55 protein-coding genes, 1 tRNA gene and 1 other annotated feature (2 of these 57 cut by a window edge) are annotated in these 56,328 nt (G+C 66.1%); of the genes, 24 read left to right on the forward strand and 32 right to left on the reverse strand.

From position 1 onward, the window contains the following. Together J3A66_RS03570 and J3A66_RS03575 are read left to right on the forward strand one after the other, a co-directional pair. Positions 1-399, forward strand: partial view of a lactonase family protein gene (locus J3A66_RS03570; RefSeq protein WP_245336696.1) — the 3' end only. The gene continues 729 nt to the left of window position 1, outside the view; only the last 399 of its 1,128 coding nucleotides appear in the window; its start codon lies beyond the left edge, outside the window; the stop codon is at positions 397-399. Positions 400-493: 94 nt separating this feature from the next. Then, complete coding sequence (locus tag J3A66_RS03575) at positions 494-2,554, forward strand: S9 family peptidase (RefSeq protein WP_245336697.1); 2,061 nt, start codon at positions 494-496, stop codon at positions 2,552-2,554. A gap of 110 nt (positions 2,555-2,664) precedes the next feature. On the opposite strand, the gene J3A66_RS03580 is transcribed toward J3A66_RS03575, so the two are convergent. After that, positions 2,665-2,967 carry a hypothetical protein gene (locus J3A66_RS03580; protein WP_209567203.1) on the reverse strand — a complete coding sequence of 101 codons (303 nt, stop codon included), beginning with the start codon at positions 2,965-2,967 and terminating at the stop codon, positions 2,665-2,667. A gap of 92 nt (positions 2,968-3,059) precedes the next feature. Between J3A66_RS03580 and J3A66_RS03585 the strand changes: the two genes are divergently transcribed. Then, on the forward strand, positions 3,060-3,722 hold the full coding sequence (locus J3A66_RS03585; protein ID WP_209567205.1) for a Fe2+-dependent dioxygenase: 663 nt from the start codon (positions 3,060-3,062) through the stop codon (positions 3,720-3,722). A gap of 21 nt (positions 3,723-3,743) precedes the next feature. Here J3A66_RS03585 and J3A66_RS03590 read toward each other — a convergent pair whose 3' ends face one another. The 3 genes from J3A66_RS03590 to J3A66_RS03600 all read right to left on the reverse strand — a co-directional run bounded on the left by J3A66_RS03590 (position 3,744) and on the right by J3A66_RS03600 (position 5,445). Then, positions 3,744-4,172 (reverse strand): DUF1810 domain-containing protein, encoded by a 429-nt coding sequence (locus J3A66_RS03590; protein ID WP_209567207.1) that lies wholly within the window; start codon positions 4,170-4,172, stop codon positions 3,744-3,746. A 66-nt stretch (positions 4,173-4,238) separates the two neighbouring features. Then, positions 4,239-4,313, reverse strand: a tRNA-Gln gene (locus J3A66_RS03595). Between the two features lie 52 nt (positions 4,314-4,365). Then, positions 4,366-5,445 carry a branched-chain amino acid aminotransferase gene (locus J3A66_RS03600; RefSeq protein WP_031395653.1) on the reverse strand — a complete coding sequence of 360 codons (1,080 nt, stop codon included), beginning with the start codon at positions 5,443-5,445 and terminating at the stop codon, positions 4,366-4,368. A gap of 106 nt (positions 5,446-5,551) precedes the next feature. Here J3A66_RS03600 and J3A66_RS03605 point away from each other — a divergent pair, with 106 nt between their 5' ends. Beyond that, positions 5,552-6,040, forward strand: a complete 489-nt coding sequence (locus J3A66_RS03605) for a MarR family transcriptional regulator (RefSeq protein ID WP_031395654.1) — start codon at positions 5,552-5,554, stop codon at positions 6,038-6,040. Here the strand turns inward: J3A66_RS03605 and proC are convergent, their stop codons facing one another. The 5 genes from proC to J3A66_RS03630 all read right to left on the reverse strand — a co-directional run bounded on the left by proC (position 6,041) and on the right by J3A66_RS03630 (position 9,224). Next, entirely contained in the window at positions 6,041-6,856 is an 816-nt protein-coding gene (proC, locus tag J3A66_RS03610; protein WP_209567209.1) for a pyrroline-5-carboxylate reductase, read from the reverse strand. Between the two features lie 31 nt (positions 6,857-6,887). After that, the gene (locus J3A66_RS03615; protein WP_081874093.1) at positions 6,888-7,391 is read right to left on the reverse strand and encodes a YbjN domain-containing protein; all 504 of its coding nucleotides are present in this window, start codon (positions 7,389-7,391) and stop codon (positions 6,888-6,890) included. A 100-nt stretch (positions 7,392-7,491) separates the two neighbouring features. Continuing rightward, complete coding sequence (locus tag J3A66_RS03620; protein WP_031395657.1) at positions 7,492-7,746, reverse strand: accessory factor UbiK family protein; 255 nt, start codon at positions 7,744-7,746, stop codon at positions 7,492-7,494. Positions 7,747-7,784: 38 nt separating this feature from the next. Further along, complete coding sequence (locus tag J3A66_RS03625) at positions 7,785-8,303, reverse strand: TspO/MBR family protein (RefSeq protein ID WP_166747908.1); 519 nt, start codon at positions 8,301-8,303, stop codon at positions 7,785-7,787. Between the two features lie 171 nt (positions 8,304-8,474). Beyond that, entirely contained in the window at positions 8,475-9,224 is a 750-nt protein-coding gene (locus J3A66_RS03630; protein ID WP_209567211.1) for a TlyA family RNA methyltransferase, read from the reverse strand. A gap of 187 nt (positions 9,225-9,411) precedes the next feature. Here J3A66_RS03630 and J3A66_RS03635 point away from each other — a divergent pair, with 187 nt between their 5' ends. Further along, positions 9,412-10,083, forward strand: a complete 672-nt coding sequence (locus tag J3A66_RS03635) for an alpha/beta hydrolase (RefSeq protein WP_209567220.1) — start codon at positions 9,412-9,414, stop codon at positions 10,081-10,083. 29 nt (positions 10,084-10,112) lie between these two features. Here J3A66_RS03635 and J3A66_RS03640 read toward each other — a convergent pair whose 3' ends face one another. From J3A66_RS03640 to J3A66_RS03655, 4 genes are all read right to left on the reverse strand, one after another. Beyond that, entirely contained in the window at positions 10,113-10,277 is a 165-nt protein-coding gene (locus tag J3A66_RS03640) for a hypothetical protein (protein WP_209567222.1), read from the reverse strand. After that, positions 10,274-12,196 (reverse strand): 1-deoxy-D-xylulose-5-phosphate synthase, encoded by a 1,923-nt coding sequence (dxs, locus tag J3A66_RS03645; protein ID WP_056407691.1) that lies wholly within the window; start codon positions 12,194-12,196, stop codon positions 10,274-10,276. The genes J3A66_RS03640 and dxs overlap by 4 nt, the downstream gene beginning before the upstream one ends. Before the next feature lie 127 nt (positions 12,197-12,323). Further along, on the reverse strand, positions 12,324-12,797 hold the full coding sequence (locus J3A66_RS03650; protein ID WP_107933086.1) for a transcriptional repressor: 474 nt from the start codon (positions 12,795-12,797) through the stop codon (positions 12,324-12,326). A gap of 73 nt (positions 12,798-12,870) precedes the next feature. Beyond that, the gene (locus J3A66_RS03655; RefSeq protein WP_051916566.1) at positions 12,871-13,269 is read right to left on the reverse strand and encodes a MerC domain-containing protein; all 399 of its coding nucleotides are present in this window, start codon (positions 13,267-13,269) and stop codon (positions 12,871-12,873) included. 230 nt (positions 13,270-13,499) lie between these two features. On the opposite strand from J3A66_RS03655, the gene J3A66_RS03660 reads away from it, so the two are divergent. From J3A66_RS03660 to rpsI, 3 genes are all read left to right on the forward strand, one after another. Further along, positions 13,500-14,543, forward strand: coding sequence for a COX15/CtaA family protein (locus J3A66_RS03660; RefSeq protein WP_209567226.1), 1,044 nt, complete (start codon positions 13,500-13,502; stop codon positions 14,541-14,543). Positions 14,544-14,658: 115 nt separating this feature from the next. After that, the gene (gene rplM, locus J3A66_RS03665; protein WP_037530138.1) at positions 14,659-15,138 is read left to right on the forward strand and encodes a 50S ribosomal protein L13; all 480 of its coding nucleotides are present in this window, start codon (positions 14,659-14,661) and stop codon (positions 15,136-15,138) included. Next, a complete protein-coding gene (rpsI, locus tag J3A66_RS03670; RefSeq protein WP_043157976.1) occupies positions 15,139-15,696 on the forward strand; it encodes a 30S ribosomal protein S9 in 558 nt (185 codons plus the stop codon). A 65-nt stretch (positions 15,697-15,761) separates the two neighbouring features. On the opposite strand, the gene J3A66_RS03675 is transcribed toward rpsI, so the two are convergent. The 6 genes from J3A66_RS03675 to J3A66_RS03700 form a co-directional block, all read right to left on the reverse strand. Beyond that, complete coding sequence (locus J3A66_RS03675; protein WP_209567228.1) at positions 15,762-16,361, reverse strand: ATP-binding cassette domain-containing protein; 600 nt, start codon at positions 16,359-16,361, stop codon at positions 15,762-15,764. Next, the gene (gene modB / locus J3A66_RS03680; RefSeq protein ID WP_348633980.1) at positions 16,351-17,055 is read right to left on the reverse strand and encodes a molybdate ABC transporter permease subunit; all 705 of its coding nucleotides are present in this window, start codon (positions 17,053-17,055) and stop codon (positions 16,351-16,353) included. Before modB ends, J3A66_RS03675 begins: the two co-directional genes overlap by 11 nt. Next, on the reverse strand, positions 17,056-17,817 hold the full coding sequence (modA, locus tag J3A66_RS03685; protein ID WP_209567230.1) for a molybdate ABC transporter substrate-binding protein: 762 nt from the start codon (positions 17,815-17,817) through the stop codon (positions 17,056-17,058). Positions 17,818-17,892: 75 nt separating this feature from the next. Next, positions 17,893-21,291, reverse strand: coding sequence for a polysaccharide deacetylase family protein (locus tag J3A66_RS03690; protein ID WP_209567232.1), 3,399 nt, complete (start codon positions 21,289-21,291; stop codon positions 17,893-17,895). 109 nt (positions 21,292-21,400) lie between these two features. After that, positions 21,401-23,224, reverse strand: coding sequence for a translation elongation factor 4 (gene lepA / locus J3A66_RS03695; RefSeq protein WP_209567233.1), 1,824 nt, complete (start codon positions 23,222-23,224; stop codon positions 21,401-21,403). 71 nt (positions 23,225-23,295) lie between these two features. Continuing rightward, positions 23,296-25,512 (reverse strand): VacB/RNase II family 3'-5' exoribonuclease, encoded by a 2,217-nt coding sequence (locus J3A66_RS03700; RefSeq protein WP_056407684.1) that lies wholly within the window; start codon positions 25,510-25,512, stop codon positions 23,296-23,298. A 131-nt stretch (positions 25,513-25,643) separates the two neighbouring features. Between J3A66_RS03700 and J3A66_RS03705 the strand changes: the two genes are divergently transcribed. Beyond that, positions 25,644-25,913 (forward strand): hypothetical protein, encoded by a 270-nt coding sequence (locus J3A66_RS03705; protein ID WP_209567236.1) that lies wholly within the window; start codon positions 25,644-25,646, stop codon positions 25,911-25,913. Between the two features lie 22 nt (positions 25,914-25,935). Here the strand turns inward: J3A66_RS03705 and J3A66_RS03710 are convergent, their stop codons facing one another. From J3A66_RS03710 to J3A66_RS03720, 3 genes are read right to left on the reverse strand one after another with little or no spacing between them, the layout of a single operon-like run. Next, positions 25,936-26,502, reverse strand: coding sequence for a DNA-3-methyladenine glycosylase I (locus J3A66_RS03710; RefSeq protein WP_334004483.1), 567 nt, complete (start codon positions 26,500-26,502; stop codon positions 25,936-25,938). Continuing rightward, a complete protein-coding gene (locus J3A66_RS03715; RefSeq protein ID WP_348633981.1) occupies positions 26,499-27,485 on the reverse strand; it encodes a polysaccharide deacetylase family protein in 987 nt (328 codons plus the stop codon). The genes J3A66_RS03710 and J3A66_RS03715 overlap by 4 nt, the downstream gene beginning before the upstream one ends. Beyond that, the gene (locus J3A66_RS03720) at positions 27,482-29,299 is read right to left on the reverse strand and encodes a histidine kinase dimerization/phospho-acceptor domain-containing protein (RefSeq protein ID WP_348633982.1); all 1,818 of its coding nucleotides are present in this window, start codon (positions 29,297-29,299) and stop codon (positions 27,482-27,484) included. Before J3A66_RS03720 ends, J3A66_RS03715 begins: the two co-directional genes overlap by 4 nt. Before the next feature lie 195 nt (positions 29,300-29,494). Here J3A66_RS03720 and J3A66_RS03725 point away from each other — a divergent pair, with 195 nt between their 5' ends. Next, entirely contained in the window at positions 29,495-29,962 is a 468-nt protein-coding gene (locus tag J3A66_RS03725) for an Lrp/AsnC family transcriptional regulator (protein WP_031393257.1), read from the forward strand. Between the two features lie 100 nt (positions 29,963-30,062). Here J3A66_RS03725 and J3A66_RS03730 read toward each other — a convergent pair whose 3' ends face one another. Further along, a complete protein-coding gene (locus J3A66_RS03730) occupies positions 30,063-31,355 on the reverse strand; it encodes a hypothetical protein (protein ID WP_209567238.1) in 1,293 nt (430 codons plus the stop codon). A gap of 163 nt (positions 31,356-31,518) precedes the next feature. Between J3A66_RS03730 and yaaA the strand changes: the two genes are divergently transcribed. From yaaA to J3A66_RS03750, 4 genes are all read left to right on the forward strand, one after another. Beyond that, on the forward strand, positions 31,519-32,268 hold the full coding sequence (gene yaaA, locus J3A66_RS03735) for a peroxide stress protein YaaA (protein WP_209567239.1): 750 nt from the start codon (positions 31,519-31,521) through the stop codon (positions 32,266-32,268). Continuing rightward, positions 32,265-32,951 carry an SDR family NAD(P)-dependent oxidoreductase gene (locus tag J3A66_RS03740; protein ID WP_031393260.1) on the forward strand — a complete coding sequence of 229 codons (687 nt, stop codon included), beginning with the start codon at positions 32,265-32,267 and terminating at the stop codon, positions 32,949-32,951. Before yaaA ends, J3A66_RS03740 begins: the two co-directional genes overlap by 4 nt. A 198-nt stretch (positions 32,952-33,149) precedes the next feature. After that, complete coding sequence (gene gyrA, locus J3A66_RS03745) at positions 33,150-35,930, forward strand: DNA gyrase subunit A (RefSeq protein ID WP_056407678.1); 2,781 nt, start codon at positions 33,150-33,152, stop codon at positions 35,928-35,930. Next, complete coding sequence (locus J3A66_RS03750; RefSeq protein WP_209567241.1) at positions 35,927-36,277, forward strand: DUF952 domain-containing protein; 351 nt, start codon at positions 35,927-35,929, stop codon at positions 36,275-36,277. The genes gyrA and J3A66_RS03750 overlap by 4 nt, the downstream gene beginning before the upstream one ends. Before the next feature lie 98 nt (positions 36,278-36,375). Here J3A66_RS03750 and J3A66_RS03755 read toward each other — a convergent pair whose 3' ends face one another. Together J3A66_RS03755 and J3A66_RS03760 are read right to left on the reverse strand one after the other, a co-directional pair. Then, positions 36,376-37,857, reverse strand: coding sequence for a SulP family inorganic anion transporter (locus tag J3A66_RS03755; RefSeq protein WP_209567243.1), 1,482 nt, complete (start codon positions 37,855-37,857; stop codon positions 36,376-36,378). Positions 37,858-37,928: 71 nt separating this feature from the next. After that, positions 37,929-37,984, reverse strand: a sequence feature (sul1 is cis-regulatory element that is thought to sense ions involved in sulfur or methionine metabolism; They are found in Alphaproteobacteria). A 171-nt stretch (positions 37,985-38,155) separates the two neighbouring features. Then, positions 38,156-38,587 (reverse strand): DUF488 domain-containing protein, encoded by a 432-nt coding sequence (locus J3A66_RS03760; RefSeq protein WP_192070461.1) that lies wholly within the window; start codon positions 38,585-38,587, stop codon positions 38,156-38,158. 58 nt (positions 38,588-38,645) lie between these two features. Between J3A66_RS03760 and trmFO the strand changes: the two genes are divergently transcribed. Continuing rightward, the gene (gene trmFO, locus J3A66_RS03765; RefSeq protein WP_209570381.1) at positions 38,646-40,013 is read left to right on the forward strand and encodes a methylenetetrahydrofolate--tRNA-(uracil(54)-C(5))-methyltransferase (FADH(2)-oxidizing) TrmFO; all 1,368 of its coding nucleotides are present in this window, start codon (positions 38,646-38,648) and stop codon (positions 40,011-40,013) included. Here the strand turns inward: trmFO and J3A66_RS03770 are convergent. Further along, entirely contained in the window at positions 39,949-40,428 is a 480-nt protein-coding gene (locus J3A66_RS03770) for an EF-hand domain-containing protein (protein WP_209567244.1), read from the reverse strand. The genes trmFO and J3A66_RS03770 overlap by 65 nt on opposite strands. Positions 40,429-40,507: 79 nt before the next feature. Then, on the reverse strand, positions 40,508-41,218 hold the full coding sequence (locus J3A66_RS03775) for a squalene/phytoene synthase family protein (RefSeq protein ID WP_348633983.1): 711 nt from the start codon (positions 41,216-41,218) through the stop codon (positions 40,508-40,510). A 75-nt stretch (positions 41,219-41,293) separates the two neighbouring features. Between J3A66_RS03775 and J3A66_RS03780 the strand changes: the two genes are divergently transcribed. Genes J3A66_RS03780 through J3A66_RS03790 form a run of 3 tightly spaced genes read left to right on the forward strand, consistent with a single transcriptional unit; the run spans position 41,294 to position 44,243 of the window. Further along, complete coding sequence (locus J3A66_RS03780) at positions 41,294-42,994, forward strand: TadE/TadG family type IV pilus assembly protein (protein ID WP_183935691.1); 1,701 nt, start codon at positions 41,294-41,296, stop codon at positions 42,992-42,994. Further along, on the forward strand, positions 42,991-43,590 hold the full coding sequence (locus J3A66_RS03785) for a TadE/TadG family type IV pilus assembly protein (protein ID WP_051916449.1): 600 nt from the start codon (positions 42,991-42,993) through the stop codon (positions 43,588-43,590). Before J3A66_RS03780 ends, J3A66_RS03785 begins: the two co-directional genes overlap by 4 nt. Before the next feature lie 56 nt (positions 43,591-43,646). Continuing rightward, positions 43,647-44,243 (forward strand): TadE/TadG family type IV pilus assembly protein, encoded by a 597-nt coding sequence (locus J3A66_RS03790; protein WP_209567247.1) that lies wholly within the window; start codon positions 43,647-43,649, stop codon positions 44,241-44,243. A 49-nt stretch (positions 44,244-44,292) separates the two neighbouring features. On the opposite strand, the gene J3A66_RS03795 is transcribed toward J3A66_RS03790, so the two are convergent. Next, entirely contained in the window at positions 44,293-45,717 is a 1,425-nt protein-coding gene (locus J3A66_RS03795; RefSeq protein ID WP_183935694.1) for a pyruvate dehydrogenase complex E1 component subunit beta, read from the reverse strand. Beyond that, positions 45,717-46,766 carry a pyruvate dehydrogenase (acetyl-transferring) E1 component subunit alpha gene (pdhA, locus tag J3A66_RS03800; protein WP_031394777.1) on the reverse strand — a complete coding sequence of 350 codons (1,050 nt, stop codon included), beginning with the start codon at positions 46,764-46,766 and terminating at the stop codon, positions 45,717-45,719. Before pdhA ends, J3A66_RS03795 begins: the two co-directional genes overlap by 1 nt. A 218-nt stretch (positions 46,767-46,984) precedes the next feature. Between pdhA and J3A66_RS03805 the strand changes: the two genes are divergently transcribed. The 3 genes from J3A66_RS03805 to J3A66_RS03815 are packed head-to-tail and all read left to right on the forward strand — an operon-like array spanning position 46,985 to position 50,606. Beyond that, positions 46,985-48,337 carry an MFS transporter gene (locus tag J3A66_RS03805; protein ID WP_192097404.1) on the forward strand — a complete coding sequence of 451 codons (1,353 nt, stop codon included), beginning with the start codon at positions 46,985-46,987 and terminating at the stop codon, positions 48,335-48,337. Next, on the forward strand, positions 48,334-49,254 hold the full coding sequence (cysK, locus tag J3A66_RS03810; RefSeq protein ID WP_031394778.1) for a cysteine synthase A: 921 nt from the start codon (positions 48,334-48,336) through the stop codon (positions 49,252-49,254). The genes J3A66_RS03805 and cysK overlap by 4 nt, the downstream gene beginning before the upstream one ends. A 5-nt stretch (positions 49,255-49,259) precedes the next feature. Beyond that, positions 49,260-50,606 (forward strand): cell wall hydrolase, encoded by a 1,347-nt coding sequence (locus J3A66_RS03815; protein WP_209567248.1) that lies wholly within the window; start codon positions 49,260-49,262, stop codon positions 50,604-50,606. 110 nt (positions 50,607-50,716) lie between these two features. Here the strand turns inward: J3A66_RS03815 and ahcY are convergent, their stop codons facing one another. Then, the gene (ahcY, locus tag J3A66_RS03820; RefSeq protein WP_209567250.1) at positions 50,717-52,150 is read right to left on the reverse strand and encodes an adenosylhomocysteinase; all 1,434 of its coding nucleotides are present in this window, start codon (positions 52,148-52,150) and stop codon (positions 50,717-50,719) included. A gap of 173 nt (positions 52,151-52,323) precedes the next feature. Then, the gene (locus J3A66_RS03825) at positions 52,324-52,884 is read right to left on the reverse strand and encodes a YqgE/AlgH family protein (RefSeq protein WP_209567253.1); all 561 of its coding nucleotides are present in this window, start codon (positions 52,882-52,884) and stop codon (positions 52,324-52,326) included. A 109-nt stretch (positions 52,885-52,993) separates the two neighbouring features. Between J3A66_RS03825 and J3A66_RS03830 the strand changes: the two genes are divergently transcribed. From J3A66_RS03830 to J3A66_RS03840, 3 genes are all read left to right on the forward strand, one after another. Continuing rightward, on the forward strand, positions 52,994-53,473 hold the full coding sequence (locus J3A66_RS03830; protein ID WP_209567255.1) for a peroxiredoxin: 480 nt from the start codon (positions 52,994-52,996) through the stop codon (positions 53,471-53,473). 121 nt (positions 53,474-53,594) lie between these two features. Beyond that, positions 53,595-55,031 carry an AMP nucleosidase gene (locus tag J3A66_RS03835; RefSeq protein ID WP_209567257.1) on the forward strand — a complete coding sequence of 479 codons (1,437 nt, stop codon included), beginning with the start codon at positions 53,595-53,597 and terminating at the stop codon, positions 55,029-55,031. A gap of 78 nt (positions 55,032-55,109) precedes the next feature. Further along, positions 55,110-55,574: a hypothetical protein gene (locus J3A66_RS03840; RefSeq protein WP_209567260.1), complete on the forward strand. Its 465-nt coding sequence runs from the start codon at positions 55,110-55,112 to the stop codon at positions 55,572-55,574. Positions 55,575-55,694: 120 nt separating this feature from the next. Here the strand turns inward: J3A66_RS03840 and J3A66_RS03845 are convergent, their stop codons facing one another. Next, positions 55,695-56,328 carry the final stretch of a M2 family metallopeptidase gene (locus J3A66_RS03845; RefSeq protein WP_209567262.1) on the reverse strand. It continues 1,199 nt past the right edge of the window, so the window shows 634 of its 1,833 coding nt (coding positions 1,200-1,833); its start codon lies off the right edge, out of view — the gene reads right to left on this strand; it ends in the stop codon at positions 55,695-55,697.

Genomic DNA, 56,328 nt, shown 5'->3' on the forward strand with positions numbered 1-56,328 from the left:
GCCAACACCGTGACCATGCTCGATGCACAGCCGGACGGGGGTTTCACCACCCGCACGCAGGTATCCACCCTGCCCGATGGCCATGTCGGGTCGTCCCAGGCCGCGCACATCGCGATCGATCGCGCCGGCCGGCATCTCTACGTCTCGAACCGCGGCGCTGACAGTATCGCGGTGTTCGCACTTGATCGCGACGGAGTACCGACCCTCGTCCAGCACATCGCCGCCGGCGGACACTGGCCGCGCATCTTCCTGCTGCTCGAGGATCAGCGGCAGATGCTCGTCGCGAACGAGCGGTCGGGCACGATCGCGGTCATGGCGCTTGGCAAGGACGGCCGTCTCGCGCCGACCGATCAGACCCTGCGCGTCCCCGGGGCGGTGTTCCTAGCGCCGACTGGCTGACGATCACCCGACCCATAACGCCCCCGGCCCTGCCCTTGCACGGGCCGGGGGATCGGGCATGATCGCGCCTCGATCATCGTCAAAGGAGCCGTGCTTGCGCCTCACCCTCGTTCTCGCCCTGTTGTCGGCTGCCCCCGCCGTCGCGCAGCAGCAGCCGATTGCGGCCCCGGCCGACGCCCCGACGCGGCGCTTCACCGGTGCCGACCTGTTCGGCCTGTCGATCGCAGCGGACCCGCAGATCAGCCCTGACGGACGCACGATCGTCTATGTCCGCCGCACCGCCGACGTCATGACCGACCGTGTCCAGTCGTCGCTGTGGTTGATCGACGTCGCGACCGGTCGCCAGTCGCCGTTCGCCGCGCAAGGGTCAGACCCGCGCTGGTCCCCCGACGGCACGCGCGTTGCCTATGCCGCGCGCGACGGCGAGCAGTCTCAACTGTTCGTCCGCTGGATCGCGACCGGCACGAGCGCGCGGGTGACGGGCTTTCCCGGCGATCCGCAGGCGCTCGCCTGGTCGCCCGACGGCACCCGGCTCGCTTACGTCGCGACCGTTGCTGGCGAGGCGACGACGCTCGGCAAGGCACCGCCCAAGCCCGAGGGCGCAAAATGGGCCGAGCCGCTGACAGTGATCGACCGCGTCAATTATCGCAACGATGGCCCCGGCTATGTGAAGCCCGGCCGCGATCATCTGTTCGTCGTCGCGGCGGACGGCGGCGCGCCGCAACAGCTCACCTTCGGCGCGTTCGATGACGGCGGCCCCTTGTCATGGACGCCCGACGGCCGCGCGATCGTGTTCGCCGCGATCCGTGGGCCCGAAGCCGAGCGGCAGGTGATGAATTCGGACCTCATCGCGGTCGACACGACGAGCGGCGCGATGCGGACGCTGACGACCCGCGACGGCCCCGATGCGCAGCCGCGGATCTCCCCCGACGGCACGCGGATCGCGTGGCTCGGCTTCGACGACAAGCGACGCAGTTACGAGAATACCCAGCTCTACCTCGGCGACCGCAACGCCGGCAGCCCCCGCTCGCTGACCGCCGCGCTCGATCGCGGGATCGAGGATGCGGTGTGGTCCGCCGACGGGCGCAGCCTTTACGCAAGCTATGACGATCACGGCCAGCGCCGGATTGCGCGCATCGGCCTCGACGGCCGGACGACGCCGCTGGTCGACAACGTCGCGGGCGGCGGGCTCGACCGACCCTATACCGGGGGCGAGTTCTCGGTCGCGAGAGGCGGGACGATCGCCTATACCGGCGGCGACGGCAGCGCTCCTGCCGATATCTGGGTGTCGAGCGGTGGCAAGTCACGGCGGCTGACGCAGCTCAACGCGGTGATGACCGGCGCCAAGACGCTCGCGCCGATCCGCAAGATCGCGGTGACCGCGCCCGATGGCCGCGCGATCGACGCGTGGCTCGCGACGCCCGCCACGCGACCCCCCGGCCAGCGCGTGCCGCTGATCCTGGAAATCCATGGTGGCCCCAACAGCGCCTACGGCCCGGGGTTCGCGACCGACATGCAGCTCTATGCCGCGGCGGGCTATGCCGTGCTGTGGACCAATCCGCGCGGCTCGACCTCGTACGGCGAGGAGTTCGCCAACCTGATCGACAAGAAATACCCGTCCGACGATTATGGCGACCTGATCGCCGCGGTCGACGCGGCGATCGCGGATGGGACCGCGGATGCCGACAATCTGTTCGTCACCGGCGGATCGGGCGGCGGCGTGTTGACCGCCTGGATCGTCGGCAAGACCGACCGGTTCAAGGCCGCGGCGACGCAGAAGCCGGTGATCAACTGGGCGAGCGAGGCGCTGACGATGGACAATACGCTGTTCACCTCGCGCTACTGGTTCAGCAAGCTGCCATGGGAGGATCCGATGAGCTACTGGAACCGCTCGCCGCTCAGTCTCGTCGGCAACGTCAAGACGCCGACCCTGGTCGTGGTGGGCAGCGACGATTACCGCACGCCGGTTTCGGAATCCGAGCAATATTACGCCGCGTTGCAGATCCGCGGCGTACCGACCGCGCTCGTCAAGGTGCCGGGGGCGAGCCATGGCGGCTTCACCGCACGGCCGTCGCAATCCGCGGCAAAGGCCTCCGCGATCATCGCCTGGTTCGATCGGTATCGCGCCAAGCCGAGCGGATCACGCACCGACTGACCGTCCGTTCGTCACCGCCGGGGCGATGCCCAGAGTGCAGTCTCGTTACTGCCGCACGGATCATGCCGATCCGTGCGGCAGTGCTGGTCACGCCAAGGGGCGTAGCCGGCTCATCGTTCGCCCTCGCCACCCTCGTTTTCGCCACCCTCGCCGCGCTCGTTCTCGCCGCCCTCATATTCGCCTTCGCCGCGCTGGCCACGCTGCTGTTGCGCAGCCCGCGCGCGCCGCGGCGACGTCACCGCATGCCGAGCCTTGCCCGACCGGACGACCCGCCGTCCTTCGCCTTCACCTTCACCTTCACCGACCTGCTGAGCCGGCGGCGACAATGGCTTGGCGGCCGCGTCGCCGATGACGGCTTGGCCCGATTGCGCAATCACAAAGGCGCCAACGCCCATCCATAATTTTGTACGCATACTATCTCCTTGGTCCCGACGCGTTGGCCGGGAAGGCACTGAACTGTTAGGGGCGCGTCACCCGGCTTCATGCCGGATTTGCGAGATTTCCCATGATGATCATGATTGCCAACGTCCTGGATGCGGACAATCTCCAGTGGCTGCGAGATAATATGCGCAAGACCCGCTATGTCGACGGCCGACGGACGGCGGGGCGCGAGGCACGAACGGTCAAACGCAACGAGCAGGTCGACCGCGGCGACCCGTTGCTCGCCGAGATGCAGGACCTCGTCGTCGACCGGTTGCTCGACAATGCCCTGTTCCGCATAGCGACGCGGCCGCATGTCGTCCGCCCGCCGCTCTTCAGCCGCTATGATGCGGGCATGGCCTATGGCAGCCATGTCGACGATGCGATCATGGGCGGGATGCGGACCGATGTGTCGGTGACGGTCTTCCTCAGCGAGCCTGAGGATTATGACGGCGGCGAACTGGTGATCGAGTCCGCCGCCGGCGAACAGGACGTCAAGCTGCCCGCGGGCTCGGCGGTCTGCTATCCGACGACCTCGCTGCACCGCGTTGCGCCGGTCGTGTCGGGCGAGCGGCTTGCCGCGGTGACCTGGGTCCGGAGCCTCGTTCGGGACGCGGATGCACGGGAACTGCTGTTCGATCTAGAAACCGCCCGCCACGCGCTGTTCGAGCGGCTGGGCAAGACGCCCGAACTCGACCTGCTCGCCAAGACACAATCCAACCTGCTCCGGCGCTGGGCCGAGGACTGAACGGCGCGACGCGGATCGTCGTCAGCTTGGTCTGTCGATGAGAGCTAGCGTGGCCGCGTCGCTCGTCCCGGCAAACCAGCGATCAAGCGCGGCACCGAACAGCGGATCGTTCCCCGCCTCGCGGAACAGCGTCAGCGACGATCGCAGCTTCATCGCATCGACGTCGCCGAATACAGCCCGGGCACTCGTCCCCGTCAGCGCGTCGAGCGCTTCCACGCACTGCCGCAGACGCGCCCCGAGCACCGGATGCGCGAGATATGCCCGCGCTTCCTCGAGTGACACGATCGCATAATGCTGCGCCATCGGGCTTCGTCCGAGCCCGGCAATCTGCGGAAAGATGAACCACATCCAGTGACCACGCTTGGCGCCGCCGCGTATCTCGGCAAGCGCGGACTCGTAGACTGCAGCCTGCGCAGTGACGAACCGTTCAAGATCATAAGGATGGGTCATCACTGCCTGCTTTTACTCAATCCTCGACTCCCCACATATGGCAGAATCGATGGACGCAGGAAGGACTGGCTGGGGCGGCAGGGTTCGAACCTGCGCATGGCGGCATCAAAAGCCGCTGCCTTACCACTTGGCGACGCCCCAGCAGAGGCGGCCTTATAGCGGCGCGCCCCGACGAGAAAAGCCCTATCGCGTCTTAATCGAGTCGATGGACCCACCCATTGGCATCCGGTGCCAGACCGCGCTGGATCGCGACGAGCGAATCGCGGATCCGCAGCGTCATCGCGCCCGGCTCGCCGCCGCCGATCGTGAAGCGGCCCTCGGGCGACGCGACGGTCCCGATCGGGGTCACGACCGCGGCAGTGCCGCAGGCGAACGCCTCGACAAGCTTGCCGCTCGCCGCGTCGGCGCGCCACTGGTCGATCGCATAGGGCTCCTCGCGCACGGTGATCCCCTGCGCCCGCGCGAGCGTCAGGATCGAATCGCGGGTGATGCCGGGCAGGATCGTGCCCGTGAGAGCGGGGGTCGACAGGCTGCCGTCCGCAAACACGAAGAAGACGTTCATGCCGCCGAGTTCCTCGACCCAGCGGCGCTCGACCGCATCGAGGAAGACGACCTGGTCACAGCCCTGGCTGATCGCTTCCTTCTGCGCGAGCAGGCTGGCGGCGTAGTTGCCGCCGCACTTCGCCGCACCCGTGCCGCCCTGTGCCGCGCGCGTATAATGCTGGCTGACCCAGATCGAGACCGCGGAGGCACCGCCCTTGAAATAGGCGCCGACCGACGAGGCGAGCACCATGTAGAGATATTCGGCGCTCGGCTTGACCCCCAGGAACACCTCGCTCGCGAACATGAACGGCCGCAGATACAGCGCGCCGCCGTCGCTGTCGGGAATCCAGTCCTGATCCGTCCGGACCAGCCGCTCGACCGATTCGAGGAACAGCGACTCGGGAAGCTCAGGCATCGCCATCCGGCGCGCCGAATCCTGGAAACGCCGCGCATTGGCTTCGGGCCGGAAGAGCGCGGTGCCGCCATCGGCGAGTCGATAGGCCTTCATCCCCTCGAAGATTTCCTGCGCATAGTGCAGAACCGAGGATGCGGGATCCATCATGATCGGCGCACGCGTCGTGATTCTGGCATCATGCCAGCCCTTCGCGTCACTGAAGCGGATCATCGCCATATGGTCGGTGAAGACCCGGCCGAAGCCGGGATCGATCAGGCGCTGCGCACGCTCGTTCGCAGCGACCGGATCGCCACACGGTTCGAACGAAAATGTCATGCTCGCGTCTGGGGACGATGAGGCCTGCGACAACGGAGGATGCATTGAATTTTTCTCTCTTTCCACGGCTTGCCGTCGACTAGGACCGAAGACTAAACCGGTCAACATGGCTGCCTCAGCATCACCCGCTTCACCCCTGTTTCTTCGCGAACCCGAACTGCGTCGCGGCATGGAACTCCTGTACTTCGGTCAGAGCCATCTGGTCCGGTCGATCGATGCGGGGCTCGCGGAGCAGGGGCTGGGGCGCGCGCACCACCGCGCCCTGTATTTCATCGCCCGCAAACCGGACATGACGGTCAGCGAGCTGCTGTCGCTGCTGGCGATCACCAAACAGTCGCTCGGCCGCGTGCTGAACGAACTCAGCGATCGCGGCTTTATCGAGGTCCGTCCCGGCGATCGTGACCGGCGTCAGCGGCTGCTGCGTTTGACGCCGGTCGGCAGCAAGATGGAGAGCGACCTGTTCGAAGCCGCGCGACAGAAGATGTCCGCAGCCTATAATCACGCCGGCCACGGTGCGGTTGCGGGCTATTGGGCGGTGCTCGAAGGCCTGATCCCCGAAGAGGAACGCGAGCAGGTCATCAAGCTGCGCGGCTGACTAGCGCGGCGCGAGGTCGCCGCGGGCGTTTGCCGCCATCTCCGCATTGCGCCGTGCCGACGCCGCCAGCGTGCGGGACATCAGGGTGACCAGGGCATCGCCGTCGTCGAGCACGTTCAGCCCTTCGCGTGTCGATCCACCCGGGCTCGCGACCCGGTCCGCCAGCACCGCCGGCGAAACGTCCGCGGTGCCGGCCATCCGTGCGGAGCCCTCGAGCGTAGCAAGCGCGAGCCGAGCCGCCTGATCCGCCGGCAGGCCGAGCGCCTGCCCCGCCTTGGCCAGCGCGTCGGCAAAGCGGAACACGAATCCCGGCCCGCATCCCGCCAGCGCGGTAACGGCATCGAACTGCGCCTCTGCGGCGATCCACTCGACGAGGCCGAGCGGCGTCATCAACGCCTCCGCGGTCGCGCGCGCCGCGCCGTCATCCGTCGCGCTGTGCAGCGCAACCACGCCGCGGCCGATCGCAACCGGCAGGTTGGGCATCGCCCGAACCACCGCCTGCGCCTGAGACAGACGGTTGAGTGCGGCGATCTCGACCCCGGCGAGGATCGAAATCAGGAGCTTTGGCGCATAGCGCGCGAACACGGGCGTCTTCAGCGCACCGAGCTGCTGCGGCTTCAGCGCGAGCATGACGGTTTCGGCGGAAAAGGCGTCGGGATCGGGCACCGCGGCGACGACGTGCACACCGGGTGGCATCACGCGCATACTGGGGCTGACGACGGTCACGCTGTCGGGTGAAACGCCGTCGGCAAGCCAGCGGGCCAGCATCGCCCCGCCCATATTGCCACAGCCGATCATCAGGATCCGCCCGGTCATCGGCACGCCGCGCCCAAGAAAACGGGCGCGATCACGCCTCGCCCTGGGTTTCGATCAATGCCGAGGCAAGCGCGTCCGCCGGCGTCTTCCCGCCCCACAGGACGAACTGGAACACTGGATAGAAACGCTCGCATTCCTCGATCGCCGATTCGACGAGCAGTTCGGCAGCCGACAGCGACATCGTGCCATCCTCACCGCCATCGACCATCGCCGCGTGACGGAACAGCAGGATCCCGCTCGTCGACCAGAGTTCGAAATGGCCGATCCAGAGCTGCTCGTTGGCGAGCCCGATCGTCTCGTAAACCGCCTGACGCCGTTCATCGGGCACCTTGATGTCCGGAAACGCCAGGAACTGCAGCACGCTGTCGTCCTCGCGCCACAAGGCGCGCAGCTCGTAGGTCGTCCAGCTGCCCTTTACGGTCGCGACGATCTCATCATCGTGACGTTCATGTTCCCATCCATGCGCAGCATAATAGGCTTCGAGCATGTCGATGGGAGCAGCATCGTCCTGGTCATGGTCGGCGTGGTCGAGCATCATTACGTCCTGGCACTCCCTGTCACGCGACAAAGGGTGCCGGGGCAAAAATGCTCCGACAACCCCGTTCGATCCGAATGCCCAGAAATCTGTGGAAAAGTCAGACGCCGACCTGCATTTTTGCTTCGAGAGCGTCGAGCCGGGCCTTCAGCGCGTCATTTTCGTCGCGCGCCGCAGCCGCCATCGACTTGACCGCGTCGAACTCTTCGCGGCTCACGAAATCGAGGCCGCCGAGCCATTCACGGGCGCGCTCGCGAACTCCAGACTGCGCTTCGCGGCCGACACCGGCAAAGGTTCCTGCGGCGCCGTTGAGGACCTTCACGAAATCGTCGAACATCCGGTTTTCGGACTGCATTTTCATCATCCTGCTAGTAACTCGCGCCGTGCGCCTCTTCACAACATCTGGGAGGTACGCGTCGTCGGCACAAGGGTTTCGGCATCGGGGTTGAGCCGGCCTATACCGTATGTGAGCATTCCCGCAAAGCTGATCCACACCATATAGGGCACCATCAGCCACGCCGCCCCGCGCCGGATACGCGCGAACAGGAATGTCGCCGCGATCGAGAGCAGCAGCATCGCGACGATGACGAGCACCGACGCCCCGATTCGGTGCGCGCCGAAGAACAATGGCGTCCAGGCAAGATTCAAAACGAATTGCGCGACAAACAAAGCGATCGCGCGCCCCCGCCCCAGCGCGCCGCGCGCATTGAGGATCATTGCGAGAGCGAGGCCGAGCAGCACGTAGAGCGTCGACCAGGCGACCGGAAACACCCAGCCTGGCGGAGTGAGCGCGGGCTTCACCAAGCTGGTGTACCAAGCACTTTCGCTCCCCACCGGGACCGCGCGCCCGGCCAGAAAGCCCAGCAGGACGATCAACGGAACGGTCACGATCGCCCAGCGCAGGAACGACATCCTCAGCTGGCCCTTCGAAGCGATGCCTCCCACATACGTCCTTTCAAGACTGATCAGCTTAGTCCTGCCGCGGGAACGCCCTGCCGTAAACCGCAACATGCATGGACCGATCGGGAAGTGTGTCATTCTGCGATGGCCGATCCGGGTCCAGCGCGGGCAGCATTCGGATCCTCAGCCGCGTGGCGCGGCGACCGCATGCGCGGCGATCAGGAACTCGATATTGCCCTCGGGGCCGGTGATCGGGCTCTCGACGACGCCCTCGACTTGCCAGCCCCGTGCCTCGAGCCAGGCCGCGACCTCGCCGCAGACGCGCGCATGGACGGCCGGATCGCGGATCACGCCGCCCTTTCCGACCTCTTCGCGGCCCGCCTCGAACTGCGGCTTGACGAGCGCGAGCAGCCGCGCGCCGGGACGTGCGAACCCGATCGGGCGCTCAAGCACCTTGGCCAGCCCGATAAAGCTCGCATCGCAGACGATCAGGTCGACCGGTTCGGGGATATGCGCGTCGGTCAGGATGCGCGCGCTGGTCTGTTCGTGGACGATCACGCGCGGGTCCTGACGGAGTTTCCACGCAAGCTGGTTGGTCCCGCTGTCGACGGCATAGACGCGAGCGACCCCGTTGCTGAGCAGCACGTCGGTAAACCCGCCGGTCGACGAGCCGACGTCGATCGCCACCGCGTCCGTGACCGTCCAGCTGAAATGTGAGAGCCCGTGCGCGAGCTTGATCCCGCCGCGCGACACCCAGGGGTGATCGCGACCCCGCACGTCGAGCACGACGTCGTCCGCCAGCGTCTGCCCCGGCTTGTCGACCTTGCGCGTGCCGGCAAAGACCAGCCCCGCCATGATCAGCGCCTGGGCGCGCGTCCGCGACTCGACCAGTCCCCTGTCGACCAGCATCTGGTCCGCGCGTTGCTTTGCCATACGCCCAGCCTATCGCCCCGGCGTCCGATCATCGCAAGCTGCCTTCCTTTTGCCGCAATATCTATTGCCCACTGGAATGGTAGGATTATCTTGCAGACAGGGATCGTGATCGGCCGACGTCCCCTAGAGCGTCGATCGATCACGATCCCACCCCCGGGCTCCGGGGGTCTGGAGAAGGAGAGGCGTCGTGGGTTCTTTTGCACCATATGATAGCGTTCAACCGACCATCCTGACGGTCCCCGGGCTCGGCGGATCCGGCCCGTCACACTGGCAGACCCTGTGGGAAGATGCCCGGCCGGATACCGTTCGGGTCGAATTGGGGATGTGGAACACGCCACATCGCAACGCCTGGGTCACGCGACTCGACGAGGCGATCCGGCGCGCGCAGGCCCCCGTCATCCTTGCCGCGCACAGCCTCGGCTGCCTCGCGGTGGCGTGGTGGGCCGAGCTCAGCCCGCAACCCTATGGCTGGCCCGTCGCCGGTGCGTTGCTCGTCGCACCCGCCGATGTCGATCGCGGTGGGGCCCAGGCTGAGCTCAAGGGCTTTTCACCGACCCCGCGCGGCGCCCTGCCCTTCCCTTCGATCGTCGTCGCGAGCAGCGACGATCCCTGGGTCACGCCCGACCGGGCGCACAGCATGGCCGCCGACTGGGGCAGCCATTTCGTCGATGCCGGCCCGCAGGGGCATCTCAACGCCGCGAGCGGTATCGGCTGGTGGCGCGACGGACAGGATCTGCTCGAGCGGGTGATCGCCGCGAGTGGCGACGGTCACGGCCAGGCTCTGCCGGCCAGCCAGGCGCGATCGATCCTCGCCGTCAGCGCAACAGACGCGGCGCAATCCCACTATCTGGGCAGATAGGCAGGCGCGAGTCGGGCAGTCGTTCCGCATCAACCGCGCAGTGTGTCGTCTGCCGGCGACTGCTGATCCTGCTGGTCCGCGGCGCGCGCTGCGGCCAGCCCGGCGCGCATCCGCCGCCACATGGCGATGTTCAGCGACACCATCACGATCACCGCGAGCGCGATGATCACGATGGCCTTGGTCGGCCCGGTCATGCGCGCGCTTCGGCAACCCCGCCCGAATTATGGCGCAGCGCCTTGAGCACGGTTTCCACCAGCGCCGCCGCATCGAGCCCGGCCTCGGCATATTGCGCGTCGGGCTTGTCCTGATCCTGGAAGAGATCCGGCAGACGCAGCGTGCGCAGCTTCAGCCCGCCATCGATCAGCCCCTCGTCGCTGGCCAGCGTCAGCACATGCGCCCCGAAACCGCCGACCGCGCCCTCCTCGATCGTGACCGCAACCTCGTGCGTGGTCAGCAGCTTGCGGATCATCTCGACGTCGAGCGGCTTGGCGAATCGCAGATCGGCGACGGTGGTCGACAGCCCCTTGGCCTCGAGCACATCGGCCGCCTTCAACGCTTCCTCGAGCCGCGTGCCGAGCGACAGGATCGCCACGGCCTTGCCCTCGCGAACGATCCGGCCCTTGCCGATTTCGAGCAGTTCGGGCGTGGCAGGCAAGGCGACGCCCGTGCCGTTGCCGCGCGGGTAGCGCACCGCGATCGGGCCGGTGTCATACTGCGCCGCGGTGTGCGTCATATGGACCAGCTCGGCTTCGTCCGCCGCCGCCATCACGACGAAATTCGGCAGCGTCGCCAGATAGGTCACGTCGAACGATCCGGCGTGCGTCGCCCCATCCGCCCCGACCAGCCCAGCGCGGTCGATCGCGAAGCGCACCGGCAGGTTCTGGATCGCGACGTCGTGGACGACCTGGTCATAGGCGCGCTGCAGGAACGTCGAGTAGATCGCGCAGAACGGCCGCATTCCCTGTGCGGCGAGTCCGGCCGCGAAGGTCACGCCGTGCTGTTCGGCGATGCCGACATCGAAGAAGCGATCGGGATAGGCCTTGGCAAAGGCATCGAGGCCGGTGCCCGACGGCATCGCCGCGGTGATCGCACAGATCCGGTCGTCCTTGGCGGCCTCGGCGACGAGCTGCGCACCGAACACGTTCTGATATTGCGGCGGTCCCGGCGGCGCCTTGGTCTGCACGCCCGAGATCACGTCGAACTTCTGCACGCCGTGATATTTGTCGGCCGCGGCCTCGGCGGGCGCATAGCCCTTGCCCTTCTTGGTCACGACATGGACGAGGATCGGGCCCTCCTCCGCGTCGCGCACGTTCTCGAGCACGGGGATCAGATGCTCGAGATTATGCCCATCGATCGGCCCGACATAATAAAAGCCGAGCTCCTCGAACAGCGTACCGCCCATCGTCATGCCGCGGGCGAACTCGTCGGTCTTCCGCGCGGCATTGTGGAACGGCCGCGGCAGGCGGCGCGCGAGCTTCTTGGCAAGTTCGCGAATGCCCAGGAATTCGCGGCTCGACACGATCCGGCTGAGATAGGCCGACAACCCGCCGACCGGCGGCGCGATCGACATGTCGTTGTCGTTCAGGATCACGACGAGGCGGTTACCCGCCTGCTCGGCGTTGTTCATCGCCTCATAGGCCATGCCCGCCGACATCGCGCCGTCGCCGATCACGGCGATGCCCTTGCCCGGCGTGCCCGCGATCTTGTTGGCGACCGCGAAGCCGAGCGCGGCCGAGATCGACGTCGAGGAATGCGCAGCGCCGAACGGGTCGTATTCGCTCTCGCTCCGCTTGGTGAAGCCGCTGAGGCCGCCACCTTGGCGCAACGTCCGGATCCGGTCGCGGCGGCCCGTCAGGATCTTGTGCGGATAGCATTGATGCCCGACGTCCCAGACCAGACGGTCGCGCGGCGTATCGAACACATAATGAATCGCGGTCGTCAGTTCGACGACGCCGAGCCCCGATCCGAGGTGGCCACCGGTCGTCCCGACGGCCGAGATCGTCTCGGTCCGCAGTTCATCGGCAAGCTGGCGAAGCTGGTCGGGTTTCAGCTTGCGCAGGTCATCGGGGGTCGAAACCGTGTCGAGCAACGGGGTTACAGGAGTATCTGCCATCCCACCGGCTTATCGCAGCACAGGTTTGGTGTCGATTGTTACCGAACGAAACCCCGCCATCCGCGGATATTTCTACGCAGCGACGCCAGATTGGTTACCCCGTCATGGCGCTGGCAGCCTTCCTCGATCAGCGCTGCGCCTCGCATGCGGCACACCGGCCGCGGACTTCGATGACCGGGCGGACAGGCACGAAACCGGCCGAAACCGCCGCGTTGCGGACGCCGCGGGTGATCACGTCATTGTCGATATGCGTCGTCTGCCCGCACGAATCACATACCAAGAAGATGCAGTCGTGAAGGCAATCGGGATGAGCATTGGCGACATACGCATTCGCACTTTCGACCCGTCGCGCGAGATTGGCGCCCACGAACAGGTCGAGAATCCGGTAGACGCTGTTGGCAGCGACGCGCCGCCCCTCCGCCTTCGACACGGCTTCCGCGATGTCATAGGCCGAGGCCGGCTTGTCGAAGCCAGCCAGCGCGGAAAACACGCTGGCGCGCATCGTCGTCCACTGCTCGCCCGATTTTTCCAGCGTTGCCTGGGCAGCAACGTTGAGGTCGGCGCCTTGCGGCTCATGATGTGAATGCGAATGCGTTGCCATTATGCCGTGAATCTAGGGTGCCGCAGGAGCCGCGACAAGCAGCGACCGCGCCGGGGCGATCGTGCGGCCCGGCTCAGCTGTCGGCGCGGCGGTTCAGATCGTGCCCAAACGCGAGCAACGCGACGCCGATGATCGTCCAGAGCGTCTCACCGCTTCCCGAATCATGCGGGAGGGTCATTGCCCCCGCCATGATCCCGAGCCCGAATGCCCCCATCGCGGCCGGCATCGCATAGCCATGATGAAGGATCCCACGCCCCAGTGCGACCGCACCGAACAGGATCGCGATCGTCAGTCCGACTTCGTGGAAGATGGGGTCAAGCAGCACCCCACCCGCGGTCGACATCAGCGCAACCAGCACCGACGTTGCCAGACAGTGCACCATGCACAACCCCGACAGCCCGATCGCATAGCGATCCAGGCCTGCGATCCAGGAAGGATGCGCATGGGTATGATGGTGGGCGGTCGTCGACATCGTTGCGAGCAGATAGTCCATCTCAGGAAAGGATACAACATCACATTCGGCCGAACGCCCGTCGTCCGCTCGCTTTTTTTCAGGAAAAGGACGCTCGATCGACGTCGTGATCAATCCTGCGCTCGCGCTCGTTCCCAACGCATCGCGAGTGTGTCTCGGGCCAGCAGAAACCCGGCGGCCGATAACCCCTGATACTCGACGCCCCAGTCAGACAGGCGTAGAGCCGTGCGATGCTCCAGCCCAGTGCCGCCTTCCTGTCCACAGCGCGCCCGCGGGCGGTCGCAATCTGGCTTCTTATCGTCGCGGCGATGATCGTCGGTATCGTTGTCGTGGGCGGGATAACGCGCCTGACAAATTCGGGCCTCTCGATTACCGAATGGAAGCCGATCACCGGCATCATCCCGCCACTGACGCTTGCGCAGTGGCAGGCGGAATTCGCGAACTACAAACAGATCCCCGAATATAGCCAGCTCAACAGCGGCATGACGCTCGACGGGTTCAAGGCGATCTTCTTCTGGGAATATCTCCACCGCGCGCTGGCACGGACGATCGGCGCGGCGTTCGCGATCCCGCTCCTGTGGTTCGCGCTGCGCCGGGCAATCCCGGTCGGCTATGGCTGGCGACTCGGCGCGCTGCTGGCGCTTGGCGCGCTTCAGGGCGCGGTTGGCTGGTGGATGGTGAAGTCCGGGCTGTCCGTCCGCACCGACGTCAGCCATATTCGTCTGGCGGTCCATCTGATGACCGCGCTCGTCACGCTTGCCGGCATCGTCTGGACGGCGCTGGACCTGCTCGCACTCCACCGCTCGAAGCTTGCGGCCCCGGCCCGCCTCGTGCCGATCGCGGTCACCGCGTTCGCGTTGCTGTTCGTCCAGCTTGTCTATGGCGCGTTCACCGCAGGGCTCGACGCTGGCTATGCCTTTGCGAGTTGGCCGCTGATGGGCGACAGCCTGTTCCCGGGCGGCGTCCCGATGCTGTCACCCGGCTGGATCAACGCGGTCGACAACCCGATTGTCGTGCAGTTCATCCATCGGTGGCTCGCCTTCGCCACCGCTGCCGGGCTCGTTTGGCTCGCCGTTCGCGCGACGCAGCACGGCTCGCGCGCCGGCTTCTGGGTGGTCGGGCTCGTCACGCTGCAGGTCTTTCTGGGGATCGCAACGCTCATGACCGGCGTCGCCATCCATGTCGCCGTCGCACATCAGGCCAACGCGGCGCTGTTGCTGATCGCCACGGGATTTGCCGCGCATCGCCTCGGCAATCCGTCCAAGGTATCATAATACCCGCCATGAAACCGGCGGAAAGCTTGACTTAAACACCTCTTTTCGCCATTGCCGCCTCGTTAGCGCCGTCCGTCGTGGCGGTGCATATCGTTTCAGCAAAGGTCTCAGCCCCATGAAGGCGCTCATGAAGACCACCAAGTCGGCCAAGCCGCACGAGGTGGAGAAGAAATGGCATATCGTCGATGCCGAGGATCTGGTGGTCGGTCGCGCAGCGTCGATCATCGCCAATGTCCTGCGCGGCAAGCACAAGACGTCGTTCACCCCGCATGTCGATTGCGGTGACAACGTCGTCGTGATCAACGCCGACAAGATCCGCTTCACCGGCAACAAGGCCGCGAAGAAGGTCTATTACAAGCACACCGGTTATGCCGGCGGCATCAAGGGCATCACTGCCGCCAAGGTTCTCGACGGCCGCTTCCCGGAGCGCGTTCTCGAAAAGGCCGTTGAGCGCATGATCCCGCGCGGCCCGCTCGGCCGTGAGCAGATGCGCAACCTGCGTATCTTCAAGGGTACCGAGCATCCGCATGAGGCGCAGAACCCCGAGGTTCTCGACATCGCCAGCATGAATCGCAAGAACAAGGTGGGTGCGTAAATGACCGACAACCGCCAGTCGCTCGCCGATCTCGCGAGCCTGACCAACCAGCCCGCACCGGCTGCTCCGGCCGCACAGTCGCTGCCGACCAGCGAAGGCGACATCGCAGCGCCCGTCTCGAACGAGCCGGTCCGTGAGCCGATGCCGCTCCGCGAGCAGATCCTCGACAAGCAGGGTCGCGCCTATGCGACCGGCCGTCGCAAGGACGCCGTTGCCCGCGTCTGGGTCAAGCCCGGCACCGGCAAGATCACGATCAACGGTCGTGACCAGGAAGTGTATTTCGCACGTCCGACGCTGCGTCTCGTCATCAACCAGGTGTTCGGCATCACCGAGCGCGAAGGTCAGTATGACGTCGTCTGCACCGTCAAGGGCGGTGGCCTTTCGGGCCAGGCCGGCGCGGTCAAGCATGGCATCAGCCAGGCGCTGACCCGCTTCGAGCCGGTGCTGCGTGCATCGGTCAAGGCAGCAGGCTTCCTGACGCGCGACAGCCGCGTCGTCGAGCGAAAGAAGTACGGCAAGGCGAAGGCCCGTCGTAGCTTCCAGTTCTCGAAGCGCTAAACGCTTTACCGAGCTACGAAAAAGGGCGGTCCGGGTTTTCCCGGGCCGCCTTTTTCATGCCTGCGCTACATCCGTACGACGCGGGTGCCGATCCGTGCGGCCTCGTCGGGGTCGTGGGTCACCATCAGGATCGGCAGGCGCATCGTATCGCGCAGATGCTCGATCACGCGGACGATCTCCTCGCGGCGGGGTCGGTCGAGCGACGCCAGCGGCTCGTCGAGCAGCAGGAAGCGCGGGTTGCTGAGCAACGCTCGTCCGATCGCTACGCGCTGCGCTTCGCCCCCCGATAGCGACCGCGGCCAGCGGTCGAGCAGATGCCCGATCCCCAGGAAGCCGATCTGCTCCTCGAACCCCGACGTGTCGCGGCCGGCGCCGTAAAGCAGGTTCGCGCGCACCTTCAGATGCGGAAAAAGCCGCGCTTCCTGAAATACATAGCCCGCACGGCGATGTTCCGGTGGCAAGTTGATGCCCTCCCCGAACAGCGTGACGCCATCGACGACGATGCGGCCTTGGTCGGGTGTGAGCAGCCCGGCGACCATCTTCAGGATGCTGGTCTTGCCGACGCCGGACGGTCCGAACAGCACCGTCGCGCCGTCGCCCGCCGCCAGCGTCAGCGCGACCTCGGCATCGCCCAGTCGCTTGCGGACGTCGATTTCAAAGGACATGCAGCCCCCTGCCCGCGCGCCGCGTCAGAAGCTCGGACGCGACCAGTGCGATCAGCGACAGCGCGACGGAAATCGCCGAGAGCCGCCATACGAGCATCTCCGCGCCCGGCTGCTGAAGTGCGGAATAGATCGCCAAGGGCAGCGTCTGCGTCTCGCCTGGCACGTTGGAGACGAAGGTGATCGTCGCTCCGAACTCGCCGATCGATCGCGCAAAGCCCAGCACCGCGCCCGCGAGCACGCCCGGTACGCTCAGCGGCAGCGTGACCGTCCAGAACACCCGCCACGGCCCCGCGCCCAGCGTCCGCGCCGCACTCTCAAGCCGTGCATCGACCGCCTCGATCGACAGCCGCATCGCGCGCACCATCAGCGGCAGCGCCATGACCCCCGCCGCGATCGCCGCCCCGGTCCAGCGAAACAGCACACTGACCCCGAACCACGACTGCAGCCACGCCCCGACCGGCCCGTTCGGCGCAAAGGCGAGCAGCAGCAGCCACCCCGTCACGACCGGCGGCACGACGAGCGGCAAGTGGATCACCGCATCGACGAGGATCCGCCCGGGAAACCGCACGCGCGCCAGCAGCCAGGCGAAGCCGAACGCGATCGGCAATGTGATCAGCATGGCGACGGCGCCGACCCTCAGCGACAGACCGACGATCCCCCATTCCGCCGGTGTCAGGACGAACCCATCCGCCACTCAGCGCGCCGAAAAGCCGTAACGCACGAAGATCGCCTTGCCCTGACGTGACGTCAGGAAACGGCGGAACGCCTCGGCCTCCGGATTGCGCGACGTCGTCAGCCGGGCGATCGGATAGGTAATCGCCGGATGCGTCGATGCGGGAAACACGCCCGCAATCCTGACGCGCGTCGATGCCTTGGCATCGGTCGCATAGACGATCCCCAAAGGTGCAGCGCCGCGTTCGACGAGCGCCAACGTCGCCCGGACGTTTTCGGCGCGCACGACGCGCGGCGCGACCTGTTTCCACACGCCGAGCGCCTCCAGCGCCTCCTGGCCGTACCGCCCCGCGGGGACGGGCGTATCCGCCATCGCGAGTGGCCCCGCGGTCAGCACCCGCGCCAGCGCTGCAGGCGGGCGTGACGGGATCCGCACCGTCGTCCCTGCCGCCGCCGCGACGACCAGCCGGTTTCCCAGGAACGTCACGCGCGACGCAGGGACAATGAGGCGGCGCTTCGCCAGCTCATTCATCCAGTCCTCATCCGCGGACACGAACAGGTCCGCTGTCGCGCCGGCCTCGACCTGCCGTGCCAGCGCCGACGAGGCCGCGAACGAGATCGTCGGGCGCACATGCCCCTTCGCCGCCCACGCATCAGCGGCCGCGGTCATCGATTCCTGCAGGCTCGCCGCCGCCAGCACGAGCGGTGCCGCGCGCTGCGCAGCGTCGGCGCCCGTCGCGACGCCGCCGACGGCCAGCATGGCGACCAATACCGGATACTTCATCATGTCCCCTCAGGCCCGCCAATGATCACGGCGCTATAATATGCCGCCCGCTGAACGCCACAACGGACATGGGGTTCATTCCGCCCCGGAGGGCGCCGTCACGCGCCCCGTCCGGGCCAGCTTGCCCCAGCCGACCATCGGTCCGCGCAGGGCCTGGGCGAGCGCCTTGAGCACGACATAGTACATCATCTGCCGATAGCCGATCCGCTGCGGGATCAGCAGCCAGAGCAGCCGCCACCGCTCGCGTCGCTCGAGCGCGAACGCGATCGTCGCCGCGAGCAGGTCGATCGCGGTGAAGACCAGCCAATAGGTCAGCATGGTCTGCAGATCATGGCTGCTCTGTGCCCAGCCATGCGCCGAGACCGCGACATAGGTCGTCGCGACACTGATGAGCAGCGCGAGGTCGATGATCGGCGAGATCGCCGCCAGCAGGATCTGGAACACGATCGCCTGGGGCAGCCCCACCCAGCCAAGCCCGCGCGGCTGGCTGCGGCCGATCGCCGACCGGTGCTTCCACAGGCACTGGAGCGTCCCGAACGCCCAGCGGAAGCGCTGTTTTGCCAGCGCACGCAGCGTCTCGGGGGCTTCGGTCCACGCGATCGCGAACTGGTCATACTGGACCGTCCACCCCGCGCGCTGGATCGCGATCGTCAGATCCTGGTCCTCGGCCAGCGTATCGTCGGGATAGCCGCCGACTTCGCGGATCGCCGCCAGTCGCCATGCGCCGACCGCGCCTGGCACGACCGTCATCGCGTTCAGCCGCGCGAGCGCGCGACGCTCGAGATTCTGCGCCGTGATATATTCGAGCGCCTGCCAGCGCGTGATCAGATTGACCCGGTTGCCGACCTTCGCATTGCCCGCGACCGCCCCCAGCGCCGGGTCGTCGAACCACCGCGCCAGCCGCGCGATCGTCAGCGGCTCGAACTGCGTATCGGCGTCGAGCGCGATTACGATCTCGCCCCGCGCCGCGGCCAGCCCGCGATTCAGCGCCCGCGCCTTGCCGCCGTTCGCCAGCGTCATGAGCCGCACCCGCGCATCGCCGGCAAAGGCGTCGGCGACGGCCTGGCTCGTACCGTCGCTCGACCCGTCGTCGATCACGATCACCTCGACCACGACATCGGTCGAGGCCAGCACGCCCTCGACTGCGCGGACGATGACGCGTTCCTCGTTGAACGCCGGGATCATCACCGTCACGAATCGGGCCGGATCGATCGCGGGGAACACCGTCCGCAATTCGCGGCGTGCCTGGATCAGCGCCAGTGCCGACAGCGCGAGCGCACGAAGGATGCCGATGGTGATCGCGATCCCAAAGATCCAGCGCAGGCCGATTACCAGTCCACCCAGCGTGCTGAACAGCGCAAGATCCGCGACCGCCGCGACCCGGTCGCTCGACGATATCACCGGCATCGCCGCATCGCGCGTCAGCCCGGCCAGCGCCGAAACCGGCACGAAATGATAGCCCATTGCCTGCAACCGATCGATGATCACCGGCAGCGCCGCGACGGTCTGCGCGCGGTTGCCGCCCGCATCGTGCAGCAGGATGATGTTGGCGCTGCGTTCGGGCGATCCTTCCACGACCTGTGCGATCGTGCGGTCGATGATCGCGGCGGTGCCCGGACGCTTCCAGTCGTCGGGATCGACGTGCAGGCCGACCGACACATAGCCACGCTGCTGCGCCTCGAGTGCGGGCTTGATCTCGTCCGCGGTGCTCGGCTCGGCATCGCCGAAATAGGGCGCGCGGAACAGGCGGAGCGATCGCCCGGTGAACGCCTGGAACAGCCGCTGCGTCGTGTTGAGCTCGAACCCGACCTGCCGCCCCGATACCGTCGCCAGATTGGGGTGCGTATAGGTGTGGCTGCCGACCTCATGCCCTTCGGCCACCATGCGTTCGAGCAGGCTCCGCTGCGTCAGCGCATTCTCGCCCACCACGAAGAATGTCGCCGGCACGTGCTTGCGCTGGAGGATGTCGAGGATCTGCGGCGTCCATTCGGCGTCCGGCCCATCGTCGAAGGTGAGCGCCAGCGCCCGCGGGCTGTAGCCCGTCCGCTGGACGACATAGGGCGAGGGCATGCGCGTGAAGCGGACGTCCGCGATCGCCCCGTCGGCAGCCGCGACCGTATCACGCAGCCCGGACACCGGCGTCGACCCGATCTTCAGGATCTCGCCATTGCCCTCGATATCGACATTCGTCCCGGCCGGGGTCGTGTTGATCGCACGCAGGTCGGGCAATCGGCGATGGTCGCGCCCGAAGATCGACCAGAGCGCCGGATCCTCCGACCCAAGCCGCCACAGCGCAAAGCTTTGAACCCCCGCCTTTTGAAGAAAGGCCAGCTCGTTATACGCGCTCGCCGCATCGAGCAGCCATACCTGATGCCGGGTCCCGCCATCGGCATAGGCGAAGCTGCTGGTGCCGCTGCCCTTGTCGAACGTCGGGACGGTGCCCGAATCGGCCGCCGCCTGCCACGCCTCCTCGACGCCCAACGCATCGCCGCCACGGTCGTGCCAGTCATAAGCATAGGATCCGAACGCGACGACCAGCTTTGAGGGGGCGACGCCGCGCGCGGCATTCGCGACCGACCGCGCGAACCAGCGCTGCGATGCGATCGGCCCGGCTGGGCCGCTCGTCTCGTGCTCGTCATAGGCCATCAGGAAGATCTTGTCGGTCACGCGCGCATAGGCATGCATGTTCCAGTCTGCATTCCCGACCGGCGCGGCGATCGCGACGACCCAGCCGCGTGGTGCGAACCGCGCCTTCGCCTCGGCGAGGAAGAGGCGGTAGTTCGCCTGCGCACCCGCCGGCAGGCTCTCGAAATCGAAGAAGGCGCCGCCTGCATGGTTCTCCGCGAGGAACGGGACCAGCCGATCGAGAAAGGCGCGCCGGGCGGTCACATCCGCAAACAGCGCGGCGCTGCCCGCGCCGTCCCAGTCGCCATCCTTGGCGTTCTGAACCATGGGCAGGATCACCGGGCGGTGGATCGCGCGATTGAGCACCGCGCGGCCCGCGACATCGCGGAACACGGTGATCCGGTGGTCGGCCCCGGTCACCGACACCCAGCCGGGAATGACCCAGTCGAGTTGTTCGACATGCCGGGCAAGGCTCGCCACGCTCGATTCGTCCCAGGGCACGTGGAAGGCGATGGCCAGCCGCGGATTGGTCGCGCGCGGTGCCTGTCCGACGCCCCCCTTCGCACCCGCCTTGCCGGCGCCCGCGGTGGGGCCACCGAACAGCGCCTTGCCGTAATAGTCGATGCTGCGCTGCGCCCGCCCGATCACGCCGCTATGCGGTGCCGGCAAGCGGTGAAGCCCGGGATGCTCGGGCTCGAACGGCAGCAACGGTGCCGCCGGGACCGCGCCGATCGACACGGCGAACACCGCCACCGACAATAAGACGAGCGCGACGAAGGCGATGACACCCAATGCGAAACGACGACGACGCCGACCGCTAGCGTCGTAGAAAACAGGATGCAGTGCCATGACCAACGCTATCCGACCCCAGGATCGCGCGCCATGCACCACCATTCATGCCCGCGACCGATCGGGACGATGACAAATCCGTCACGTCAGCCTGAAAGTGATCACCCGATCAGGAGTCGTCGCCCATCCGCAGCGCGGCGATGAATGCCTCCTGCGGGATGCTGACCGACCCATATTCGCGCATCTTCAGCTTGCCCTTCTTCTGCTTTTCCAGAAGCTTCTTCTTACGGCTTGCATCGCCGCCATAGCATTTGGCGGTCACGTCCTTGCGCATCGCGCTGATCGTCTCGCGCGCGATCACCTTGCCGCCGATCGCTGCCTGGATCGGGATCTTGAACAGATGCCGCGGGATCAGATCCTTCAGCCGCTCGACCATGCCGCGACCGCGCACCTCGGCGGTGCCGCGGTGGACGATCATGCTCAGTGCGTCGACCGGCTCCTCGTTGACCAGGATACCCATCTTGACGAGGTCGCCCTCGCGATAGCCGATCTGGTGATAGTCGAAGCTCGCATAGCCCTTCGACATCGACTTTAGCCGGTCGTAGAAATCGAACACGACCTCGTTCAGCGGAAGTTCGTAGGTCGCCTGTGCGCGGCCGCCGACATAGGTCAGGTTCTTCTGGATCCCGCGACGATCCTGGCAGAGCTTGAGCACGCTGCCGAGATATTCGTCGGGGACGTAGATCGTCGCTTCGATCCACGGCTCGCTGATCGTCGCGATCTTGTTCGGCTCGGGCATGTCGGCGGGGTTGTGCAACTCGATATGCGTCGTGCCCGCAGGATCGGGGTGGGTCAGCTCGATCTCGTACACCACCGACGGCGCAGTCGTGATCAGGTCGAGGTCATATTCGCGCGTCAGCCGCTCCTGGATGATCTCCAGATGGAGCAACCCCAAGAACCCGCAGCGGAAGCCGAAGCCCAGCGCCGCCGACGTCTCCATCTCGAACGAGAAGCTCGCGTCGTTGAGGCGCAGCTTGCTGATGCTTTCGCGCAGCTTCTCGAACTCTGCCGCATCGACCGGGAACATGCCGCAGAACACCACCGGCTGGACTTCCTTGAAGCCCGCCAGCGCTTCCAGCGCAGGACGCTTCGCATCGGTGATCGTGTCGCCGACGCGGGTCTGCGCGACCTCTTTGATCTGCGCGGTGATGAAGCCCATCTCGCCCGTGCCCAGCTCGGTCAGCTGCTCGATCTTGGGGCGGAAACACCCGACCCGGTCGACCAGGTGCATCGTGCCGGTCTGCATGAACTTGATCTGCTGGCCCTTCTTCAGAACGCCGTCGATCACGCGGACGAGGATGACGACGCCGAGATACGGATCGTACCAGCTGTCGACCAGCATGGCCTTCAGCGGTGCCTCCGGATCGCCCTTGGGCGGCGGGATCTTCGTGACGATCGCCTCGAGGATGTCCTCGATGCCGATGCCCGACTTGGCCGATGCGAGCACCGCGCCGGACGCGTCGATGCCGATCACGTCCTCGATTTCCTTGCGGACCTTCTCGGGTTCGGCGGCGGGAAGATCGATCTTGTTGATGACCGGCACGATCTCGTGATCATGTTCGATCGACTGATAGACGTTGGCGAGCGTCTGCGCCTCGACGCCCTGCGCCGCGTCGACCACGAGCAGCGCGCCCTCGCACGCGGCGAGGCTACGGCTCACCTCATAGGCGAAATCGACATGCCCCGGCGTGTCCATCAGGTTGAGGACGTAATCCTCGCCGTCCTTCGCGCGGTAAGCTAGGCGCACGGTCTGCGCCTTGATCGTGATCCCGCGTTCCTTCTCGATGTCCATGTTGTCGAGCACCTGCTCGGACATTTCGCGCGCGGTCAGACCGCCGGTTTGCTGGATCAGTCGATCGGCGAGCGTCGACTTGCCATGGTCGATATGCGCGATGATGGAGAAGTTGCGGATGTGGGACAATTCGGTCGTCATGCGCGCGCCGTTAGCACCTCGCCGGGCTTATGCCAAAGCTTCCGCATCATCTGTGGCAACGGGGATCACAATCAGCGTCGCTTTCCCTGGTGCCGGATGTTCGCCGGACGCCCGCGCCGCTTGATCTCGCGGCCCGGCTTGCGCGCGCGTGCCGGTCCCGCGGCCCCCTTCCCCTCGGGCATCTCGAAGCGCAGCGCGCCCGATACCGGGTTCGCCTCGGCGAGCTTGAGGTCGAGCATCTGTCCCTGCGCATAGACGTCGCCACTATCCTCGCCGACCAGCGTTCGCGCCGCCTCGTCGAAACGGAAATATTCGCCGCCAAGGTCGCGCACCGGCATCAGCCCGTCGCCGCCGATTCCCTCGACGGTCGCGAAGAATCCGAAATTGGTGACGCCGGTAATCCGCACTTCCATGATCTGACCGACGCGTTCGGACAGGAAGGACGCGACATAGCGGTCGATCGTGTCGCGCTCGGCCTCCATCGCGCGGCGTTCGAGCCGGCTGATCGTCTCGCCGATCGCCTCCATCCCGGCCGCGTCCTCAGCGGGCAATCCGCCTGCCCCCAGGCCATAGGCCGCGACCAGCGATCGATGCACGATCAGATCGGCATAACGGCGGATCGGCGAGGTGAAGTGGGCGTAGCTGCCAAGCCCCAGCCCGAAATGCCCGTGATTGGCGGGGCTGTAATAGGCCTGGGTCTGCGTGCGCAGCACCTGCTCCATCACCTGCGGCCGGAAGTCGGCGTCACCGATCCGCTCGAGCACATGGTTGAACGTCGCTGGACGGATGACCTGCCCCAGCGCGAACGGCACTCCGAACGTCTCGAGATAATCCTTCAGCGCCATCAGCTTCTCGCGGCTCGGCGGCTCATGGTCGCGGTACATCACCGGCGCCTTCTTGCCCTCCAACGCCTTGGCCGCGGCGACGTTGGCCGCGATCATGTAGTCCTCGATCAGCCGGTGCGCATCGAGCCGTTCGCGCGGTGCGACCGACATGATCCGCCCCTTCTCGTCGAGCACCACCCGCCGCTCGGGCAGGTCGAGGTCGAGCGGCGCGCGCGCATCGCGGGCCTTCGCCAGCGACGCCCAGCATCCCCAGAGGGGCTTCAGCACCGTCTCCGTCATGTCGAGCGCCAGCGTACCGTCGATCGCCGCCTGCGCCTCCTCATAAGCGAGGTTCGCCGCGATCCGCACCACCGCGCGGGTGAAGCGCCACGACTTGAGCGACCCGTCCTTGCCGATCACCAGGTGACAGGCGAGCGCGGCGCGATCCTCGCCTTCCTTCAGCGAACAGACGTCCGCCGACAGGATCTCGGGCAGCATCGGCACGACGCGGTCGGGGAAATAGACCGAATTGCCACGACGTCGCGCCTCGCGGTCGATCTCCGACTTCGGCCGCACGTAGAAGCTGACATCGGCGATCGCGACGATCGCCTTCCAGCCGCCGGCATTGGCCGGATCCTCGTCCGCCTGCGCCCAGACCGCGTCGTCGTGATCGCGCGCATCTTCCGGGTCGATCGCGACGATCGGCAGGTGGCGCAGATCCTCGCGGTCGTCGCCGAGCGGGAGTTGTGCGACGCGCTTGGCCTCGTCGATCGCCTCGACCGCGAAGACGTCGGGGATGCCGTGCTTGTGGATCGCGATCAGCGAGAAACTGCGCGCGGCGAACGGGTCGCCCAGCTTGTTGACGACCCGCGCGGCGATCCGCGGCGGCTTGCCCGCCAGTTCGGCCAGCACCAGATCGCCCGGCGCGGCGCCGCCGGCATCGGCAACCGCGAACTCACGCCGCTCGCGCTTGTCGACGCCGGTCAGCCACAGCCGCCCCGCCTCCTCGCGCAGCACGCCGAGCACCTGTTCGGACGCGGGCGCGAGCACCTTCATCGGATGCGCGGTCCAGCCATTGCCGGCCTCCTCGGTCCGCGCGAGGATCCGCTCGCCGACCCCCAGCGCGCCGCGCTTGCGTTCGCGTACGCGCAGCCGCGGCGGTGGCACGCCCTCGGCCTCCCAGCGCTCGGGGACCGCCCAGACATTGCCCGCATCGTCGACATCGGCGATCCGCAGCACGGTGACCTTGGGCACGCCGCCCATCTTGTGGAACGCACGGCCGGGGGCGCTGTCGATCAGCCCCTCGTCCGCCATGTCCTTCAGCAACGCCTTCAGTCCAATCTTGTCCTGCGCACTCAGGCCGAAGCCCTTGGCGATTTCGCGTTTACCCGCTGGGACGTCCGACGACGCGATGAAGTCCAGGATCTGCTGGCGGGTCGGAAGACCGGCTTTCGGTTTGTACATCCCCACCAGATAGGGTGCGTAGGGCGATGCGTCACCCGTTACCGGCAAGCCTTTGCAACACGGCGAAAATCAATCCTTGCGCCTGAACCTCATGAGCATATCATCTCCGGATAAACATAAGGAGAGAGACAGTGACGACGCCGCTACGGCTCGAAGCCGATCCTGAGGACAAGAACCTCGTCATCCTGCAAAGCCTGATCTGCCTGTTGCGCGAGAAGAACATCCTGTCGCGCGCCGACATCGAGGAGCTTTGCGCCACGGTCCAGCGCCGCGCCGCCGAACCGGCCAGCGACCCGATGCCTTGCCAGAACGGCGCATTGCGCGAAGCGGCGATAGAGGTCGCGCATATCGGCGACTATATCGGCCGGCGCTATGGTGGAAAGCACCGGCGCGCGTTCTGACCACACGCCGACCTGTCGCGTCCTAGCCGCCGAGCTCCGCGCGTCGGAAGCACGTCGCTTCATGGTCGTTGACGATGCCGACCGCCTGCATCCAGGCATAGACGATCGTCGGACCCACGAACTTGAACCCGCGACTCTTGAGATCGGCTGCGATTTGGGCCGACAATGGCGATTGCGTGACCAGCTTGGTACCGTCGCCGATCAGCACCTTGCCATCGGTAAACGACCAGCAATAGGTCGCGAAATCAAGCCCCGCATCGCGCATCGCGAGGACCGCGTGCGCGCCGCCGATCGTCGACTCGATCTTGGCCCGTGACCGGATGATACCGGCGTTCCCCATCAGCCGGGCGATGTCTGCCTCGTCGAAGCGCGCGACCTGTTCCGGGTCGAACCCGGCAAAGGCGGCGCGAAACGCCTCGCGCTTGCGCAACACGGTGATCCAGGCAAGTCCCGCCTGGAAACCGTCGAGCATCAGCTTTTCCCATAGCGCGCGTCCGTCGCGTTCGGGAACGCCCCAGTCGGTGTCGTGATAGGCGCACATCAGCGGATCGTGCCCCGCCCAGCCACAGCGCGAAGGGGACGTCGTCACAGGGCATTCTCCAGGATGTCGTCGAGCGACGCATTGCGCACGCCCAGCCGGTCGAGCCGGGTCAGCATCGCTGACCACCAGTCATGGAACGCGCGCAGATCGGCAGCGTCGCGGACATAGGGCGTATTGCCGGGGACGAGCGACGGCGAATGGAACGCGAAGTTGAGCAGTTCGATCCCCTCGCCCACCGCGATCGTCACCGCCTCCAGCGCGGCGCCGATCGGCATGTCCTCCGGCGTCAACGCGACCCGCGACAACAGCCCCAGTCGCGACGCGACACCGCGCGCATAGGGCACTCGCCCCAGCGCGCGGTACAGTCCTGCACCGCGACCCCGCAGCGCGCCGACATACAGCGTCGACAACGGCACGCTGAGAAGCGCGCCCCGGCGGCAGGGACGCGGGTCGCTCGACGAAAAGTCGGGCCCCCCTTCGGCCGAATAGTCATAGCCGGGCCGGATTGAGCTATCGAGGCGATAGCCGAGCGCCGTGAGTGTCGCGACCGTGTCCGGGCCGACCCCGTAGCGACCCGCCCGATAGGCGCGTGGGGGTCGACCGAACGCCGTGGCAATCGCGTCGGTGAGAAAGCGGAGCTTCGCGGCTTCGAGGCCTTCGGGAAGATTGCCCGCAAAGCTCATCGCCGGGGTCAGCGGCTCACCAAAGGGCGGGTTGACCCAGGGGTGTAGCTGCGCGCCGATCTCCGACCGGCCATCGGCAACGACGTCGCGCAGGATCTCGACGGCGGCGGGATCGTCGACGATCGGATAATCGACCAGACAGGTCAGCGCGACGCCCTGCTCGCGGAACCGCGCATGCGCCTTAGGGAATGCCGCCATCGCACTCGTCGAATGTCGCGTACGCTCGAATGGCGCGGTCCAGTCGAACTCCTCCTCGACATCGACGAACAGCGTGTAGCGCGGTGCGAAACCCGGCCGCCAGACGATGGGCTCCGGCGGTGAAGCCAGCCTGTACCGCGCGTCGTTCACCGAAACCGGTCGAGAACGCGCTCCATCCGTTCGGCCGCAACGGCAGGTAGCGTGAGGATGATGTGTTCGGCCTCGAACGCCATGTGCCCACCCAGTTCGACCGCAAAATTCTGCGCCAGCCGCAGCGCAAATCCGGTGCCCAGCAACGGGGCGCCATCGCGCTCGTGACCGCGGTCGTTGTCGATGCTCAGCAGGATGTTCGTGTCGTGCACCGCCATCGCGCGAGGCCGATCGAAGCGCAGCGCCACCGTATCGCCGCAGCACAGGACCGCGACCATCAGCATCTCGTCCGCGCTGCAGGCCGATACGAGGGTCGCCAGCAGGCGCCCCACCAGCCGTTCGACCGCAAGGTCGTCACCGGCGATGTCGCAATGGGCCGCTGACGGATCGATGACGACCTGGGCACCGCGCAACGCTGCCAGCGGTGCGAGGTCACGCACCACGCCGTCGAGCAACGGCAGGACGGGCACGATCGTCGGGCGCAGCTCGAGCGCGTCGCCTTCAATCCGTGCCGCGGTATCCAGATCCTCGATCGCGGCCAGCAGTTCGGACGCCTGGCTCCGGATCATCGCCGCACGTTCGCGATAGGTTGCAGGGACCGGGCCGAGCAATTCGGTCTCGATCAGTTCGGCGAAGCCCGCAATCGCATTGGTCGGCGTGCGCAACTCGTGCACCAGTTGCCGCAACGAATCGGAAACCGGCGACTTGGGCGCGGCCAACGGCTCCCCGAGCGACGCGACCTCGTCGCGGCGCGGCCGGCGCGCGGTGCCGCGAAACCCGGTAAACCGCCCCGATGCGGGATCGAAGGCCGGGACACCCGAAATACGCCATGCACCGGCAGCGCTCGACAAACCGCCAATCTGGAGCCGCGCCGCGTCGAAGGCGGAGCGCCGCCGGTAGGCGCCTGCCGCGACTCCGTCGATCTGAACCTCACCCTGAACGGCGGCATAGGCCAGCGAGGCGCCAACCAGCGCCATGCGCGACACGCCGTCGACCCAGCGGATCACGCCCGTCGGATCGGTTTCGTAGCGGAAGCTGTCGGCAACCTCCGCGGCAAAGTCCGTCGCGTCAGGCACGATCCGATCGCGATTGAACGCGTCGATGCGTTTGACGAGGTCGGAAATTTCGAACCGCTCGGGCTTCGCGACGGGCTCGGGCGCGGCGTCGGTCGCCGGTACCGCCGCGTGACGCAGCGCTTCGGCCACGACCGGCAGACCGCGCGTAATTGCGCCGAGCGTGACAAAGGGCGACGCGGTGCGCGGCATGGTCGGACACGACGGTGATTCCGCTGGAGCCTCGACGGCAGGTGCGGGCACCACGTCATCGACAGAAAGCTGCACCTCTGCACCGGGGTTGATCGCGGGAGCAACGTCGGATGGGGCCGGATGATGCGCGAGGACGAAATCGGTCGACCCGAAACTCTCAAGACCGCGACAGACGGGTTCGGGCAGATCTCGCCGATGCCGCAGGACGGATCGGCCCGCCGGGGTCAGCTGAGGCAGCAGAGCAAGCCAGTCATCCGCAGGCAGCATCGCAGTCCGCAACACGGGGGCGGCGATCGCCAAGGTGTCTTCGGCAAAAAACCGTACCAGTGCGACATCGGGCTTCGCGAACGCCAGCGCGCGCGCGCTTGCCGCGCGAACCGTGTCGGGGACCAGCTTGCGCAGCGCCTGCAACCGTTCCAGCGACTCAGCATCGGCCGGGCTACGCCCGCGTCCGATCAGGTCGACCATCTGACGCCACGCCGATTGAGCACCGAAATCCGTGGCCATGTCGGCAGATAGCACGGTCTTCAGGCTGTCGTCGAAGCGCACGGAGTTCCCCGAATGGACGCTGCACCGCCTGCGTCATCAAGCTGTCATACCCTGAGGCGGCCTTGGAAGGAACAACAGAATTGGCGTGCATGGTTATGCCGTGGCGATGTGGGACAATTGCGTTTCGCCGCAACAATCTTATCGCTATGGAGGGTCGATCGCCGTGTTTGACGCGTTTCATGGGAGTTACACGTAATGAGTTTTGACCGGATCGATCGCCAGATCCTGTCGCTTCTGCAGGCCGACGGTCGGATGACCAATGTCGACCTAGCAGACCAGGTCGGGCTGACCGCGCCGCCATGCCTGCGCCGCGTCCGAGCGCTGGAAGAAGCGGGCGCGATCCGCGGCTATCATGCCGACCTCGACGCCGGCCGCCTTGGCTTCCCCATCACCGTCTTCGCGATGGTCAGTTTGCGCAGCCAGGCCGAGCACGACCTGGCCGCGTTCGAAACGCATATCGCCGACATTCCCGAGATCCGCGAATGCCACATGCTCAACGGCGAGATCGACTTCATCTTGAAGATCGTCGCCGCCGACCTGAAGAGCTTCCAGGAAATCCTGACCACGCACCTGACCCCTGCCCCCAACGTCGCCAGCGTGAAAACCTCGCTGACGATCCGCACCGCCAAGGCGCTGTCGGGCATTCCCGTCACGCTCGACTAGGCAAAACTTCAACGCAGCATCCGCAGCGGCCCCTTCGACGCGGGGCACAAAAAAAGGGGACGGCATCGCTGCCGCCCCCTTTTCCATTCCTGCCACCCGCTCAGGCGGCGGGGGCGTTCATCCAGGCCGTCCAGAGCTGCGCCGTCTCCAGACGTGGCGTGGTCTTCACGGCCGCGAACGAGGTCGCCGCACCAGCCTTGTCGCCCGACTTCGCCTGCGCGATGCCGAGATGCAGGTTGACGTCGTCGGCATTCACACCGCCCTTGCTGAGCGCGAGGCGATAGAGTTCGATCGCCTTGGCGTAGTTATCCTGCCCCAGATAGGCGTCAGCAGTGCCGGCAGCCAGCTTGCCATCGGCGTTGCTCGCGGCCTTCTTCTCGAGCCCGGACAAGGGGCCGTCGTTGCGGATCGCCGTGCCGGTATCCGCCAGCAGGGTCTTCGCCATGGTGTTGGTCGCAGGGATCTTGCCCGCAGCCATGCCTTCCTTGAGCACGGCCTGCGCCTCGCTCGGCAGACCGCGACGGTTCACGCTGTCGGCATATTCAAGATAGTCGTTCTGATCGGCGAGCGACTTGGTCTGGCGCATCAGCCGGAACAGGTCGATCTTCTGCGTCTCGTCGAGCGTGACGACGCCGTTCTGCTGAAGACCGAACGTCACGATCACGTCGCGCCACGTCTTGGGCGACGGATAGGCGACCGCGTATTTCTGCAGCCAGGCGAAGGTCTCCGGCTTCAGCTTGGCGGCATTGGCCTTGCTGATCGCATAGCGATAGAAATCCTCGGGTGCCTTCTGACCGGCCGCGGTCGATGCCGTCACCGACGCATCGAGATCGGCGAGACCGCTCTTCACATCGCCGGTTTCCATCTTCGCCTTGACGATCTGGAGATCGAGGTTCGGGTCGGTGAAGCCGAGCGCCTTGGCCTTCTGGAAATACTGGATCGCGACCGGATACTGCTTGCCGTTGAACGCGAGCGCGCCGCGACGATAGGTGTAGCGCCCGCGCATGTCGGCAGGCGTGCTCGGATTGGCGATCAGCACGTCGAGCGGCCCGGCCAGGACCGTCTCGTTGATCGGAGCATTGGGGTTGGCGGCCTGTGCGGCGGCCAGCTTCTGCTGTTCCAGATCATAGCGCAGCGCGGCGCCGATATATTTGTCGTCGTCGGTCTTCGCGGCTGCGTCGATCTGCGCGAGCGCGGGCTCTGCGGTGGCGAAATCCTTCGCGGCGATTGCGGGCTGTGCGACCTGCGCGGCCTTCAGGACCTCGGGGCTCAGCGTGAGACCGCCCTTGGCCTCTTCCTTCTTGTCCTTGGCCATGGCCGGAACGCTTAGTGCCATGCCGCTCACCCCGGTGGCGAGCACCGCGGCCAGTGCGAGTTTCGAAATGGTCTTCATGCGGGAACTCTCCTCGTGCGTATCTGCGACTTGGCGCGACGCTATATGGGTGTGGCCGATTGCGTTCAAGCAAGCAGCGGGAATCAGGGTGAAGACACGCCTTATGTGTCTCGCGCACTGAACGCCGATTGAACGCGCCGGGTTGCACGGCTAGGTGACCCGCATGATCGCCGTCCTCTCGCCCGCCAAGACGCTCGACTATGAGACCGCCCTGCCCCCCGTCACCCCCACCCGGCCGCGGTTCGCCGACGAGGCGACGACGCTCGCGCATGCGGCGGCGCATCTGACGCAGAAGCGGCTGAGCGAGCTGATGCACATCTCGCCCGCGCTCGCGAAGCTCAATGCCGACCGGTTCGGCGATTTCGACACGCTGCCCGAACGCCCCGCGCTGTTCGCGTTCGCGGGTGACGTCTATACCGGGCTCGACGCGAAGACGCTCGACGAGGCGGCGGTGGACTATGCGCAGGATCATCTGCGCATGCTTTCCGGGCTTTACGGCCTGCTACGTCCACTCGATGCGATGCGCCCCTATCGGCTCGAAATGGGGACTCGCTGGGCGCCCCGTCAGAAGAAGCTGACCGACTGGTGGCGCGATCGGATCGCAAAGCTTCTGGCCGAGGACGTCGAGGCCGAAGGCTCGGGGACGATCCTCAATCTCGCCAGCCAGGAATATTGGGCGGCGGCCGATGGCAAGCTGCCCGCCGGGATCCGCGTCGTCGCGTTCGATTTTCGCGAGGGGGAGGCCCAGAAATTTGTCAGCTTCCACGCCAAGAAGGCGCGCGGGATGGCGGCGCGCTGGATGCTCGAGCACCGCATCGACGATATCGAGGGGATGAAGGGCTTCGACACCGACGGCTATGCCTATGACGCGGCTGGCAGCACCGACGCGCAGTGGCGGTTCGTGCGCCGATGAGCAGCGCGGTCGTCATCGGCGCCTCGGGCGGGATCGGCAAGGCGCTGGAAGAGGCGCTGCGCGACGAGGGCACGTTCGATGCCGTCCACGGCTTCTCGCGGTCGGCCGATGGCGATCGCCATCTGGACCTGGAGGATGAAGCGAGCATCGCCGCCGCAGCGACGAAGGTCGGGTCGCCGACGCTCGTGATCGTCGCGACGGGCCTGCTCCATGCGGGCGACAAGGGGCCTGAAAAGGCGATGCGCGATCTCGATCCGGTGTGGATGGCGCGCAACTTCGCGATCAACGCGATCGGTCCCGCTTTGGTCGCCAAGCATTTCCTGCCGACGATGCCCAAGACGGGGCGGATCGTGTTCGCAGTCCTCTCGGCGCGGGTCGGCAGCATCGGCGACAACAAGCTCGGCGGCTGGTACGGCTATCGCGCGTCGAAGGCGGCACTCAACCAGTTCGTCCGGACGATCGCGATCGAGGACAAGCGGCGCAACTCGAGCGGCATCGTCGTCGGGCTTCATCCGGGTACGGTCGACACCGGTCTGTCGCAGCCGTTCCAGGGCAATGTGACGCCCGGCACGCTGTTCAAGCCGGACCGGGCGGCGGTCCAGCTGCTCGACGTGATCGACGGCCTCCGCGCGCCCGACAGCGGGAAGCTGTTCGCCTGGGACGGGGTCGAGATTACCCCCTGACCCGGGCCTTCGCCCGCCCCAAGGTCCGTCACCCCGGCGAAAGCTGGCATGGCGCATCGCGCCGACAACCCACAACCACCCGCAAATACCGATGAAACCTCTCCTCTCCCCGCGCGTACGCGTGCGCGGGGGTAGTAAGGTGGTCCCCCCTCGGCTAAGGTGTGTCATCGTACCGAAACAAGCCGAAAGCCTTCAGATTTGACCGACGAGACCATGCTCGCCGAACCCACCGGCGGCGAGCCAGCCGGCATTGCCACCATCTCGATCGTCGACGAGATGAAGTCGAGCTATCTCGACTATGCGATGAGCGTAATCGTCGCGCGCGCGCTCCCCGACGTCCGCGACGGCCTGAAACCCGTTCATCGCCGCATCCTTTACGGCGCGCACGAGAGCGGCTTCGTCGCGGGCAAGCCCTATCGCAAGTCGGCGCGTATCGTCGGTGACGTGATGGGTAAATATCACCCGCACGGCGATAGCTCGATCTACGACGCGTTGGCCCGCATGACCCAGGACTGGTCGATGCGCGTGCCGCTGATCGACGGTCAGGGCAACTTCGGCTCGATGGATCCCGATCCACCCGCGGCGATGCGCTACACCGAGGCCCGCCTTGGCAAGGTTGCCAATGCGCTGCTCGGCGATCTCGACAAGGACACGGTCGACTTCACACCCAACTATGACGGCTCGGAGCGCGAGCCGTCGGTGCTGCCGGCGCGCTTCCCCAATCTGCTCGTCAACGGCGCAGGCGGCATCGCGGTCGGCATGGCGACCAACATCCCGCCGCACAATCTCGGCGAAGTCATCGCCGCGTGCCTCGCCTACATGGACAATGGCGCGATCACGACCGAGGAACTGTTCGAGATCGTCCCCGGTCCCGACTTCCCGACCGGCGCGATCATTCTCGGCCGTGCGGGCGCCAAGTCCGCCTACGAGACCGGCCGCGGTTCGATCATCGTCCGCTCGCGCCACGTCGTCGAGGAGGGCAAGGGCGACCGTCGCTCGATCGTCCTGACCGAGATCCCGTTCCAGACCGGCAAGAACGGCCTGGTCGAGAAGATCGCCGAAGCCGCCAAGGACAAGCGGATCGAAGGCGTCAGCGACATTCGCGACGAATCGAGCCGCATGGGCGTGCGCATCGTCATCGACCTGAAGCGCGACGCGACCCCCGACGTCGTGCTCAACCAGCTCTGGCGGCACACGCCTGCGCAGTCGAGCTTCCCCGCCAACATGCTCGCGATCCGCGGCGGCCGCCCCGAGCTGCTCAACCTGCGCGACATCATCGGCGCGTTCATCACCTTCCGCGAGCAGGTCATCACCCGCCGCTCGAAGTTCGAGCTCGCCAAGGCACGTGAGCGCGCCCATCTGTTGCTCGGCCTCGTCATCGCGGTCACCAATCTCGACGAAGTCGTCCGCATCATCCGCGGGTCGTCGAGCCCCGCCGAAGCACGCGGCAAATTGCTTGCGCGCGAATGGCCGGTCGCGGAGATCGCGCCGTACATCGCGCTCGTCGAGGCGGTCGAGGACAAGCAGCAGGAGGGCATCTACAAGCTGTCCGAGCCGCAGGTCCGCGCGATCCTCGATCTGCGTCTCCACCGCCTCACCGCGCTGGGTCGCGACGAGATCGGCGACGAACTGAAGACGCTCGCGGCATCGATCGCCGAGCTGCTCCACATCCTCGCCGACCGCGCCAAGCTGTACGAGGTGATGCGCGGCGAGCTGATCGCGATCCGCGACGAATTCGCGACCCCGCGCCGGTCCGAGATCGCCGCGGCCGCCAACGGCATCGACGACGAGGATCTGATCGAGCGCGAGGACATGGTCGTCACCGTGACCATGCAGGGCTATATCAAGCGCACCAGCCTCGACACGTTCCGCGCACAGGCACGCGGCGGCAAGGGCCGCGCGGGCATGTCGACCAAGGACGAGGACGTTGTCACCGAGCTGTTCGTCACCTCGACGCACACGCCGGTGCTGTTCTTCTCGAACCTCGGCAAGGTCTATCGCTACAAGGTCTGGCGCCTGCCCGAGGGTGGCCCCGCCACGCGCGGCCGGCCGATGATCAACCTGCTGCCGCTGGCGCCGGGCGAGACGATCTCGACCGTGCTCCCGCTGCCCGAGGATCTCAGCGAGTGGAGCCGCCTCCACGTGATGTTCGCGACGCAGCGCGGGCTCGTCCGCCGCAACGCGATGGATGCGTTCACGAACGTGCCGTCGAACGGCAAGATCGCGATGCGCTTCGAGGAAGGCTCCGAGGACAAGCTGATCGGCGTCGCGTTGCTCACCGAGCATGACGATGTCCTGCTCGCGACGCGGCTCGGAAAAGCGATCCGCTTTGCCGGCGACGACGTCCGCGAGTTCCAGAGCCGCACCTCGACAGGTGTGCGCGGCGTGACGCTAAAGGGCGACGACGAGGTCATCTCGCTGTCGGTCCTTCACCGCGTCGGCGCGACTCCGGAAGAACGCGAGACGTACCTCAAATTCGCCCCCTGGAAGGGCGAACGCGAGGGCGATCACGGGATGGGCGACGAGCGCTACAACGATCTCAAGGATCGCGAGCAGTTCATCCTGACGGTCTGCGAGAACGGCTATGGCAAGCTGTCGAGCGCGTACGACTATCGTCGCACGGGGCGTGGTGGTCAGGGTATCACCAACATCGACAACATCGCGCGCAATGGTCAGGTCGTGGCGAGCTTCGCCGCGGCCAAGGGCCATCAGCTGATGCTGGTGACCAACCAGGCCAAGCTGATCCGCACGACGCTCGCGTCACTGCGCGTCATCAGCCGCAACTCGGCGGGCGTGAAGCTGTTCGACGTGGCGAAGGGCGAGCATGTGGTCTCGGCCGCGCGGATCGAGGAGACCGAGGAAGACGCCGAAGTGAACCTGGCCGACGCAACGCCAGAGCTGGCGCCCGACACCGGCGCGACGATCGGCGAGGACACGGCGGCGGGCGATCCGACCGAAGGCCAGGGGGACGGCGAATGAGCCGCGACCCTATCGCCTACAAGGTGCTGACGGGCGAGCAACTGGCGTCGCTGGAAAGCGGCAGCTTCGCCGGCGCGCCGGTCGATCTGGCCGATGGGTATATCCACCTGTCGACCGCGGCGCAGCTGACCGAGACGGTCGACAAGCATTTCACCGGCCAGTCCGACCTGTACGTCGCCGCAGTCGATCTCGAAGCGATCGGCGACGACGTGACATGGGAAGAGTCGCGCGGCGGCCAGCTCTTCCCGCACATCTATAACGGCCCGCTCCTGCTCGAGACGGTGCTGTCCTACGGCCCGCTCGAACGCGACGATGCCGGCCAGATTAAGCTGCCCGTAGCCGGCTGAAGCCCTGACCATCCTTCCCCGCCCGGGGGAGGTGGCAGGCAGAGCCTGACGGAGGGGGCGGCAACGACGACCGTCGTTTATCCGCCCCCGCTACCCGATCACGCCGCCAGATCGCGCATCAACGGTGCATGCCGGTCGACGAGCACCGCACTCGCCTGGTTCAGCCCGACGACCTCGACCACCGCACCATGCCGCCGCAGCTTGGCGACTACGTCGTCGAGCACGCCGACCGCGGTGACGTCCCAGAGATGCGCGCCCGTCAGGTCGATCCGCACATGCTTGGCCTCCTCACGCAGGTCGAACCGGTCCGCGAAGATATCGGCGCTGGCGAAGAACACCTGCCCCGTCACGCTGTAGACCCGCGTATCGCTCGCCGCGTCGTACTCGACCGCCACGTCCATCATCCGCGTGACCTTCCACGCGAAAAACACGCCGCTCAACAGCACGCCGACCCCGACGCCGAGCGACAGGTCGTGGGTCGCCACGGTGACGACGACCGTCGCCAGCATGACGACGCTCGACACCTTGGGATGCCGCACCAGATCGCGCAGCGACCCCCAGGAGAAGGTGCTGATCGACACCATGATCATGATCGCAACCAGCGCCGCGACCGGCACCTGTGCGACCCAGGGACGCAACGGCACCATCACGACGAGCAGGAACACACCAGCGACCATCGTCGACAGCCGTCCGGTGCCGCCATAGCGGACATTGCCGACCGTCTGGCCGATCATCCCGCACCCGGCGATCCCGCCGAACGCGCCCGCAGCGATGTTGGCGAGCCCGAGCCCGGTGCATTCGCGCGCCTTCGAGCTGCGCGTCTCGGTCAGCTCGTCGACGACATTGGCGGTCATCATCGATTCGAGCAGCCCAACCGCCGCCATCGCAAGCGCATAGGGGGCGACGATGCGCAGCGTATCCCAGCTGAGCGGCACGTCGGGCAAGCCGAACGACGGCAGCGAATCGGGCAGCCGCCCGAGATCGCCGACCGTCTTCAGCGGCATCGGAAACCACATCGCGATTGCGGTCAGCACGACGATGCAAATGAGCGGCGACGGGATCGCACTCGAGATCCGCGGCACGAGATAGATGATCGCAAGCCCGCCCGCGATCATCGCATAGGCCTGCCAGCTGACCCCCACCATCTGCGGCACCTGCGCCGAGAAGATCAGGATCGCGAGTGCGTTGACGAAGCCCGCATGGACCGAGCGCGAGACGAACCGCATCAGCACATCGAGCTTGGCGAGCCCGAACGCGATCTGCAGCATGCCTGCGAGGATCGTCGCGACGAGGAGATATTGAAGCCCGTGCGCATGGACGAGCGCGGCGGCCACCAGCGCGACGGAGCCCGCCGCGCCCGAGATCATCGCGGGGCGCCCGCCCGCAAAAGCGATGACGATGCCGATCACGAACGAGGCAAACAGGCCGACTTCGGGATCGATGCCGGCGACGAAGGAAAAGGCGATGACCTCGGGGATCAGCGCGAAGGTGCCGACCATGCCAGCGAGAATGTCACGCCGCGCGGCCGTCGGGCCGCTATACCACTCGGCGCGGTAACGAGAAAAAGCAGAAATTGTCATGGATGTGTCCGCATAGGACGCACGAACCGCGGCGACCCTGTCGGTCGCGGGTGTTCAAAATGGCGTCGTTGCGTTGTCCGGCGGATCGGCGGCCGGAATAGCCACCCGGAATTGCACCGGGTCCAAGCGAATGCGGCCCTGCTAGCGGATTGGGTGCTGCATTGCAACACGCCGAGCCGTTGCCCCATTCAAACCCGTCATCCTGACGAAAGTCAGGATCCAGAGCCACGAACGTCGCACGCAGCAACTCTGGATCCTGACTTTCGTCAGGATGACGGAGGGCTGGGATGAGCGGAAATCACGTAAACAGGTCCACCACCTCGGCCCCCTCGCCCACCGCCTGCAACAGCAGGGTCCGGTGGCAATGGCAGGGGTCGCGCTCGTAACACAGCAGCGCGCTCGGCTTCTCCGCCGCGAGCGCGAGCATGATCGCCGCCTGCGCCTGCGCCTCGGGCAGTTCGAGCTGTTCGTCATACACCGCGGTCAGCGTCGCGACGTCACCCTTCTTAGCCGCATCGCGCCCGCGCTTCGGCGTCCCCAGTGCCTTCAGATGCGTGTAATCGATCCCCGCCTCGTGCAACGACGCCGCAAGCGACGTCTTCGAGAATCCCGGCCGACGCGACAGCGGTAGCGCACGGACGTCGATCACCCGCTCGACCCCGGCCTGCGTCAGCGCCGCGAGAAAGTCCGTCATTGTGGTGGCTTCATAGCCGATCGTGAAGATCTTCATGAGAACGAAGTGGGATTGGACCGCTGACACGGCAAGCGTCCGGCGCTATCTGGCGGGAATGACCCACGACATCCATGTTATCGGCGGCGGCCTCGCCGGATCCGAAGCCGCCTGGCAGCTCGCCGAAGCCGGCCTCAAGGTCCGCCTCTCCGAGATGCGCGGCAGCGGCGAAGCCACGCCCGCGCACCAGACCGACGGCCTCGCCGAACTCGTCTGCTCGAACAGTTTTAGATCCGACGATGCGGAGAGCAATGCGGTCGGCCTGCTCCATCAGGAACTCCGCACGCTCGGCTCGCTGATCATGCGTCAGGCCGATATCCACCGCGTCCCCGCGGGCTCCGCGCTCGCGGTCGACCGCGACAATTTCTCGAACAGCGTGACGGAGGCGATCGACCAGCATCCGAACATCACGCTCGTCCGCGAACGTATCGACGCGCTGCCCGACGGCCCGACGATCATCGCCACCGGCCCGCTCACCGCCGCCTCGCTCGCCGCCGGGATCGGCGCCGAGACCGGCCGCGAGGCACTCGCCTTTTTCGACGCGCTCGCGCCGATCGTCCACCGCGACTCGATCGACATGGAGACGGCGTGGTTCGCCTCGCGCTGGGACAAGGGCGAGGGCAAGGACTACATCAACTGCCCGATGGACAAGGACCAGTATCTCGCCTTCCATCAGGGCCTGGTCGATGGCGAGAAGACGCCGTTCAAGGACTGGGAGAAGGACACGCCCTATTTCGACGGCTGCATGCCGATCGAGGTGATGGCGGAGCGCGGCGTCGACACGCTGCGCTATGGCCCGATGAAGCCCGTCGGGCTCGACAACCCCAAGACCGGGCGCTGGCCCTATGCGGTCGTCCAGCTCCGTCAGGACAATGCACAGGGCACGCTCTGGAACATCGTCGGCTTCCAGACCAAGCTGAAACATGCCGATCAGGTCCGGCTGTTCCGGACCATCCCGGGCCTGGAGAATGCGGAGTTCGCACGGCTGGGTGGCCTGCACCGCAACACCTTCATCCGCTCGCCCGAGCTGCTTGACGCGACGCTGCGGCTGAAATCGCGGCCGAACATCCGCTTCGCCGGGCAGATCACGGGGTGCGAGGGTTATATCGAAAGCTGCGGCATCGGCCTGCTCGCGGGCCGGTTCGCCGCCGCCGAACTGACCGGCCAGACGCTGACGCCGCCGCCCTTTGCGACCGCACTCGGCGCGTTGCTCGGCCACATCACCGGTGGCGCAGAGGCGGAGACCTATCAGCCGATGAACGTCAATTTCGGGCTGTTCCCGCCGATCCCCGGCCGCACCAAGAAAACCGATCGCAAGCGGATGTATACCGATCGTGGTCGCGCGGCGCTGGCGGCGTGGCTCAACTCTCCTCAGACGACGGCGGAACCGGCGGACAGGCAGCCCGATACGACGGCTTCCGCCTGACCGCGGTGGTGGCAAATTCGGGCGCGGTCATCGCGCCCGATTTGTCCGCATCCGCACCGGCGAACTTGGTCGTCGCCTTGACCGCCCATTCGTCGAACGACAGCCGCCCGTCGCCATCGACGTCGAGCTTCGTATAGGCCTTGCGCCGCGCGACCAGATATTCGTCGCGCGTCACCGCACCGTCGCGATCCTTGTCATACCGTTGAAATCGCCGCTGTTCGCGCGTCGCATCGGTCGCGCGCGGCGCGATGCGCGGCAAGGGGTCGGTCCCGCCGTCCGCCTGTGCCTGGGTCTGCGCCTGCGCGGTCGGTTGTGGTGCCAGCACTGGGCCGGATCGCACCTTGCCGCCAAAACCCAGTATCGCCGCACCGATCAGCGCGATCAGCGCCGCGCCACCTGTCAGGTATCGCCACATCCCCGGTCTCCCCCACCCCCGGACGTCCCCGTCCAGGCGCAACGCTAGTCCTGCAGCGCGGTGATCTCAAACGAACCGGTCAGTATCCGACCAGTCTGTGCAGCAGCAGGCGGCCGACCCGCTTCGGGCTGCCGGCCGGTTGCTCCGGCGCGGTAAGATCGGCCCGCGCCAGCAGCGCGAGTGCGCCAAGCGATCGTGCGCGTCGTGGCCAGCGGCCGTGGAGCGCCCTGTCGAGCCGCCCGCGCGCCATCGCGGCCACGCCTGCCGCGCGTTGCGGATCCGACAGCCGCAGCGACAGATCCGCCAGCGCCCATCCCTCGCCCGCCGCCGCGATGCGATCGTCCGACACCGCCAGCAAAGATGCCGCCGCCGCGAACAGCTGCCCGCCGCGCAGACGGGCAAAGCGTTCGACCGCTGCATCGTCGAGCGGCGTTTCAAGCAGCGCCTCCCACCCCTCGGCGATCGTCGCGATCGTCGCGCCGCCGACCTGCGGCACGACATGGTGTGCGAGCGCCTGCAACACGGGCTCGGCCGGCGGCGGCGCGGTGTCGAGCCGACCGAGCGCCTCATACCACCAGGTCAGCCGCATCTGCCCGACGATCGGCTCGCGCGTCGTCTTGAGGATCGTGCCGAGCGCCGTGTCGAGCGCGAACAGCGCCTCAAGCCCGGGCCGGGTCGAGGCCGGGGCGTAGCTCAGGGCAAGCGCGCGCTCGGGATTGGGTATGTTGGCAGGGTCGACCATCGCGCTGCCATAGCTGCGAACGCGGCGCAGGGCACGCCCCCCGATCACGTTAACCATATCTCTTGAGCCGGGCTTACCGGATTGCCGGGCATGGGTGCGCGATCAAGATCCAGTGGGACATTCATGGCCAAGACGATTGCCCCGAAATTTGCAGCGCTGACGTTCCTCGCGCGTCTTCGACGGAACGTCAAAGGCAACACTTTGGTGATCGTCGCCTTCGCGATCATGCCGCTGCTGGCCATGGTCGGGTCCGGGCTGGACATGTCACGTGCCTATGTCGCGCGTGACCGGCTGCAGCAAGCCTGCGACGCGGGCTCGCTGGCGGCGCGCCGCCTGCTGGCGGGCCCGACATTGACGAGCGACGTCGAAACCGAAGCCAGAAACTATTTCAACTTCAACTTCCCCAGCGGGGCCTTCGACACGACCCCGTTCACTCCCGTGGTCACCGTTCCCGCCGTTGGTACCGTCCGGATCACCGCGACGACCGCGATACCGACCACCGTGATGAAAATCTTCGGGTTCAACACCTTGCCCCTGTCGATCACCTGCGCGGCGACGCAGGATTTCGTCGGTACGGACGTAGTGCTCGTCCTCGACATGTCGGGATCGATGAACTGCCCGACGAGCCGCCCCAATGACGCCTGCGGCGAGATCGAACAATCCGGATCGAAGATGCAGGCGCTGCGCGATGCGTCCGAGTCCCTCTATGACACCCTGGAGTCTGCACAGAACCAGCTGCACAACAACAACCTCAGGCTTCGCTATGGCTTTGTGCCCTATAATGCGACGGTCAATGTCGGCAGGCTCGTCTATGCCAAGGATGCGAGCTATATCCGCAACAGCGCACCCTATCAGACGCGGGCCCGAACCGGCGGACCTGTCTACAGCTCGCTGAACTGGTGCAACGCGTATGACGGCAGCTATTCAAGCTATTGGGGGGTCTGCTCGAACTACTGGACCTACCAGCAGGCGACGCTGAACACCGCGACGTTCAAGACGGGCGCATCGGTACCGACGCCTGGCGGATCGCCCAGCACGGCGACATCGAAATGGGCCGGATGCATCGAGGAGCGCCAGACCAACAACACGACGATCGACGGCGGATCGCTGACGACGGCACCGTCGGACGCGTGGGACCTGGACATCAACCGGTTGCCGAACTCGGACGCCAGCCGTTGGGCGCCGTGGTGGCCCGAGACGGAATTCGATCCCGACCGGCGCGCCATCTATACCGATCCGAAATACTGCGCCAGCGAGGCCAGCCGCCTGAAGGAATACTACGGCGACAAGGCCGGCTTCATGAAATACCTCAATGATCTGCAACCGCTTGGCGGCACCTATCATGATATCGGCATGATATGGGGCGCCCGGTTTATCTCATCGGACGGCATCTTCGCATCGGCAACGCCCGAAACGAACAATCAGAGCGATCCGGACAATCCAAGAAAGCTTCGCGGCTTCTCGGTCAGGAAGTTCATGATCTTCATGACCGACGGCGACCTGTCGCCATACCTGGACGTCTATACGACCTATGGCGCGGAAGAGCGCGACAAGCGCGTGCTGGGAACGACGACGGGCAATACCACTCAGCTCGCCGCAGCGCAGCTGTCGCGCCATCTCCAGCGATTTCGCATGGCCTGCAATGCTGCCAGGGCGCAGGGTATCCAGCTGTACGTCATTGCGTTTTCGACCACGCTGACCAACGACATGCGGGATTGCGCGACACAGCCTTCCATGGCGTCAGGCATCACCACGTCCGCCGCGCTCATCCAGAAGTTTAAGGAAATCGGCACCAAGGTCGGATCGCTACGGGTGAGCCAGTGATCGCGCGATTAGCGCCGGCAAGGTGGCGCATTGCGGCAGACGTCGCGGGCGCAACAATCGTCGAATTCGCCCTGATCGTACCGTTACTGATCGGGTTGCTGATGATGATCCTGGAGGTCGGGTATCAGAATTATGTCGAGGCTATGGTACAGGGCGCGCTCGCAAAGGCATCACGGCTGACCACGGTCGGCAACACGACCGCCGCCAACGTGAGCGCAACGATCAAGGCCGAGGTCCGCGCCGTCGTCCCGGCAGAATATGTCACCGTGTCGACGCGCCGCTATTACAACTTCTCGAATGTCGGCAAGCCCGAGAAGATCACGTCGGACACGGACCCGCGCGGCACGTTCAATCTCGGGGACTGTTTCGAAGATGCGAACAACAATGGCATTTACGACGCGACGCCGGGCGATGACGGTGTCGGTAGCGCGGACGACGTCATCTTCTACACAGCGACGGTGAGATACCCCAATCTGACGCCGGTCGGACCGCTGATGGGCTGGACGCGCACCCGGACAGTTACGGAAACGACGCTGGTACGAAACCAGCCCTTTACCTCGCGTGCGGCACCGACGGTCGTATGTACCAAGCCATGACGAGGACGGACCGCACCGCAAGGCCAGGAATTCTCGCGGACACGCGCGGACTCGCAATGATCGAATTTGCGATCGTTGCGCCGTTCCTGCTGACACTGGGTCTCGCCGGCGCCGAACTGACGCACATGTCGATCGCCAAGATGCGCGTCAACCAGATCGCCACGACCGCGTCCGACAACGTCGCACGCGTGCGGGATTCGATCAACGAGGCCGATGTCAACGAGGTCCTGCTCAGCCCGAAGTTGCTAGGGACCGATATCGACTTTGCCGATAACGGCCGCGTCGTGATTTCGAGCGTCGAACCCAATGGTCAGACCGGCACGAAGGCGGGACAGTGGATCCGTTGGCAGCGGTGCACGGGGGCGCTGAACACAAGTGCCTCGCAGCCGGCTTATGGCCTGCAGGACAAGGGCAAGGCCGATGCAAGCCTGCAATATATGGGACTGGCCAGTCGCAAGATTACGGCGGTCGCCGGAACCGCGCTGATCTTCATCGAGGTGACCTACAAATATCAGCCGCTCGTCTCGCAGCGGTTTTTCGGCGCTCCGATCCTGCGCGCCGAAGCGGTGTACAATGTGCGAGAACGCAACGATCAGACTTTAGCCGCCGTTGCGGGAGTAACGCCGAGCTTGTGCTCGACCTACGCAGCATGATCGCTCCGACCGGTGCACCCGGTCGGAGCGATCAGCAACAGCTCACTGATTACCGGTACGTCACCTTCTTCGCCGCATCGACGACCTTTGCGACATCGACCAGCATCAGCTTTTCGAGGTTCGCCGCATAGGGCATCGGCACGTCTTCGTTGGTCACGCGCAGCACTGGCGCGTCGAGGTCGTCGAAGCCGTGCTCCATCACCACCGACACGATCTCGGACGCGATCGAGCAGGTTGCCCAGTTTTCCTCAACGATGATCATGCGGTTGGTCTTGGCGAGGCTTTTCAGCACCGTGTCGGTGTCGAGCGGGCGCAGCGTGCGCAGGTCGATGACCTCCGCGTCGATCCCCTCCTCGGCGAGCTTCTCGGCTGCCTCGAGGCTGATGCCCACACCGATCGAGTAGCTGACGATCGTCACGTCCTTGCCCTCGCGGACGATGCGCGCCTTGCCGATCGGCAGGACATGGTCGTCGAGCTTGGGGACGTCGAAGCTGCGGCCGTACATCAGCTCGTTCTCGAGGAACACGACCGGATCGTCGGTGCGGATCGCCGCCTTCAGCAGGCCCTTGGCATCCGCCGCGTCATAGGGCGCGATCACGATCAGGCCGGGGACGCTCGCATACCAGGCCGCGAAGTTGTGCGAATGCTGTGCACCGACGCGCGACGCGGCACCGTTGGGACCACGGAACACGATCGGGCAACGCATCTGGCCGCCCGACATGTAGTTGGTCTTGGCCGCCGAGTTGATGATGTGATCGATCGCCTGCAACGCGAAGTTGAAGGTCATGAACTCGACGATCGGGCGGAGGCCACCCATCGCCGCGCCTGCACCGATGCCGGCAAAGCCGTATTCGGTGATCGGCGTGTCGATCACGCGGCGCTCGCCGAACTCGTCGAGCAGCCCCTGCGTCACCTTGTACGCGCCTTGATACTGCGCGACTTCCTCGCCCATCACGAAGACGCGGTCGTCCTCGCGCATTTCCTCGGCCATCGCATCGCGCAGCGCTTCGCGGACGGTCGTCTTGACCATCTCGGTGCCCTCGGGAATCGCGGGGTCCGCCTTGCCGACCTTCTCGGCCGAGGCGACGAGCTGCTGCGTGCCGCTCTCGGCCTTCGCAGGCGACGCGCCTTCGGGAACCGGCGGCGCCTTGTCGTCCGACGGCGTCTCCTTCGGCGCGGCATTGGCGGCCTCGCCCGCACGCGCCTCGGTCGGCGCGCTGTCGGCGCTTTCGCCCTCTTCGAGCAGCGTCGCGATGACGGTGCCGACCTTCACATTGTCGGTACCCTCGGCGACCATGATCTTGCCGATCGTGCCCTCGTCGACGGCCTCGAACTCCATCGTCGCCTTGTCGGTCTCGATCTCGGCCATGATGTCGCCGGACTTGACGCTATCGCCTTCCTTGACGAGCCACTTCGCGAGCGTGCCCTCTTCCATCGTCGGGGAGAGCGCGGGCATCTTGATCTCGATCGCCATCAGTACGACTCCACCAGAACGTCGGTGTAGAGCTCGGCGACATCCGGCTCGGGGGTCTGCTCGGCGAAATCGGCGGCTTCGTTCACGGTCTTCCTGATCTCTTGTTCGATGGACTTCAGGTCCGCCTCGGTCACGCCCTGCTCGTCGAGCAACTTCTTGATGTGATCGATCGGGTCGGACTTGTCGCGGACCGCCTGGACCTCGTCACGCGTACGGTATTTCGCCGGATCGGACATCGAGTGGCCACGATAGCGATAGGTCTTCATCTCGAGGATGACCGGGCCCTTGCCCGCGCGGACCCAGGCGATCGCCTCTTCGGCGGCCCCGCGGCACGCCAGCACGTCCATGCCGTCGACCTGGATGCCGGGAATGCGGAACGATTCGCCGCGGCGATAGAGCTGGTCCTCGGCCGAGGCGCGATTGACGCTCGTACCCATGGCGTACTGGTTGTTCTCGATCACGAAGATGATCGGGAGCTTCCACAGCTCGGCCATGTTGAAGCTCTCATACACCTGGCCCTGGTTCGCGGCGCCGTCGCCGAAATAGGCCATGCAGATGCCGCCGTCGTTCGAATATTTGTGCTTGAACGCGAGGCCGGTGCCCAGCGACACCTGCGCGCCGACGATGCCGTGCCCGCCGTAGAATTTATGCTCGGTCGAGAACATGTGCATCGACCCGCCCTTGCCCTTCGAGATGCCCGAGCCGCGCCCGGTCAGCTCGGCCATGATCACCTTCGGGTCGATCCCGTAGGCGAGCATGTGGCCGTGGTCGCGATAGCCGGTGATGACCGAATCGGTCTCGCCGTCGAGCGCGGACTGCAGGCCTACTGCGACAGCTTCCTGGCCGATGTACAGATGGCAGAAGCCGCCGATCAGGCCGAGACCGTAAAGCTGGCCCGCCTTTTCCTCGAAACGCCGGATCAGCAGCATCTGCTTGTAGAAGGCGAGCAGCTCGTCCTTGCTGGCCTCATAGGGCTTGGGTTCGGCCGGCCGTTCACGGTTGGTGATCGGGGGCTCGGCGATTGCACGTGCTGGGGGGGCTTTGGCCACGATGTGGGAAACCTCGTTTTCCGTAGGGGAGTTGCCGCAGCCTATAGGCGCGGACGGGGCCGAACATCAATTCCCGTCTGGGGTATGCGATTCTGCGACTGTCCCGCGAGCCTCGATCCGTCGTGCCCGACTCGCGGGCTGTGGCCCCCGCCCCTATCCCCGCCCCAAGCAAAGCTCCGGTTGCCCTTCCCGCGCCCGACCCCCTAAAGCCCGGGACAATGAACCCGACGATCGACCCGCATCAGCATCCCTTCCGGATCGCCAATTTTCGCGCCTATTGGCTGTCGCGGTTCGCCGGCACGATCGCGGTGAGCGCGATGTCGATCGTCATCGGCTGGCAGGTCTACAACCTGGCGCGCGAAACGATGGACATCCGCCAGGCGGCGTTCATGCTCGGGATGATCGGCTTTGCGCAGTTCGTGCCGCTGTTCCTGCTGACCCCGATCACCGGGCTCGTCGCGGACAGCTTCGACCGGCGCTGGATCGTCCGCGGCACTACCACGCTGCTGGTGCTCACCGCCGCGACGCTCTGGCTGCTGACATGGTCCGGCCATCTCACGCTCGGCGCGCTGTTCGCCGCCGCGGTCGCCTTCGGCGTCGCGCGCGCCTTTTCCGGCCCGGCTTATTCGGCGCTCGCGCCCAATCTCGTGCCCCGGGCTGTGCTCCCCACCGCGATCGCGATCAGTTCGATCGCGTGGCAGGTCGGAACGATCGCAGGCCCGAGCGTCGGCGGGCTGCTCTACGCGATCCATCCCGAGGTCGCGTACGGCGTGGCGACGCTGCTCTTCCTCGTCGCGCTGGTGTTCATGTTCCTGATCGGCCCGGTGGCACAGCCCGCCGCGCAGACCGACCATCGCCCCCTCGCGCGGATCATCGAGGGCTTTACCTATGTCCGCCGCAACCGGCTCGTGCTCGCGACGATCACGCTCGATCTGTTCGCAGTGCTGCTGGCGGGTGCCACGTCGCTGTTGCCGGTCTATGCCCGCGATATCCTGCATGTCGGGTCGCAGGGGCTCGGCGTGCTCGCCGCGGGCATGGGGATCGGTGCCGCGGTCACTGCGATCTGGTTCTCGATTCGACCGATGTCGCGCAATGTCGGGGTCAAGATGCTGGTCGCGGTGATCGTGTTCGGTATCGCGATCCTCACCTTCGGGGTCGCAACGCCGATCGTCGAGCTGATCGGGCTCACCCCCGGCACGGTTGCGGGGTTCCCCATTCATCCTGCCTTCGTCCTCAGCCTCGTCGCGCTGATCGTCGCGGGTGGGGCGGACATGATCTCGGTCTATGTCCGCCAGTCGCTGATCCAGCTCCACACGCCCGACGTGATGCGCGGCCGGGTCAGCGCGGTGTCGCAACTGACGATCTCGGCCTCGAACGAGCTCGGCGAATTCGAAAGCGGGGTGATGGCATCGCTGCTCGGCCCGGTCGGCGCAGTGGTGTTCGGCGGGGTTGGTGCTATTGCCGTCACGATCGGCTGGGCGCGCCTGTTCCCGGAACTCGGGGCGGCGAAGACCTTTGATCCCCCCGAGATCCTAGAGACCGAACCACAGCACGGAGAAGCCAAGCCATGAAAGCCTCCTCGATCCTGGACACGATCGGCAACACGCCGCACGTCCGCCTGTCGAAGCTCTTCCCCGATTCCGAAGTCTGGGTGAAATCCGAACGGTCGAATCCTGGCGGTTCGATCAAGGACCGTATTGCGTTGGCGATGATCGAGGCCGCCGAAAAGGCCGGCGACCTCAAGCCCGGCGGCACGATCATCGAACCGACCAGCGGCAACACCGGCGTCGGCCTGGCGATGGTGGCAGCGGTCAAGGGCTACAAGTTGATCCTCGTGATGCCCGAGAGCATGAGCGTCGAACGTCGGCGTCTGATGCTCGCTTATGGTGCGACCTTCGACCTGACCCCGCGCGAGAAGGGCATGAAGGGCGCGATCGAACGCGCGCGCGAGCGCGTCGCCGAAACGCCCGGCGCCTGGATGCCGCAGCAGTTCGAAAATCCTGCGAACATCGACGTGCATGTCCGTACAACAGCACAGGAAATCCTCCAGGATTTCCGGGATACGCCGATCGACGTGATCATCACGGGCGTCGGCACCGGCGGCCACATCACGGGCGTCGCCGAGGCGCTGAAGGCGCACTGGCCCGAGTTGAAGGTCTATGCGGTCGAGCCCGCCGCCTCGCCGGTGATCGCCGGTGGCCAGCCGGGCCCGCATCCGATCCAGGGCATCGGCGCAGGCTTCATCCCCGCCAATCTCCACACCCAGGCGATCGACGGCGTGATCGAGGTCGATGCCGCGGTCGCCAAGGACATGGCACGCCGATCGGCGGCCGAAGAGGGCATGCTGGTCGGGATCAGCTCGGGCGCGACGCTGGCCGCGATCCTGCAGAAACTCCCTGATCTTCCCGACGACGTCCGCGTCCTCGGCTTCAACTATGATACCGGCGAGCGCTATCTGTCCGTGCCGGACTTCCTTCCGGAGCAGTGACGACGATGACCGATGCGCGTGGCGCCGTTTATCTGCGCGTGTCGGTACTCGCGATCGCGGCAGCGGCGATCGTCGGACCGACGCTCGTCGTGACCAATCCCCCGGCGCTACCGCACTCGGCGCGCGCCGCGATGCCGAAGCAGCGCGTCGTGCCGCAGGCGGAGCTGCCCCCCGTCGAGCCGGTCCGGTTCGTCGATCTCGCGCCCGAGGATGCGCGGGCGTTCAACGCCACGGTGCCGTTCTCGACCGATCCGAACCCCGCTGCCCGGCCGTTCCGCTTCGCCGGTACCGCAGACGACCTCGCACGCGCGACCGACTGCCTCGCGGCGGGAACGCTGTACGAGGCGGGGGACGACACGGTCGGCGAGCGCGCCGTCGCGCAGGTCGTGCTCAACCGCCTGCGTCATCCCGCCTTTCCGAAGACCGTCTGCGGGGTCGTGTTCGAGGGCGAGACGCGCGCGACGGGATGCCAGTTCAGCTTCAGCTGCGACGGCGCGCTGCGTCGATGGAAGCCCTCCGAGGACGCTTGGCGCCGGGCGCGCAGCGTCGCGACCGCCGCATTGTCGGGCAATGTCTATCGACCGGTCGGCTATGCCACGCATTACCACACCGACTGGGTCGTCCCCTATTGGCAATCGAGCCTCGACAAGATCGTCGCGGTCGGATCGCACCTGTTCTTCCGCTGGTCGGGCTGGTGGGGCACACCCCCGGCCTTCCGACGTGCGCCCGAGCAGGGCGAGCCGGTCATCGCGCAGCTCGCGCCGATTTCAGATGCGCACCGCACCGCCGCCGCGCTGTCAGAGGCCGATGCCGCGATAGCCGAGGCATCTGCCGCGCTCGGCTTCGTGTTGGGCGATGACGCGGTCGCCGGTGACGGCGCGAACGCCGCCTCGACGCCCTTCGCGACCGCCGAGGGCGATACCGTGCTGATGACCTTCTCGCCGGGCGTGCTCCCAAACGCCTACCCGACGCTAGCGACGATCGCCTGCGGCGACCGTGCCTTTTGCCGGTTCATGGCATGGTCCGACAAAACCAAGGCCGCAACGTCCACGCCGCTGACGCCGGCACAGAGCGCGGCGATCACGTTCAGCTATCTGCGCGATCGCTCGGCCGATTACGAAAAGGCGTTGTGGAACTGCCAGCAGGTCCGCCGACCCGATCCATCGCAATGCATGCGCCCGCGACAGACGCTGCGCGCGGCCCCCGCGGCGGCGGACAAGGCAGCACCCCCGGCGGATGCGCCACAGGAGCTCGACGGTGTGCGGCGCAAGACGCCCGCCACGCCAGCGGCGGCCACAGCCCCGGCGTTGAAGCCGGACGTCAGGAAAGCACCGCAAGCGACCGAGATGTAACGGAAAGACTGGCATACCAGTCGCCGCGCAACAGTCAGATCCAAAAAGAAAAAGGCCGCGTCCACCCTTCGGTAGACGCGGCCTTTTTCCGCTTCAGATCGCGTGGGCGATCAGTAGCGATAGTGATCCGGCTTGAACGGGCCTTCGACGGGCACGCCGATGTAACCGGCCTGCTTCGGGGTAAGCTGCGACAGCTTCACGCCCAGCTTCTCGAGGTGCAGCGCTGCGACCTTCTCGTCGAGATGCTTCGGCAGGACATAGACTTCGTTCTTGTAGTTCTCACCCTTCGTCCAGAGCTCGATCTGCGCGAGCGTCTGGTTGGTGAACGAGGCCGACATCACGAACGACGGGTGGCCGGTGGCGCAACCCAGGTTCACGAGGCGACCCTTCGCCAGGACGATGATCTGCTTGCCGTCCGGGAACTTCACGAGGTCGGTGCCGGGCTTCACTTCGGTCCAGTCATAGTTCGACAGCGCGGCGATCTGGATCTCCGAGTCGAAGTGACCGATGTTGCAGACGATCGACATCGGCTTCATCGCCTTCATGTGATCGGCGGTGATGACGTCGGCGTTGCCGGTCGCGGTGCAGAAGATGTCCGCACGCTTCACGGCGTCTTCCATCGTCACGACCTCGAAGCCCTCCATCGCCGCCTGCAGTGCGCAGATCGGATCGACTTCGGTGACCATCACGCGTGCGCCGCCGTTGCGGAGCGACTGGGCCGAACCCTTGCCGACGTCACCGAAACCGGCGACGCAGGCGACCTTGCCGGCGAGCATGACGTCGGTCGCGCGACGGATCGCGTCGACCAGCGATTCCTTGCAGCCGTAGAGATTGTCGAACTTCGACTTGGTGACCGAGTCGTTGACGTTGATCGCGGGGAACGGCAGTTCGCCCTTCTTGGCGATCTCGTACAGGCGGTGAACGCCGGTCGTGGTCTCTTCCGAAACGCCCTTCAGGTTCTTCACGGTCTCGGTCAGATAGCCGGGGTTCTTCGCGACATACGCCTTCAGCGCACGCTGCATCTCGACCTCTTCCTCGTTCTCGGGCTCGGGCATCGTGTGGCCGGCTTCGAGCTTCGCACCCCAGAGTGCGAACATCGTCGCGTCGCCACCGTCATCGAGGATGATGTTGGCGGTCTGGCCCTCGACGTCGCGATCCCACGAGAAGATGTCGCCGACATAGTTCCAGTAATCGGCGAGCGTCTCGCCCTTGATCGCGAACACCGGCACGCCCGTCGCGGCGATCGCGGCGGCGGCATGGTCCTGGGTCGAGAAAATGTTGCACGTCGCCCAGCGGACGTCGGCGCCGAGTGCGGTCAGCGTCTCGATCAGCACCGCGGTCTGGATCGTCATGTGCAGCGAACCGGTGATGCGCGCGCCCTTGAGCGGCTGCGCGGCGCCGAATTCCTCGCGGAGCGACATCAGGCCCGGCATCTCGGTTTCGGCGATGTTGATCTCGGCGCGGCCGAAATCGGCAAGGCTGATGTCGGCGACGACGTAATCGGTCTTGCCGTCCGTCTTCTGGGGCGCGAGCGTGGTGGCCACGAGGATATCTCCTGGAAATCTTTGATCGGCGGGCCTCATGCCCGTGCCGGATGCAGGGCCGCATAGAGGAACGGGCCGCTCAAATCAAATATAAAGATATCTTTATATGATGCCCGAGACGGTCTCCGCCGCGCTAGAATGTCATCTTGACCCGCGGATGCGCGCGGCGATCGTCACGCCGTGCCGGTATCCGCCACCAGCAGCCGCGGGTCGACCCCGGCCCGCTCGAACGCCCTGCTCCAGCGCTCATCCGCGTTCGTGTCGAACACGAGATCGGCAGCGCCGGCGACGTTGAACCAGCCCGGCCGCGCGAGTTCGCCCTCGATCTGCCCGCTGTCCCATCCTGCATAGCCGAGCGCGACGACCCATTGCGACGGTCCCTTCCCCTCCGCGATCGCGCGGAGCACGTCGATCGTGCTCGACAAGGCCCAGAGACCTGCGACCTCGATCGTGCCCTGCCCGCCCCAGTCGCACGAATGGATGACGAAGCCGCGACGGGGTTCGACCGGCCCGCCGAAATGCACCGGGGCATTGGGCGCATCACCGGGTGCGATCTCGAACTGTTCGAGCAGGTCGTGAAAGCCGAGACCGTCCACGGTGGCGCCGAGACCAATCCCGAGCGCGCCGTTTTCGTCGTGGCTACACATCGCGATGACCGCGCGGGCGAACCGCGGATCGCTCATCCCCGGCATCGCAAGGAGGAGTTGCCCGGAAAGAAAAGCCGTCTTGTCCATGCCCTAGACCATAGCGTCGCGACGGCTCCGCCGCCACGCTTGAAATCGCGCGCCTCCCATACGAGGTACCGTCCGCCCGGGACGATCTCGCGGCGACAGGAGAATTTCCATGACGATCAGCGTCGGCGACCGGCTTCCCAACACCACTCTCGTCAAGGCCACCTCGGACGGCCCCGATCAGGTCGAGTCCGAGACCTTCTTCGCAGGCCGCAGGGTCGCGCTCTTCGCGGTCCCCGGCGCCTTCACCCCGACCTGCTCGGCCAAGCACCTGCCGGGCTTCGTCGAAAAGGAAGCCGCACTGAAGGCCAAGGGCATCGACGAGGTCGCCTGCACCTCGGTCAATGACGCGTTCGTGATGGCCGCGTGGGGCAAGTCCGCCGGTGCCGGCGACATTACACTGCTCGCGGACGGCAATGGCGATTTTGCCAAGGCGGTCGGCCTGACGATGGACGGCTCGGGCTTCGGTATGGGCACGCGCAGCCAGCGTTATTCGATGATCGTCAATGACGGCGTCGTCGAGCAGCTCAACGTCGAGGCCCCCGGCGAGTTCAAGGTGAGCTCCGCCGAGCACCTGCTCAGCGAGATCTGATCGCGTCGCGCGCCTGATTGAACGTCGCGCTCCGTCATCCTCGCGCACGTGGGAATGACGGAGCTGGCGTGGCACGCGCGGTAGTCTTGCCTCCGTAATCTCGCCCGCGTAACACTGGGCGATGACAATCGCATCCGACCTGGTCGCCGAACTCGACCGCCTCTACCGCGCCTCCGTTGCGCGGCTTCAGTCCGCCATGAGCGTTTATATCGCCGACGGCACCGTGCCCGATCCGGCAAGCCGCAGCGATGGCTCGTTCGCCTATCCAGAAATCCGGCTGATTTACAAAGGCGGCATCGACCGCCCCACGCCGCTCCGCTCGTTCGGGCGGATGGTGAATCCCGGGGAATACCGGATCAGCGTGACCAAGCCCGCGATCTTCGCCGACTATCTGACCGAACAGCTGACGCTCCTGATCGAAGACTACGACGTCGAGGTCGAGGCCGTCGAAGGGCGGCAGGAGATCCCCTTCCCTTATGTCATCGACCCCGGCCACGCGCTGAGCCTCGACGAGGTCTCTGCGACCGAGCTCGCACGATTCTTTCCCGCCACCGAGCTCGCGCATATTGGCGACGAGATCGCCGACGGGCTGTGGGTGGCGCAGGACGACACCCGTCCGCTCGCGCTGTTCGATGGCTTGCGCACCGATTTCAGTCTCGCACGGCTGCGCCATTACATGGGCACCCCTGCCGAACACGCGCAGCGCTTCGTATTGTTTACGAACTATCATCGCTATGTCGATGAATTCGTTCGCTGGGCGGGCACGCAGCTCGGCGAAGGCAGCCGGTTCACGACGCTGTCGGGTGCGGGCGGGATCACGATCACGTCCGGGGATGATATCGACAAGATCATCTCCGACAGCGCATGGCGGCGGCATCAGATGCCCGCCTATCACCTGATGGCGGACGACCGCACCGGGATCACGCTCGTCAACATCGGCGTCGGCCCGTCCAACGCCAAGACGATTTGCGACCATCTCGCGGTGCTCCGTCCCGAGGCCTGGCTGATGATTGGGCATTGCGGCGGTCTGCGTCCCAGCCAGCGGATCGGCGACTATGTGCTCGCGCATGCCTATCTGCGTGACGACCATGTGCTCGACGATGTGCTCCCGCCCGAGATTCCCGTCCCCGCGATCGCCGAAGTCCAGGTGGCGATGGCCAAGGCCGCCGAGATCGTCTCGGGCCAGTCGGGTGAGGACCTGAAGCGCCGACTGCGGACGGGCACGATCGTCACCACCGACGACCGCAACTGGGAGCTGCGCTATTCGAAATCGGCGCTGCGGTTCTCGCTGTCGCGCGCGGTCGGCATCGACATGGAATCGGCGACGATCGCCGCGCAGGGCTATCGCTTCCGCGTTCCCTACGGCACGTTGCTCTGCGTCTCGGACAAGCCGCTCCACGGCGAGCTGAAGCTGCCGGGTCAGGCCAACCGCTTCTACGAACGCGCGATCAGCGAGCATCTGCGGATCGGGATCGAAACCTGCGAGCAGCTTCGCCAGGAGGGTGCCAAGCTGCACAGCCGCAAGCTGCGGGCGTTCGACGAGCCGCCGTTCCGGTAACGCCTGTCGCGCGATTTTCGGAGCGCATCGCATGCCGATGCGTTACGCCCGCGGGACCATTTGTGAGGGAGCATAGCCGTGGCCGACACCGACCCGCCTGAAACGGACGCCAAGAAGCCCGTCGTCACGCGCCGCCGCGCGCCGCGCAAGGCCAGTGCACCCAAGCCTGCCAAGCCCGTGGTTGCGCCGGCCGCACCCTCACTCGACAGTCCGACATCCGAAAAGGCGGTCCCCGTCTCGCGCAAGCCCAAGCCCGCCCCCAAGCCGCGCTCGACCAAGCGCAGCACGCCGCGCCCGATATCGGCGCGCAAGACACCGCCGCCCGTCGCCAAGCCGATCGACAAGGTCGGCGGCAAATGGGGTGCCGCCGCGATCGCGGGCGGCGTCGCGGTGCTTGGCGCTGCCGCAGCGCTGCTGACGTTGCGCGGCAGCACGCCGAAGCCGCCCAAACCCGCGGGCAAGCACGCGCATCAGGCGGACGGTACGGATTCGTCTAAGTCGTTCGAAGCCGGGATTGCCGACGAAGGAACGATCCCGGAATAATCGTCCCTGGCCCCCACTGTTCCCCCGCGGATGCGGGGGCCCAGCTAGACCCAAAGCGCGCTTGCAGCCGTGGATCCCCGCCTTCGCGGGGAAACAGGATCGCCGCCAATTTCCTGAAGCTCACCAGCCGGTCGGCTTGCCCTTGTTCTGCACGTCCAGCCACGCCTTGAGCGGCTTGAAATACTCGACCAGCGCCGCGCCCGACATCTCGCGGCTGCCCGTGAACACCTGCAACGCGTCGGGCCAGGGCTTGGACTGGCCCATGCTCAGCATCGCGTTCAGCTTCGTGCCGACCGCCTTGTTGCCGTAGAACGAGCAGCGATGCAGCGGCCCCTTCCACCCCGACTGCTCGCACGCCGCCTTATAGAACTGGAACTGCAGCACGCGCGCGAGGAAGTAGCGCGTGTAGGGCACCGCCGCCGGGATATGGTATTTCGCGCCCGCGTCGAACTTGGTCTCGTCGCGCGCGACCGGCGGCTTGATCCCCTGATATTGCAGCCGCATCTGGTCCCACGCCGCCTGATAGCCGGTCGTCGGGATCTGCCCCGAGAACACGCCCCAGCGCCATTTGTCGATCAGCAGCCCGAACGGCAGGAACGCGACCTTGTCCATCGCCTGACGCAGCAACAGGCCGATATCCTTGTCCGCGCTCGGCACGCGTGCCTGGTCGAGCAGCCCGATCTTCACCAGATAATCAGGCGTGATCGACAGCGCGACGGTATCGCCAATCGCCTCATGGAAGCCATCGTTCGCG

The organism is Sphingomonas sp. PvP018, assembly GCF_017876865.1.
Taxonomy (GTDB): Bacteria; Pseudomonadota; Alphaproteobacteria; order Sphingomonadales; family Sphingomonadaceae; genus Sphingomonas; species Sphingomonas aerolata.

What these genes read in the sequence shown, in the direction of transcription:
- cysK (WP_031394778.1), top strand. Translation starts at nt 48,334, where the DNA reads ATGAAAGCCTCCTCGATCCTGGACACGATCGGCAACACGCCGCACGTC.
- J3A66_RS03580 (WP_209567203.1), bottom strand. Translation starts at nt 2,967, where the DNA reads ATGCGTACAAAATTATGGATGGGCGTTGGCGCCTTTGTGATTGCGCAA.
- J3A66_RS03780 (WP_183935691.1), top strand. Translation starts at nt 41,294, where the DNA reads ATGGCCAAGACGATTGCCCCGAAATTTGCAGCGCTGACGTTCCTCGCG.
- J3A66_RS03770 (WP_209567244.1), bottom strand. Translation starts at nt 40,428, where the DNA reads ATGTGGCGATACCTGACAGGTGGCGCGGCGCTGATCGCGCTGATCGGT.
- J3A66_RS03675 (WP_209567228.1), bottom strand. Translation starts at nt 16,361, where the DNA reads ATGTCCTTTGAAATCGACGTCCGCAAGCGACTGGGCGATGCCGAGGTC.
- J3A66_RS03600 (WP_031395653.1), bottom strand. Translation starts at nt 5,445, where the DNA reads ATGACATTTTCGTTCGAACCGTGTGGCGATCCGGTCGCTGCGAACGAG.
- rpsI (WP_043157976.1), top strand. Translation starts at nt 15,139, where the DNA reads ATGACCGACAACCGCCAGTCGCTCGCCGATCTCGCGAGCCTGACCAAC.
- J3A66_RS03835 (WP_209567257.1), top strand. Translation starts at nt 53,595, where the DNA reads ATGACAATCGCATCCGACCTGGTCGCCGAACTCGACCGCCTCTACCGC.
- trmFO (WP_209570381.1), top strand. Translation starts at nt 38,646, where the DNA reads ATGACCCACGACATCCATGTTATCGGCGGCGGCCTCGCCGGATCCGAA.
- J3A66_RS03740 (WP_031393260.1), top strand. Translation starts at nt 32,265, where the DNA reads ATGAGCAGCGCGGTCGTCATCGGCGCCTCGGGCGGGATCGGCAAGGCG.
- J3A66_RS03730 (WP_209567238.1), bottom strand. Translation starts at nt 31,355, where the DNA reads ATGAAGACCATTTCGAAACTCGCACTGGCCGCGGTGCTCGCCACCGGG.
- J3A66_RS03660 (WP_209567226.1), top strand. Translation starts at nt 13,500, where the DNA reads ATGCTCCAGCCCAGTGCCGCCTTCCTGTCCACAGCGCGCCCGCGGGCG.
- J3A66_RS03830 (WP_209567255.1), top strand. Translation starts at nt 52,994, where the DNA reads ATGACGATCAGCGTCGGCGACCGGCTTCCCAACACCACTCTCGTCAAG.
- J3A66_RS03755 (WP_209567243.1), bottom strand. Translation starts at nt 37,857, where the DNA reads ATGACAATTTCTGCTTTTTCTCGTTACCGCGCCGAGTGGTATAGCGGC.
- J3A66_RS03620 (WP_031395657.1), bottom strand. Translation starts at nt 7,746, where the DNA reads ATGCAGTCCGAAAACCGGATGTTCGACGATTTCGTGAAGGTCCTCAAC.
- J3A66_RS03585 (WP_209567205.1), top strand. Translation starts at nt 3,060, where the DNA reads ATGATGATCATGATTGCCAACGTCCTGGATGCGGACAATCTCCAGTGG.
- rplM (WP_037530138.1), top strand. Translation starts at nt 14,659, where the DNA reads ATGAAGGCGCTCATGAAGACCACCAAGTCGGCCAAGCCGCACGAGGTG.
- dxs (WP_056407691.1), bottom strand. Translation starts at nt 12,196, where the DNA reads ATGGCAGATACTCCTGTAACCCCGTTGCTCGACACGGTTTCGACCCCC.
- lepA (WP_209567233.1), bottom strand. Translation starts at nt 23,224, where the DNA reads ATGACGACCGAATTGTCCCACATCCGCAACTTCTCCATCATCGCGCAT.
- J3A66_RS03725 (WP_031393257.1), top strand. Translation starts at nt 29,495, where the DNA reads ATGAGTTTTGACCGGATCGATCGCCAGATCCTGTCGCTTCTGCAGGCC.
- J3A66_RS03700 (WP_056407684.1), bottom strand. Translation starts at nt 25,512, where the DNA reads ATGTACAAACCGAAAGCCGGTCTTCCGACCCGCCAGCAGATCCTGGAC.
- J3A66_RS03605 (WP_031395654.1), top strand. Translation starts at nt 5,552, where the DNA reads ATGGCTGCCTCAGCATCACCCGCTTCACCCCTGTTTCTTCGCGAACCC.
- J3A66_RS03750 (WP_209567241.1), top strand. Translation starts at nt 35,927, where the DNA reads ATGAGCCGCGACCCTATCGCCTACAAGGTGCTGACGGGCGAGCAACTG.
- J3A66_RS03625 (WP_166747908.1), bottom strand. Translation starts at nt 8,303, where the DNA reads ATGTCGTTCCTGCGCTGGGCGATCGTGACCGTTCCGTTGATCGTCCTG.
- yaaA (WP_209567239.1), top strand. Translation starts at nt 31,519, where the DNA reads ATGATCGCCGTCCTCTCGCCCGCCAAGACGCTCGACTATGAGACCGCC.
- J3A66_RS03825 (WP_209567253.1), bottom strand. Translation starts at nt 52,884, where the DNA reads ATGGACAAGACGGCTTTTCTTTCCGGGCAACTCCTCCTTGCGATGCCG.
- proC (WP_209567209.1), bottom strand. Translation starts at nt 6,856, where the DNA reads ATGACCGGGCGGATCCTGATGATCGGCTGTGGCAATATGGGCGGGGCG.
- J3A66_RS03650 (WP_107933086.1), bottom strand. Translation starts at nt 12,797, where the DNA reads ATGGCAACGCATTCGCATTCACATCATGAGCCGCAAGGCGCCGACCTC.
- J3A66_RS03640 (WP_209567222.1), bottom strand. Translation starts at nt 10,277, where the DNA reads ATGACCGGGCCGACCAAGGCCATCGTGATCATCGCGCTCGCGGTGATC.
- J3A66_RS03815 (WP_209567248.1), top strand. Translation starts at nt 49,260, where the DNA reads ATGACCGATGCGCGTGGCGCCGTTTATCTGCGCGTGTCGGTACTCGCG.
- J3A66_RS03805 (WP_192097404.1), top strand. Translation starts at nt 46,985, where the DNA reads ATGAACCCGACGATCGACCCGCATCAGCATCCCTTCCGGATCGCCAAT.
- J3A66_RS03690 (WP_209567232.1), bottom strand. Translation starts at nt 21,291, where the DNA reads ATGGCACTGCATCCTGTTTTCTACGACGCTAGCGGTCGGCGTCGTCGT.
- J3A66_RS03795 (WP_183935694.1), bottom strand. Translation starts at nt 45,717, where the DNA reads ATGGCGATCGAGATCAAGATGCCCGCGCTCTCCCCGACGATGGAAGAG.
- J3A66_RS03630 (WP_209567211.1), bottom strand. Translation starts at nt 9,224, where the DNA reads ATGGCAAAGCAACGCGCGGACCAGATGCTGGTCGACAGGGGACTGGTC.
- J3A66_RS03655 (WP_051916566.1), bottom strand. Translation starts at nt 13,269, where the DNA reads ATGTCGACGACCGCCCACCATCATACCCATGCGCATCCTTCCTGGATC.
- J3A66_RS03615 (WP_081874093.1), bottom strand. Translation starts at nt 7,391, where the DNA reads ATGCTCGACCACGCCGACCATGACCAGGACGATGCTGCTCCCATCGAC.
- modA (WP_209567230.1), bottom strand. Translation starts at nt 17,817, where the DNA reads ATGAAGTATCCGGTATTGGTCGCCATGCTGGCCGTCGGCGGCGTCGCG.
- J3A66_RS03790 (WP_209567247.1), top strand. Translation starts at nt 43,647, where the DNA reads ATGATCGAATTTGCGATCGTTGCGCCGTTCCTGCTGACACTGGGTCTC.
- J3A66_RS03590 (WP_209567207.1), bottom strand. Translation starts at nt 4,172, where the DNA reads ATGACCCATCCTTATGATCTTGAACGGTTCGTCACTGCGCAGGCTGCA.
- J3A66_RS03760 (WP_192070461.1), bottom strand. Translation starts at nt 38,587, where the DNA reads ATGAAGATCTTCACGATCGGCTATGAAGCCACCACAATGACGGACTTT.